56 protein-coding genes, 1 tRNA gene, 1 other RNA gene and 1 pseudogene (1 of these 59 running past the window's edge) are annotated in these 57,671 nt (G+C 29.8%); 45 read left to right on the top strand and 14 right to left on the bottom strand.

Annotated elements, in window-relative coordinates; genetic code table 11:
* From L8W40_RS06240 to L8W40_RS06145, 20 genes are all read left to right on the top strand, one after another.
* Positions 1 to 665, top strand: partial view of a 3'-5' exonuclease gene (locus L8W40_RS06240; protein ID WP_263661247.1) — the 3' portion only. It extends 115 nt beyond the left edge of the window; the window shows 665 of its 780 coding nt (coding positions 116-780); its start codon lies off the left edge, out of view; the stop codon is at positions 663 to 665.
* 58 nt (positions 666 to 723) lie between these two features.
* Positions 724 to 1,710 carry a UDP-glucose 4-epimerase GalE gene (gene galE, locus L8W40_RS06235; RefSeq protein ID WP_263664942.1) on the top strand — a complete coding sequence of 329 codons (987 nt, stop codon included), beginning with the start codon at positions 724 to 726 and terminating at the stop codon, positions 1,708 to 1,710.
* Complete coding sequence (locus tag L8W40_RS06230) at positions 1,704 to 3,398, top strand: ABC transporter ATP-binding protein (RefSeq protein WP_133319731.1); 1,695 nt, start codon at positions 1,704 to 1,706, stop codon at positions 3,396 to 3,398. The genes galE and L8W40_RS06230 overlap by 7 nt, the downstream gene beginning before the upstream one ends.
* On the top strand, positions 3,395 to 4,459 hold the full coding sequence (locus tag L8W40_RS06225; protein WP_263664941.1) for a glycosyltransferase: 1,065 nt from the start codon (positions 3,395 to 3,397) through the stop codon (positions 4,457 to 4,459). Before L8W40_RS06230 ends, L8W40_RS06225 begins: the two co-directional genes overlap by 4 nt.
* A 1-nt stretch (position 4,460) precedes the next feature.
* The gene (locus tag L8W40_RS06220; RefSeq protein WP_263664940.1) at positions 4,461 to 5,561 is read left to right on the top strand and encodes a glycosyltransferase; all 1,101 of its coding nucleotides are present in this window, start codon (positions 4,461 to 4,463) and stop codon (positions 5,559 to 5,561) included.
* Between the two features lies 1 nt (position 5,562).
* Positions 5,563 to 7,701: an STT3 domain-containing protein gene (locus L8W40_RS06215; protein WP_263664939.1), complete on the top strand. Its 2,139-nt coding sequence runs from the start codon at positions 5,563 to 5,565 to the stop codon at positions 7,699 to 7,701.
* Positions 7,698 to 8,825: a N,N'-diacetylbacillosaminyl-diphospho-undecaprenol alpha-1,3-N-acetylgalactosaminyltransferase gene (gene pglA / locus L8W40_RS06210; protein ID WP_263661252.1), complete on the top strand. Its 1,128-nt coding sequence runs from the start codon at positions 7,698 to 7,700 to the stop codon at positions 8,823 to 8,825. The genes L8W40_RS06215 and pglA overlap by 4 nt, the downstream gene beginning before the upstream one ends.
* Positions 8,818 to 9,420, top strand: a complete 603-nt coding sequence (gene pglC / locus L8W40_RS06205; protein WP_263664938.1) for an undecaprenyl phosphate N,N'-diacetylbacillosamine 1-phosphate transferase — start codon at positions 8,818 to 8,820, stop codon at positions 9,418 to 9,420. Before pglA ends, pglC begins: the two co-directional genes overlap by 8 nt.
* Positions 9,407 to 10,003 (top strand): UDP-N-acetylbacillosamine N-acetyltransferase, encoded by a 597-nt coding sequence (gene pglD / locus L8W40_RS06200; RefSeq protein ID WP_263664937.1) that lies wholly within the window; start codon positions 9,407 to 9,409, stop codon positions 10,001 to 10,003. The genes pglC and pglD overlap by 14 nt, the downstream gene beginning before the upstream one ends.
* Positions 10,000 to 11,160: a UDP-N-acetylbacillosamine transaminase gene (gene pglE, locus L8W40_RS06195; protein WP_263664936.1), complete on the top strand. Its 1,161-nt coding sequence runs from the start codon at positions 10,000 to 10,002 to the stop codon at positions 11,158 to 11,160. The genes pglD and pglE overlap by 4 nt, the downstream gene beginning before the upstream one ends.
* Position 11,161: 1 nt before the next feature.
* Positions 11,162 to 12,925 (top strand): UDP-N-acetylglucosamine 4,6-dehydratase (configuration-retaining), encoded by a 1,764-nt coding sequence (gene pglF / locus L8W40_RS06190; RefSeq protein WP_220567226.1) that lies wholly within the window; start codon positions 11,162 to 11,164, stop codon positions 12,923 to 12,925.
* Between the two features lie 113 nt (positions 12,926 to 13,038).
* Positions 13,039 to 13,416: a chemotaxis response regulator CheY gene (locus L8W40_RS06185; RefSeq protein WP_039619063.1), complete on the top strand. Its 378-nt coding sequence runs from the start codon at positions 13,039 to 13,041 to the stop codon at positions 13,414 to 13,416.
* 12 nt (positions 13,417 to 13,428) lie between these two features.
* On the top strand, positions 13,429 to 14,265 hold the full coding sequence (locus L8W40_RS06180; RefSeq protein ID WP_133319740.1) for a 50S ribosomal protein L11 methyltransferase: 837 nt from the start codon (positions 13,429 to 13,431) through the stop codon (positions 14,263 to 14,265).
* A complete protein-coding gene (gene ftsH / locus L8W40_RS06175; protein WP_263664935.1) occupies positions 14,265 to 16,187 on the top strand; it encodes an ATP-dependent zinc metalloprotease FtsH in 1,923 nt (640 codons plus the stop codon). The genes L8W40_RS06180 and ftsH overlap by 1 nt, the downstream gene beginning before the upstream one ends.
* Positions 16,187 to 16,804, top strand: a complete 618-nt coding sequence (locus tag L8W40_RS06170) for a phosphatidylserine decarboxylase (RefSeq protein WP_220567229.1) — start codon at positions 16,187 to 16,189, stop codon at positions 16,802 to 16,804. Before ftsH ends, L8W40_RS06170 begins: the two co-directional genes overlap by 1 nt.
* Complete coding sequence (gene pssA / locus L8W40_RS06165; protein ID WP_133319743.1) at positions 16,801 to 17,511, top strand: CDP-diacylglycerol--serine O-phosphatidyltransferase; 711 nt, start codon at positions 16,801 to 16,803, stop codon at positions 17,509 to 17,511. Before L8W40_RS06170 ends, pssA begins: the two co-directional genes overlap by 4 nt.
* A 61-nt stretch (positions 17,512 to 17,572) precedes the next feature.
* A complete protein-coding gene (locus L8W40_RS06160) occupies positions 17,573 to 18,127 on the top strand; it encodes a hypothetical protein (RefSeq protein ID WP_133319744.1) in 555 nt (184 codons plus the stop codon).
* Between the two features lie 49 nt (positions 18,128 to 18,176).
* Positions 18,177 to 18,266: transfer RNA gene (locus L8W40_RS06155), tRNA-Ser, on the top strand.
* 99 nt (positions 18,267 to 18,365) lie between these two features.
* Positions 18,366 to 19,835, top strand: a complete 1,470-nt coding sequence (locus L8W40_RS06150) for a DNA methylase (RefSeq protein ID WP_263664934.1) — start codon at positions 18,366 to 18,368, stop codon at positions 19,833 to 19,835.
* Positions 19,828 to 20,022, top strand: coding sequence for a hypothetical protein (locus tag L8W40_RS06145; RefSeq protein WP_039668753.1), 195 nt, complete (start codon positions 19,828 to 19,830; stop codon positions 20,020 to 20,022). Before L8W40_RS06150 ends, L8W40_RS06145 begins: the two co-directional genes overlap by 8 nt.
* An 18-nt stretch (positions 20,023 to 20,040) precedes the next feature.
* Here L8W40_RS06145 and ciaB read toward each other — a convergent pair whose 3' ends face one another.
* Positions 20,041 to 21,876 (bottom strand): invasion protein CiaB, encoded by a 1,836-nt coding sequence (gene ciaB, locus L8W40_RS06140; RefSeq protein ID WP_220567233.1) that lies wholly within the window; start codon positions 21,874 to 21,876, stop codon positions 20,041 to 20,043.
* Between the two features lie 64 nt (positions 21,877 to 21,940).
* Between ciaB and L8W40_RS06135 the strand changes: the two genes are divergently transcribed.
* The 3 genes from L8W40_RS06135 (at position 21,941) to L8W40_RS06125 (ending at position 23,679) form a co-directional block, all read left to right on the top strand.
* Positions 21,941 to 22,345 carry an acyl-CoA thioesterase gene (locus tag L8W40_RS06135; RefSeq protein ID WP_133319755.1) on the top strand — a complete coding sequence of 135 codons (405 nt, stop codon included), beginning with the start codon at positions 21,941 to 21,943 and terminating at the stop codon, positions 22,343 to 22,345.
* A 64-nt stretch (positions 22,346 to 22,409) separates the two neighbouring features.
* On the top strand, positions 22,410 to 23,339 hold the full coding sequence (locus L8W40_RS06130) for a ribose-phosphate pyrophosphokinase (RefSeq protein ID WP_139470980.1): 930 nt from the start codon (positions 22,410 to 22,412) through the stop codon (positions 23,337 to 23,339).
* A 118-nt stretch (positions 23,340 to 23,457) separates the two neighbouring features.
* A complete protein-coding gene (locus L8W40_RS06125) occupies positions 23,458 to 23,679 on the top strand; it encodes a hypothetical protein (RefSeq protein WP_133319756.1) in 222 nt (73 codons plus the stop codon).
* Between the two features lie 4 nt (positions 23,680 to 23,683).
* Here L8W40_RS06125 and ssrA read toward each other — a convergent pair.
* Positions 23,684 to 24,042: a transfer-messenger RNA gene (gene ssrA / locus L8W40_RS06120) on the bottom strand.
* A 1-nt stretch (position 24,043) separates the two neighbouring features.
* Positions 24,044 to 24,454, bottom strand: a complete 411-nt coding sequence (locus L8W40_RS06115) for a hypothetical protein (RefSeq protein ID WP_039619086.1) — start codon at positions 24,452 to 24,454, stop codon at positions 24,044 to 24,046.
* 88 nt (positions 24,455 to 24,542) lie between these two features.
* On the opposite strand from L8W40_RS06115, the gene ruvB reads away from it, so the two are divergent.
* Both ruvB and L8W40_RS06105 read left to right on the top strand, forming a co-directional pair.
* On the top strand, positions 24,543 to 25,553 hold the full coding sequence (gene ruvB / locus L8W40_RS06110) for a Holliday junction branch migration DNA helicase RuvB (protein WP_220566281.1): 1,011 nt from the start codon (positions 24,543 to 24,545) through the stop codon (positions 25,551 to 25,553).
* The gene (locus tag L8W40_RS06105) at positions 25,543 to 26,586 is read left to right on the top strand and encodes an AI-2E family transporter (protein WP_133319757.1); all 1,044 of its coding nucleotides are present in this window, start codon (positions 25,543 to 25,545) and stop codon (positions 26,584 to 26,586) included. The genes ruvB and L8W40_RS06105 overlap by 11 nt, the downstream gene beginning before the upstream one ends.
* 6 nt (positions 26,587 to 26,592) lie before the next feature.
* Here the strand turns inward: L8W40_RS06105 and L8W40_RS06100 are convergent, their stop codons facing one another.
* Entirely contained in the window at positions 26,593 to 27,894 is a 1,302-nt protein-coding gene (locus L8W40_RS06100) for an MFS transporter (RefSeq protein ID WP_263664933.1), read from the bottom strand.
* A gap of 76 nt (positions 27,895 to 27,970) precedes the next feature.
* Here L8W40_RS06100 and L8W40_RS06095 point away from each other — a divergent pair, with 76 nt between their 5' ends.
* Positions 27,971 to 28,588 (top strand): non-canonical purine NTP pyrophosphatase, encoded by a 618-nt coding sequence (locus tag L8W40_RS06095; RefSeq protein ID WP_263664932.1) that lies wholly within the window; start codon positions 27,971 to 27,973, stop codon positions 28,586 to 28,588.
* A 61-nt stretch (positions 28,589 to 28,649) separates the two neighbouring features.
* Here L8W40_RS06095 and L8W40_RS06090 read toward each other — a convergent pair whose 3' ends face one another.
* Genes L8W40_RS06090 through L8W40_RS06080 form a run of 3 tightly spaced genes read right to left on the bottom strand, consistent with a single transcriptional unit; the run spans position 28,650 to position 32,344 of the window.
* Positions 28,650 to 31,079, bottom strand: a complete 2,430-nt coding sequence (locus L8W40_RS06090) for an efflux RND transporter permease subunit (protein WP_263664931.1) — start codon at positions 31,077 to 31,079, stop codon at positions 28,650 to 28,652.
* Complete coding sequence (locus L8W40_RS06085; RefSeq protein WP_263664930.1) at positions 31,079 to 31,648, bottom strand: ABC transporter substrate-binding protein; 570 nt, start codon at positions 31,646 to 31,648, stop codon at positions 31,079 to 31,081. The genes L8W40_RS06090 and L8W40_RS06085 overlap by 1 nt, the downstream gene beginning before the upstream one ends.
* Positions 31,649 to 31,657: 9 nt before the next feature.
* Complete coding sequence (locus tag L8W40_RS06080) at positions 31,658 to 32,344, bottom strand: VacJ family lipoprotein (RefSeq protein WP_263664929.1); 687 nt, start codon at positions 32,342 to 32,344, stop codon at positions 31,658 to 31,660.
* A 211-nt stretch (positions 32,345 to 32,555) separates the two neighbouring features.
* On the opposite strand from L8W40_RS06080, the gene modA reads away from it, so the two are divergent.
* Genes modA through L8W40_RS06065 form a run of 3 tightly spaced genes read left to right on the top strand, consistent with a single transcriptional unit; the run spans position 32,556 to position 34,536 of the window.
* Positions 32,556 to 33,302: a molybdate ABC transporter substrate-binding protein gene (gene modA / locus L8W40_RS06075; protein ID WP_263664928.1), complete on the top strand. Its 747-nt coding sequence runs from the start codon at positions 32,556 to 32,558 to the stop codon at positions 33,300 to 33,302.
* Positions 33,299 to 33,688 carry a hypothetical protein gene (locus L8W40_RS06070; protein WP_220566930.1) on the top strand — a complete coding sequence of 130 codons (390 nt, stop codon included), beginning with the start codon at positions 33,299 to 33,301 and terminating at the stop codon, positions 33,686 to 33,688. Before modA ends, L8W40_RS06070 begins: the two co-directional genes overlap by 4 nt.
* On the top strand, positions 33,682 to 34,536 hold the full coding sequence (locus L8W40_RS06065; protein ID WP_263662210.1) for an ABC transporter ATP-binding protein: 855 nt from the start codon (positions 33,682 to 33,684) through the stop codon (positions 34,534 to 34,536). Before L8W40_RS06070 ends, L8W40_RS06065 begins: the two co-directional genes overlap by 7 nt.
* A gap of 86 nt (positions 34,537 to 34,622) precedes the next feature.
* On the opposite strand, the gene L8W40_RS06060 is transcribed toward L8W40_RS06065, so the two are convergent.
* A complete protein-coding gene (locus tag L8W40_RS06060) occupies positions 34,623 to 36,275 on the bottom strand; it encodes a 4Fe-4S dicluster domain-containing protein (protein ID WP_263664927.1) in 1,653 nt (550 codons plus the stop codon).
* An 89-nt stretch (positions 36,276 to 36,364) separates the two neighbouring features.
* Between L8W40_RS06060 and selA the strand changes: the two genes are divergently transcribed.
* Genes selA through L8W40_RS06040 form a run of 4 tightly spaced genes read left to right on the top strand, consistent with a single transcriptional unit; the run spans position 36,365 to position 40,775 of the window.
* Entirely contained in the window at positions 36,365 to 37,696 is a 1,332-nt protein-coding gene (gene selA, locus L8W40_RS06055) for an L-seryl-tRNA(Sec) selenium transferase (protein WP_263664926.1), read from the top strand.
* Positions 37,689 to 39,494 carry a selenocysteine-specific translation elongation factor gene (gene selB, locus L8W40_RS06050; RefSeq protein ID WP_263664925.1) on the top strand — a complete coding sequence of 602 codons (1,806 nt, stop codon included), beginning with the start codon at positions 37,689 to 37,691 and terminating at the stop codon, positions 39,492 to 39,494. The genes selA and selB overlap by 8 nt, the downstream gene beginning before the upstream one ends.
* A 53-nt stretch (positions 39,495 to 39,547) precedes the next feature.
* Complete coding sequence (locus L8W40_RS06045) at positions 39,548 to 40,261, top strand: thioredoxin fold domain-containing protein (RefSeq protein WP_220566922.1); 714 nt, start codon at positions 39,548 to 39,550, stop codon at positions 40,259 to 40,261.
* A complete protein-coding gene (locus tag L8W40_RS06040; RefSeq protein WP_133319770.1) occupies positions 40,248 to 40,775 on the top strand; it encodes a hypothetical protein in 528 nt (175 codons plus the stop codon). The genes L8W40_RS06045 and L8W40_RS06040 overlap by 14 nt, the downstream gene beginning before the upstream one ends.
* 22 nt (positions 40,776 to 40,797) lie before the next feature.
* Here L8W40_RS06040 and gdhA read toward each other — a convergent pair whose 3' ends face one another.
* The 4 genes from gdhA to gltX form a co-directional block, all read right to left on the bottom strand.
* Complete coding sequence (gdhA, locus tag L8W40_RS06035; protein WP_263664924.1) at positions 40,798 to 42,165, bottom strand: NADP-specific glutamate dehydrogenase; 1,368 nt, start codon at positions 42,163 to 42,165, stop codon at positions 40,798 to 40,800.
* Positions 42,166 to 42,177: 12 nt separating this feature from the next.
* On the bottom strand, positions 42,178 to 42,843 hold the full coding sequence (locus tag L8W40_RS06030; protein ID WP_133319772.1) for an MqnA/MqnD/SBP family protein: 666 nt from the start codon (positions 42,841 to 42,843) through the stop codon (positions 42,178 to 42,180).
* Positions 42,844 to 43,090: 247 nt separating this feature from the next.
* On the bottom strand, positions 43,091 to 44,326 hold the full coding sequence (locus L8W40_RS06025; protein ID WP_263664923.1) for a malic enzyme-like NAD(P)-binding protein: 1,236 nt from the start codon (positions 44,324 to 44,326) through the stop codon (positions 43,091 to 43,093).
* Positions 44,326 to 45,717 carry a glutamate--tRNA ligase gene (gene gltX / locus L8W40_RS06020; protein ID WP_263664922.1) on the bottom strand — a complete coding sequence of 464 codons (1,392 nt, stop codon included), beginning with the start codon at positions 45,715 to 45,717 and terminating at the stop codon, positions 44,326 to 44,328. The genes L8W40_RS06025 and gltX overlap by 1 nt, the downstream gene beginning before the upstream one ends.
* 64 nt (positions 45,718 to 45,781) lie before the next feature.
* Here gltX and L8W40_RS06015 point away from each other — a divergent pair, with 64 nt between their 5' ends.
* A complete protein-coding gene (locus L8W40_RS06015) occupies positions 45,782 to 46,609 on the top strand; it encodes a peptidylprolyl isomerase (RefSeq protein WP_263664921.1) in 828 nt (275 codons plus the stop codon).
* 18 nt (positions 46,610 to 46,627) lie between these two features.
* On the opposite strand, the gene L8W40_RS06010 is transcribed toward L8W40_RS06015, so the two are convergent.
* Positions 46,628 to 47,959 carry an acetyl-CoA carboxylase biotin carboxylase subunit gene (locus L8W40_RS06010; RefSeq protein ID WP_258108146.1) on the bottom strand — a complete coding sequence of 444 codons (1,332 nt, stop codon included), beginning with the start codon at positions 47,957 to 47,959 and terminating at the stop codon, positions 46,628 to 46,630.
* Between the two features lies 1 nt (position 47,960).
* Positions 47,961 to 48,410, bottom strand: coding sequence for an acetyl-CoA carboxylase biotin carboxyl carrier protein (accB, locus tag L8W40_RS06005; protein ID WP_039626958.1), 450 nt, complete (start codon positions 48,408 to 48,410; stop codon positions 47,961 to 47,963).
* A 131-nt stretch (positions 48,411 to 48,541) separates the two neighbouring features.
* Between accB and dcd the strand changes: the two genes are divergently transcribed.
* The 11 genes and pseudogenes from dcd to L8W40_RS05950 all read left to right on the top strand — a co-directional run bounded on the left by dcd (position 48,542) and on the right by L8W40_RS05950 (position 57,634).
* Positions 48,542 to 49,102, top strand: a complete 561-nt coding sequence (gene dcd / locus L8W40_RS06000; RefSeq protein WP_039668780.1) for a dCTP deaminase — start codon at positions 48,542 to 48,544, stop codon at positions 49,100 to 49,102.
* A gap of 50 nt (positions 49,103 to 49,152) precedes the next feature.
* Entirely contained in the window at positions 49,153 to 50,160 is a 1,008-nt protein-coding gene (gene pseB, locus L8W40_RS05995) for a UDP-N-acetylglucosamine 4,6-dehydratase (inverting) (RefSeq protein ID WP_263664920.1), read from the top strand.
* Positions 50,157 to 51,287 (top strand): UDP-4-amino-4,6-dideoxy-N-acetyl-beta-L-altrosamine transaminase, encoded by a 1,131-nt coding sequence (gene pseC, locus L8W40_RS05990; protein WP_263664919.1) that lies wholly within the window; start codon positions 50,157 to 50,159, stop codon positions 51,285 to 51,287. The genes pseB and pseC overlap by 4 nt, the downstream gene beginning before the upstream one ends.
* Positions 51,288 to 51,291: 4 nt before the next feature.
* Positions 51,292 to 52,551 carry a DUF4910 domain-containing protein gene (locus tag L8W40_RS05985; RefSeq protein ID WP_263664947.1) on the top strand — a complete coding sequence of 420 codons (1,260 nt, stop codon included), beginning with the start codon at positions 51,292 to 51,294 and terminating at the stop codon, positions 52,549 to 52,551.
* Positions 52,548 to 53,329: pseudogene (locus L8W40_RS05980) on the top strand (AAC(3) family N-acetyltransferase). The gene L8W40_RS05985 and the pseudogene L8W40_RS05980 overlap by 4 nt, the downstream one beginning before the upstream one ends.
* A 2-nt stretch (positions 53,330 to 53,331) precedes the next feature.
* The gene (locus L8W40_RS05975; RefSeq protein ID WP_220566911.1) at positions 53,332 to 53,568 is read left to right on the top strand and encodes an acyl carrier protein; all 237 of its coding nucleotides are present in this window, start codon (positions 53,332 to 53,334) and stop codon (positions 53,566 to 53,568) included.
* Complete coding sequence (locus L8W40_RS05970) at positions 53,555 to 54,445, top strand: class I SAM-dependent methyltransferase (protein WP_263664918.1); 891 nt, start codon at positions 53,555 to 53,557, stop codon at positions 54,443 to 54,445. Before L8W40_RS05975 ends, L8W40_RS05970 begins: the two co-directional genes overlap by 14 nt.
* Positions 54,442 to 54,846, top strand: a complete 405-nt coding sequence (locus L8W40_RS05965) for a VOC family protein (protein ID WP_220566909.1) — start codon at positions 54,442 to 54,444, stop codon at positions 54,844 to 54,846. The genes L8W40_RS05970 and L8W40_RS05965 overlap by 4 nt, the downstream gene beginning before the upstream one ends.
* Positions 54,843 to 56,366, top strand: coding sequence for an HAD-IIIC family phosphatase (locus L8W40_RS05960; protein ID WP_263664917.1), 1,524 nt, complete (start codon positions 54,843 to 54,845; stop codon positions 56,364 to 56,366). Before L8W40_RS05965 ends, L8W40_RS05960 begins: the two co-directional genes overlap by 4 nt.
* Positions 56,356 to 57,423: a beta-ketoacyl-ACP synthase III gene (locus L8W40_RS05955; protein WP_263664916.1), complete on the top strand. Its 1,068-nt coding sequence runs from the start codon at positions 56,356 to 56,358 to the stop codon at positions 57,421 to 57,423. The genes L8W40_RS05960 and L8W40_RS05955 overlap by 11 nt, the downstream gene beginning before the upstream one ends.
* Positions 57,416 to 57,634 carry an acyl carrier protein gene (locus L8W40_RS05950; RefSeq protein ID WP_263664915.1) on the top strand — a complete coding sequence of 73 codons (219 nt, stop codon included), beginning with the start codon at positions 57,416 to 57,418 and terminating at the stop codon, positions 57,632 to 57,634. The genes L8W40_RS05955 and L8W40_RS05950 overlap by 8 nt, the downstream gene beginning before the upstream one ends.
* The last annotated feature ends 37 nt before the right edge of the window (positions 57,635 to 57,671 follow it).

Genomic DNA, 57,671 nt, shown 5'->3' with positions numbered 1-57,671 from the left:
AACAAAAAGAAGAAAGTGGAAGTGAATTTTTACCCCTACCTTTTCATAAAGTTGTAAGCATTTGTGCAGTGATTGCAGATAAATTTGGAAATTTCATCAAAGTCAATAAAATCAAAGGCGAAAATGAAAAGCAAATGCTAGAAGAGTTTTTTAACTTCATAGATAAACACCAACCCCGCCTTGTAAGTTTTAATGGTAAAAGCTATGACATGCCTTTGCTTGTTATAAGAGCATTAAAATACAATATCAACGCAAGTGCTTATTTGGACGCAAGCGATAAATGGAATAACTACAAAAGCAAATTTGTAGAAAATAAACATTGTGATTTATTAGAATCTTTAGGAAGTTTTGGTCAAAAAGGCTTAAGACTTGACACGCTTTGTGCTATGGCAGGACTTCCTGGAAAATATGATGTGCATGGAAATGAAGTATTAGAACTTTTTTATCAAAACAAATTAGAAAAAATTCACGAATACTGCGAAAGTGATGTGTTAAACACCTATATGCTATTTTTAAAATACGAACTCATTAAAGGTAATTTAACCCAAGAAGATTATCTTAATATTTTAGAAAATTTCAAAGAAGAACTTTTGCAAAAACATAGCGATAAAAGCTATCAAAAGCCATTTTTAGAGGCCATAGAAAAAGAAAAGAGCAAGTTTTAAATTAATTAAGAAAAGTATATTAAAATAACTATTATTAAATATCACAAAAAGGATAAAAATGAAAATTTTAATCACCGGTGGCGCAGGATACATAGGCTCTCATACTTTAAAACAATTTTTAGAAACAAATCATGAAATTTGTGTATTAGATAATCTTTCAAAAGGTAGCAAAAAAAGTTTGGATGAACTTTCTAAAATCAGACCTTTTAAGTTTTTTGAGCAAGATTTAAGCGATTATGCTGGGATTAAAAAACTTTTCAAAGAAGAAAAATTTGATGCAATTGTGCATTTTGCAGCTAGTATCGAAGTTCCTGAAAGTATGGAAAATCCTTTAAAATATTATATGAATAATACCGCAAACACAAGCAACTTAATCCAAACTTGTTTAGAAACAGGTGTGAAAAAATTCATTTTTTCTTCAACTGCAGCTACTTATGGAGAGCCACAAACTCCTATCGTAGATGAGCAAAGTCCATTAGTACCGATTAATCCTTATGGACAAAGCAAACTAATGAGCGAAAAAGTCTTACAAGATGCTAATATGGCTAATCCTGAATTTAAATATTGCATTTTAAGATACTTCAATGTAGCAGGTGCTTGCATGAGTTATCCTATAGGTCAACGCTATCCAAAAGCTACTTTACTTATCAAGGTTGCTGCTGAAGTAGCCACAGGAAAAAGAGAAAAACTTTATATTTTTGGTGATGATTATAATACTAAAGATGGTACTTGTATTAGAGATTTTATCCATGTTGATGATATTTCAAGTGCACATTTAGCTGCTTTAGAATACCTAGAAAACAATGAAAGTAATATTTTCAATGTAGGATATGGACACGGTTTTAGCGTAAAAGAAGTTATTGAAACTATGAAAAAAGTAAGCGGGGTAGATTTCACAGTAGAACTTGCACCAAAAAGAGCTGGAGATCCTTCTGTGCTTATTTCAAATGCTGATAAAATCAAAACCCTAACTAATTGGAAACCAAAATATGATAATTTAGAATTAATCTGTAAAAGTGCTTATGAGTGGGAAAAACAGTGTTAAAAAAACTTTTTTTCATACTCAATGCCCATGATAAGAAATTTTTATTTGCTTTGCTAATTTTTTCTATTTTCATAGGATTTATAGAAAGCTTTGCTATTTCTTTAATCATGCCTTTTGTATCAGTAGCGAGTAATTTTGAGCTTTTAGAAAAAAGCTCCTATTTTCAACCTATATATGAGTATTTAAATTTACCAAGTTATAAGATTATTGCTTATTTTGGCTGTATATTAATCGCCTTTTATATTTTTAGAGCCTTTTTAAATGCCTTTTATTTTCATTTACTTGCGCGTTTTTCTAAAGGGCGTTACCACAGCCTTGCTTGTCGTATTTTTGATAAATACTTACACCTTGAATATGAGAATTTTACTAATAAAAATCAATCAGAACTTTTAAAAACCATCACTCAAGAAGTATTTCATTTAAGCACTTTAATTAGTGCTTTTTTACTTATGCTAAGTGAAAGCTTTGTGGTGTTTTTACTTTATACTTTATTGCTAATTATCAACTATAAAATCACCCTAGCTTTAAGTGCTTTTTTACTTTTAAATGCTTTTATTTTGATTAAAATCCTCTCACCCTTGGTAAAAAAAGCTTCCATAGCTAGAGAAGAGGCGATGAAAAATTATTTTGAAATTTTAAATGCAAATTTAAACAACCTTAAAATCATCAAACTCAAAACCAAAGAACAAAGCACACAAAAGCTTTATGAAATTCAAAGTGGGCTTTTTGCCAAAGCAAACATTAGCAATGAAAGCATGTCAAGCATTCCTAGAATTTACCTTGAAGGTATAGGTTTTTGTATGCTTTGTTTTATTGTGGTGTATTTAGTTTTAAGATATGAAAGTGATATTTCATCTATCTTAGCAACTATTACTATTTTTGTGGTGGCTCTTTATAGGCTTATGCCAAGTGCTAATCGTATCATCACAAGTTATAATGAAATCACATATTATAAAAACTCTTTAGATATTATTTATAATATGCTCAATGAAAAAGAAGAAAAACTAGGCGATGAAAGTATTGAATTTAAAGAAAAAATCGTTTTGAAAAATCTTTTCTTTGCTTATAAGGGTAAGAAAAACTTATTTAAAAATTTAAATTTTGAGCTTAATAAAAATGAAAAAATCGCTTTTATAGGTAAAAGTGGAAGTGGTAAAAGTACTTTAGTTGATCTTATCATAGGACTTTTAAAACCAAGCGATGGAGCTATTTTTGTAGATGGAATTAAGCTTGATGAGAGCAATATAAAAAGTTTTAGAAGTAAAATTGGCTACATACCTCAACAAATTTATCTTTTTAATGATTCTATTGCTAAAAATATTAGCTTTGGAGAAGAAGTAGATGAAGCGCTTTTACACAAAGTGATCAAACAAGCTAATCTTGAAAGCTTTGTAAATTCACTTGAAGATGGAGTGCATACTAAGGTAGGTGATTCAGGTTCGTTTTTAAGCGGGGGTCAAAGACAAAGAATAGCCATAGCAAGAGCACTTTATCAACAACCTGAAATTTTAGTTTTAGATGAAGCAACTAGCGCTCTTGATCAAGAAAGCGAAGCAAAAATCATGGAAGAAATCTATAAAATTTCAAAAGACAAAACTCTCATCATCATAGCCCATAGGCTCTCAACCATACAAGGTTGTGATAGAGTATTTGAAGTAAAACATGGGCATTTAAAGGAACAAGTATGAAAATCACTTTCATCATAGCTACTTTAAATTCAGGCGGTGCTGAAAGAGTATTAGTCACTTTAGCTAATGAACTTTGTAAAAATCATGAAATAAATATTATTAAATTCCACAAAGAAGACTCTTTTTACAAGCTTGAGCCAAAAATCAAACTTTTTACCCTAGAGCAGTTTGACTTTTCCACTCTTTATAATAAAATAGCCTCACGCATTAAAAAATTCAAAGCCTTAAAACAAGCACTTAAAGACCACAAAAGCGATGTTTTTATCTCATTTTTAGATACAACTAATATTGCTTGCATTTGGGCAAACAAAGGTTTAAATACACCTTTAATCATTAGCGAACATAGCTCTTATACTTATTTAAAATCTAAAATTTGGAAGTTTTTACGCCGTATAAGTTTTCCTCATGCAAATGCTTTAACCGTGCTAAGTAATGATGATAAAAATTACTATGAAAACTTTGTTAAAAAAGTTATCAATATGCCAAATCCTTGTCATTTTAGCCCTATTAAAGAAAATTTAAAAAAAGAAAATAATGTCATTTTCGTAGGCAGACTTGATCATAATAAAAATGCTTCTATGTTTTTAAAAGCCATAGCAAGGCTAGATACAAATTTACAAAAACAATACAACTTTTTCATAGCAGGTGATGGAGAATTAAGACAAGATTTAGAACAAGAAGCCAAAAATTTAAATATCAAAGTTAATTTTCTAGGTAAAGTTGAAAATATACAAGAGCTTTATAAAAAAGCAAAAATAATCTGCCTTTGCTCTTTCATAGAAGGCTTGCCAACAGTTTTACTTGAAAGTTTATATTATCAAGTAGCGCGCATTAGCACTAAATACACAAGCGGTCATAAAGATTTAATTGATGATGAAAAAGATGGATTTTTAGTAGATTTAGATGATGAAAAAGCTTTAAGCGAAAAACTCGCACTTTTAATGCAAGATGAAAATTTAAGAAAAACACTAGCGCTTAATGCACAGCAACGATGTAAAGATTATGAAGTGGCCAATGTAGCACAAAAATGGCTTGATTTAATCAAAGAAGTAAGGGTTTAAAATGAAAAAACTGGCAATTTTTATTTATTCTTTAGGAAGTGGTGGCGCTGAAAGGGTTGTATCTACACTATTACCTGTGTTAAATTTAAAATATGAAATACATTTAATTTTAATGAATGATAAAATATCATATGATATTCCTGAAGTTAATATCCACTATCTTGAAAAATCAAGTCCAAGTGAAAGTAACTTAGCTAAATTTTTAAAACTACCCTTGCTAGCTATGAAATACAAAAAACTTTGTGAAGATTTAAAAATCAACTTGCAATTTGTATTATTAAATAGACCTAATTATATTGCGTTAATGGCAAAATCCCTAGGACTTAAATCAACCCTTATTATCAATGAATGCACCACTCCAAGTGTAATTTATAAACATAATAATCTAAATTCTTTTATCAATAAATTTCTTATTAAAAAACTTTATAACAAAGCAGATTTAATCTTAGCAAATTCTATAGGAAACAAAGAAGATTTAATACAAAATTTCAATATAGAGGCTAAAAAATGCGATATTTTATACAATGCCATAGACTTAGAAAACATTATAGAAAAATCTAAAGAAAAAATAGACTTTAAAGATCCTTTTATATTAAGTGTTGGAAGGCTTGATCGTGGTAAAAATCATGCTATGCTTATAAGAGCTTATGCAAAAGTTAAAACTGATTTAAAATTAGTCATTTTAGGCGAGGGCATTTTAAAAGATGAGCTTTTAGCTTTAATAGAAACTTTAAATTTAAAAGATAAAGTCTTTTTACTAGGTTTTGATAAAAATCCTTATAAATACATGAGCAAATGTGACTTTTTTGCTTTTGCTTCAAGTTTTGAAGGTTTTTCCAATGTTTTAATCGAATGCTTAGCTTGTAATACTGCCGTACTTTGCACTGATCATAAAAGTGGCGCAAGGGAGCTATTTTTAGATGATGAGTTTGGACTTTTAGTAAAAGTAGATGATGAAAAAGCCATGCAAGAAGGCTTAGAAAAAATGTGCAATGATGAAGCACTAAAAGCTTCATATAGACAAAAGGCTTTTTTGCGTGCAAAAGAATTTGATAAAATTAGCATAGCAAAGCAATTATTTGAATTTTTCAACAAGGCATAAAATGAAACTACAACAAAATTTCACTGATAATAATTCTATAAAATATACCTGTATTTTAATCCTTATAGCCTTTACTTTTAGTGTTTTGTGTAGATTATACTGGGTAGCTTGGGCAAGTGAGTTTTATGAGTTTTTCTTTAATGATCAACTTATGATTACTACTAATGATGGCTATGCTTTTGCAGAAGGTGCAAGGGATATGATAGCAGGTTTTCATCAACCCAATGACTTATCTTATTTTGGAAGCTCACTTTCTACTTTAACTTATTGGCTTTATAGTATTTTACCTTTTAGCTTTGAAAGTATTATTTTATATATGAGTACTTTTTTTGCTTCTTTGATTGTTGTGCCTATTATATTAATCGCAAGAGAATATAAACTCACTACCTATGGCTTTATAGCAGCCTTACTTGGAAGCATTGCAAATAGTTATTATAACCGCACTATGAGCGGGTATTATGATACTGATATGCTAGTGTTAGTTTTACCAATGCTTATTTTGCTTACCTTTATACGCTTGACTATTAATAAAGACATTTTTACCCTACTTTTAAGTCCAGTTTTTATCATGATTTATTTGTGGTGGTATCCATCAAGTTATTCTTTAAATTTTGCCATGATAGGACTTTTTGGTCTTTATACTTTAGTATTTCATAGAAAAGAAAAGATTTTTTATCTAGCTATTGCTTTAATGATCATAGCTTTAAGTATGCTAGCATGGCAATATAAGCTTGCTTTGATTGTATTATTATTTGCTATTTTTGCTTTTAAAGAAGAAAAAATTAATTTTTATATGATTTGGGCTTTGATTTTTATTAGCATTTTGATATTACATTTAAGTGGTGGCTTAGATCCTGTTTTATATCAACTTAAATTTTATGTTTTCAAAGCTTCTGATGTGCAAAATTTAAAAGATGCTACCTTTATGTATTTTAATGTTAATGAAACTATTATGGAAGTAAATACTATCGATCCTGAAGTATTTATGCAAAGAATTAGTTCTAGTGTTTTAGTATTTGTCCTTTCTTTTATAGGTTTTATCTTACTTTGCAAAGATCACAAAAGTATGTTTTTGGCTCTACCTATGCTTGCACTAGGTTTTATGGCTTTAAGAGCTGGGCTTAGATTTACCATTTATGCAGTTCCTGTGATGGCTTTGGGTTTTGGGTATTTTTTATATACATTTTTTAATTTTTTAGAAAAAAAACAAATCAAACTTAATCTAAAAAATAAAAACATCTTGCTCATACTCATTGCATTTTTTAGTATAAGTCCTGCCCTAATGCATATTTGTTATTATAAATCCTCTACTGTTTTTACTTCTTATGAAGCTAGTATTTTAAATGATTTAAAAAATAAAGCTCAAAGAGAAGATTATGTCGTTGCTTGGTGGGATTATGGTTATCCAATACGCTATTATAGCGATGTAAAAACCTTAATCGATGGTGGAAAACACTTAGGAAAAGATAATTTTTTCTCATCTTTTGTCTTAAGTAAAGAACAAATTCCAGCAGCTAATATGGCAAGACTTAGCGTAGAATACACTGAAAAATCTTTCAAAGAAAATTATCCTGATGTTTTAAAAGCTATGGTAAAAGATTATAACCAAACAAGTGCTAAAGATTTTTTAGAAAGTTTAAATGATAAAGATTTTAAATTTGATACCAATAAAACTAGAGATGTATATATTTACATGCCTTATAGAATGTTGCGTATCATGCCCGTGGTAGCACAATTTGCAAATACAAATCCTGACAATGGAGAGCAAGAAAAAAGTTTATTTTTCTCCCAAGCTAATGCCATAGCTCAAGATAAAACAACAGGTTCTGTTATGCTTGATAATGGAGTAGAAATTATTAATGATTTTAGAGCTTTAAAACTAGAAGGTACAACTATACCTTTAAAAGCTTTTATAGATATAGAATCCATCACAAATGGCAAATTTTATTACAATGAAATTGATTCAAAAGCTCAAATTTATTTACTCTTTTTAAGAGAATATAAAAGCTTTGTGATTTTAGATGAAAATCTTTATAATAGTGCCTACATACAAATGTTTTTATTAAATCAGTACGATCAAGATTTATTTGAGCAAGTCACTAATGATGCAAGAGCGAAAATTTATAGGCTAAAAAGATGAAAATAGGAATTTTAACCCATAGCGCAATGAGTGTGTATTATTTTCGTCTTGCACTCATTAGAGCTTTAGAAAAAAATAATCATGAAGTTATAATCATCACTCCAAAAGATGATTTTGCTATTAAGTTACAAGAGCTAGGCTATAAGGTTTGCTTTTATGATTTAGCTAGATCAAGTGTTAATCCCTTAATTGTTTTTAAAAATCTACTTAGTTTAAAAAATACACTCAAAAGCTTAAATTTAGATCTTTTACAAACAAGCGCTCACAAAAGCAATACAACAGGTATTATAGCGGCTAAAATGGCGGGCATTAAATACACTTTTGGTTTGGTTGAAGGCTTAGGAAGTTTTTACATAGATGATGATTTTAAAAGCAAATTAGTAAGAATAAGCATTAATTTACTTTATAAAATTTCTTTTAAACTTGCAAATGGTTTTATTTTTGTCAATGAAAGCAATGCTTTATTTATGAAAAATTTAGGCTTAAAAGAAGAAAAAATCAAAATCATCAAATCCGTAGGGCTAAATTTAAAACAATTTTTACCTTTAAAAATTAGCACAGAAGAAAAACAAGCTTTTTTAAAAGAACACAATATGCCTGATAAACCTATCGTTTTAATGATTTCAAGAGCACTTTGGCATAAAGGAATTAAAGAATTTTATGAAGCAAGCCAAATTTTAAAAGATAAGGCAAATTTTGTTTTAGTGGGTGGAAGAGATGATAATAAATCTTGTGCACCATTAGAATTTTTAAACTCAAATGATGTTTTTTATCTTGGCGCAAGAAGTGATATTGCACATTTATTAAATTTATGCGATATTTTTGTTTTACCAAGCTATAAAGAAGGCTATCCAAGAACGGTTTTAGAAGCACAAGCTTGTAAAAAAGCATGTGTGGTAAGTGATGCTGAAGGTTGCATTGAAGCAGTGAATAATGCCATAGACGGTTTAATTTGTAAAAGCAAAGATAGCAAGGATTTAGCTGAAAAAATCGCAGTTTTACTAGAAGATGAAAAACTAAAAAATACTTTAGCACAAAATGCTTTTCTTAGAGCGCAAAATTATGATGAAAATATCATAGCTTTGAAATATCTTGACTTTTATAGGGGTTTTATAAATGTATAAAAATGGTTTAAAGCGTGTTTTTGACTTTTTTTTGGCTTTGATTTTATTGATTATTTTTTTACCCTTTATAGTGCTTATAGGTATTGTTTTAAAAATCGTTCAAGGAAGTGTGCTTTTTAAACAAGCAAGACCAGGATTAAATGAAAAAATTTTTTATATTTATAAATTTAAAACTATGAGTGATGAAACCGATGAAAATGGAGAATTACTTCCTGATGAATTACGCTTAAAGCCTTTTGGTAAGCTAGTTAGAAGCTTGAGTTTAGATGAATTACCGCAGCTTTTTAATGTATTAAAAGGCGATATGAGCTTCATAGGCCCAAGACCTTTACTTGTAGAATACTTGCCCTTATACAATCAAGAGCAAAAAAAACGCCACGATGTAAGACCAGGCATTACAGGTTGGGCACAGATTAATGGACGCAATACTATTTCTTGGGAGCAAAAATTTAAATATGATGTAGAATATGTGCAAAATTGCTCTTTTTTATTTGATCTTAAAATCTTTTTTATGACCATTATTAAAGTTTTAAAAAGAAGCGGGGTTAATAAAGAAGGAGTAGCTACAACGGATAAATTCAATGGACACAACTAAAAGTATTTATATATATGGTTCTAGTGGGCATGGTTTAGTCTGTGCTGATGTAGCTAGAAATTTAGGATATGAAAAAATCATCTTTTTAGATGATAATAAAGGCTTAAAATATCACTCCAATTTAGAAAAACACGATATGTTTATTGCTATTGGCGCAAACTCTATTAGAGAAAAACTTTTCAAAAAAGCAAAAGATGATGGATTTAGATTAGTTAATTTGATACACAAAAGTGCTATTATTAGCCCAAGTGCTTTTTTAGATGATGAGGGTATTTTAATCATGCCAAATGTCGTAGTTAATGCTAAAGCTAGTATTGCAAAAGGTGTGATTTTAAATACTGCTTGTGTGATTGAGCATGAGTGTTTTGTAGATGAGTTTAGCCATATTAGTATTGGAGCTAAACTAACAGGAAATGTAAAAATAGGAAAGCGTTGTTTTTTAGGAGTTAATTCAAGTGTTATTCCTTGTATAAGTTTATATGATGATATAACTTTAGGCGCAGGAGCAGTTGTAGTTAAAAACTTAACTTCTAAAGGCATTTATGCTGGAGTTCCTGCCAAGAAAATAAAGGAGGTAAAATGAGATTTTTTCTATCAGCACCACATATGAGTGGAAAAGAATTAGAATACATACACAAAGCTTTTGAAAGTAATTATATAGCACCTTTGGGTGAGTTTGTTAATGCCTTAGAACAAAGTATTAAAGATTATACAAAAAGTTCTAACGCACTTGCTCTAAATGCAGCCACTGCAGCTATTCATTTAGCTTTAAGAGTTTTGGGCATCAAAGAAGGCGATATAGTTCTAGCTTCAAGTTTTACCTTTATTGCTTCAGTAGCGCCTATTTCTTACATGAATGCTACGCCTGTATTTATTGATTGTGATGAAACTTATAATTTAGATGTAAATTTATTAAAAAAAGCTATCAAAGAAAGTCCTAAAAAGCCAAAAGCTCTCATTTTAACACACCTTTATGGTAATGCTTCTAAAATGGATGAGATTGTCCAAATTTGTAAAGAAAATGAGATTTTTTTAATCGAAGATGCTGCTGAAGCTTTGGGAAGTTTTTACAAAAATAAAGCTTTAGGTACTTTTGGGGATTTTGGAGTATATTCTTTTAATGGTAATAAAATCATCACAACAGGTGGTGGTGGCATGCTTGTGAGTGAAAATCATGCTAATCTTGAAAAAGCAAGATTTTATAGTACCCAAGCTAGAGAAAATTGCCTTCATTATGAGCATAAAGAATATGGCTATAATTATAGAATGAGCAATATCTTAGGTGCAATCGGTACTGCTCAAATGGAAGTTTTAGAAGAAAGAGTGTGTAAAAAGCGTGAAATTTATAGCTGGTATAAAGAATTTTTAAGTGGAACTTTTACTTTTTTAGATGAGCTTGAAAATACCAAGTCAAATCGCTGGTTAAGCACTGCTTTACTTGATTTTGATTTAAATAAACTTAATACTTATAAAAAACATTGTATATGTGAAAATAAAAATGTTCAAATTCAAGATAAAATTTTAAAAATCATACAAGTTTTAAAAGATAATAAAATCGAAAGTCGTCCACTTTGGAAGCCAATGCATTTGCAAGAACTTTACAAAGGCTGCGATGCTTACTTAAATGGTAATAGTGAGTTTTTCTTTAGTAATGGAATTTGCCTTCCCAGTGCAACTACTATGAGCAAAGCTGATGTAGAGGAAGTTTCTACTTTAATCTTAAACACCTTAAAGGACTAAGATGGATTATAAAAGCAAACGCTTAGGATTTTTTCTAGGCGCTGATATTTTACTTTTTGTTATAAGTATTTATTTGTCTTTTTCTTTACGCTTTAGTGCAGACATCCCAAGTGAATTTTATGAAGGTATGTTTAAAAGTGCTGTGATTTTGATTTTACTTAAAATCATTTTTCTAGCTTTTTTTAAAATTTATCAAGTTGCTTGGAGATTTTTCTCCCTTAATGAAGCGCGTAAATTAGTCATCGCTTTAGCTTTGGCTGAGCTTGTATTTTTAGCAATTTATTATTTTTATGATGATTTTTTTAATCCTTTTCCAAGAAGCGTTATAGGAATAGACTTTGTTTTATCTTGTATGCTAATTGGAAGTTTGCGTATAAGCAAAAGAATGATAGTTGATTTTAGAAAGCCAAAATACAACGAAGAACATCCTTGTATAGTAGTTGGCGCTACTTCAAAGGCTTTGCATTTATTAAAAGGAGCTAAAGAAGGGAGCTTAGGACTTTTCCCTGTAGCTGTGGTAGATGAGCGTAAAAATTTAATAGGTACTTATTGTGATAAATTTATAGTTGAAGAAAAAGAAGCAATCAGAAAATATACCGCTGAAGGAATTCATACTGCTATCATTGCTTTAAAACTTGAGCAAGAAGAATTAAAAAAGCTTTTTGACGAACTCATTGCTTATGGGATTAATGATATAAAGCTTTTTTCTTTTACGCAAAATGAAGCAAGAGATATAAGTATCGAAGATTTATTAGCGCGTAAGCCAAAAGATTTGGATAATGCTTGCGTGATTGATTTTATCAAAGATAAAGTAGTTTTAGTTAGTGGAGCTGGTGGAACTATAGGAAGTGAGCTTTGCAAACAATGCATTAAATTTGGTGCAAAACACTTAATCATGCTTGATCATAGTGAGTATAATTTATATAAAATAAATGAAGAATTAAGCTTACATAAAGAAAAAATCGAACCTATTATGATGAGTATATTAGACAAAGAAGCATTAGAAAAACTTTTACAAGAAAAAAACATAGATTTGATTTTACATGCAGCAGCTTACAAACATGTGCCTTTATGTGAGCAAAATCCACATTCAGCTATTTTAAATAACATCATTGGTACTAAAAATTTAATCGATCTTGCAAAAGCTTATAAAGTTGCTAAATTTGTTATGATAAGCACCGATAAGGCTGTAAGACCGACTAACATCATGGGTTGCACAAAAAGAATTTGTGAACTTTATACATTAAGCTCAAGTTGTGAAAATTTTGAAGTAGCTTGTGTGCGTTTTGGTAATGTTTTAGGGTCAAGTGGAAGTGTAATACCTAAATTTAAAGCTCAAATTGCAGCTAATGAGCCACTTACTCTTACTCATCCTGATATAGTGCGTTATTTTATGTTAGTAGATGAGGCTGTGCAACTTGTTTTACAAGCTGCGGCTATTGCCAAAGGTGGAGAATTATTTGTACTTGATATGGGTGAGCCTGTTAAAATCATGGATTTAGCTAAAAAAATGCTTTTACTTTCTAATAAAAAGTTAGAAATCAAAATCACTGGGCTTAGAAAAGGCGAAAAACTTTACGAAGAGCTTTTAATCCATGAAAATGATTTAAAAACTCAATATGAAAGTATATTTGTTACCACTAGTGATCTTAAAGATTTAAAAATTTTAAATCAAGAAATAGAAAAATTACTCCACAGCACAGATCCTGCAAAAGTTTTAAAGGAGATTGTGCCTGAATTTAATCACAATAAAAACGGAGAGTGATTAAATTCTAATTTTATTTTAAAATGATATAATATAAACTTTTAATTGATTAATAAAAATAAAAACGATACAATTACAGTTTTATGTAATTACATCAAGACAAAGGAAAAAAAGTGAAGTTATTAGTAGTTGATGATAGTTCTACCATGAGAAGAATAATCAAAAATACCCTTGTAAGATTAGGCCACAAGGATGTTTTAGAAGCTGAACACGGGGTTGAAGCTTGGGATTTACTTTCACAAAATGATGATATTAAAATTTTAATTACTGACTGGAATATGCCTGAAATGAATGGCTTGGAATTAGTAAAAAAAGTAAGAGCGGAAGAAAAATATGCTGATATGCCAATTATTATGGTAACTACAGAAGGTGGTAAAGCAGAAGTTATTACCGCCTTAAAAGCAGGCGTAAATAACTATATTGTAAAACCTTTTACTCCTCAAGTGTTAAAAGAAAAACTTGAAGATGTTTTAGGAACAAACGAAGGCTAATTATAAGTTTTTATGCAAACACATTATTACGAACTTTTTTTTCAAACAGACAAGGAATATTTAGATTTATTCCTTGATCTTATCTTTTCTCTAGAGATAGACGCTATAGAAGAAAAAAACAATGGTATTTATATAAGATCAGAAGAAGATATAGAACTCATTAAAATAGCCTTGCATGATTTTCATCAAAAATTATGTCAAAAACTAAATACTCATATTAATTTCCACTCTACCTTAGAAAAAAAAGAAAATAAAAATTGGATAGAAGAGTATAAAAAAGGTATACAAGCTTTGACGATCGATAATATCCACATTCATACCACTTGGCAAGAAGCTAAACAAGATAAAATTAATATCATTATAGATCCTGCTCTAGCTTTTGGCTCAGGACATCATGAGAGTACTTATACTTGTATAGAATTTCTACAAAAATATACAGATAATTCCAAATTTTGCTTAGATGTGGGTTGTGGAAGTGGAATTTTAAGCATTATCATGGCAAAACTTGGAGCCAAAGTACAAGCTTGCGATACAGATGAATTAGCTATAGTTGCAAGTAAAGAAAACGCGAAATTAAATCAAGTTAGCTTTGATGATATTTGGGTAGGTTCTATTAATAAAAGCTTACATAAATATGATATAGTTGTGGCAAATATCATTGCCGATATATTGATCATACTAGAAAAAGATCTTAAAGAAAAAACCAAAGAAGGTGGAATTTTGATCTTATCTGGTATATTAAATAAATATGAAGAAAGGATTAAAAATAAATTCAAAGATTTCACTTTGTTAGAATGCAAACACAAAGGAGAATGGTTGAGTTTAGTTTATAAAAAGGAATTGCAATAATGAATAAAAAACCAAATGATTTAAAAGATAATCAAAACAATAATAACTTTTTTAACAAAAATCCCATTTTTATTTTTGCTATTTTTGCCATTGTGATGATTCTTTTATTTAAAGGATTTTCAGATGATGGTAGCATGGGTATTATGGGCGGAGAAAACACTAAAAAAGTTACTTATTCTGAATTAAAAACTTTAATTGAAAATAATCAAATTGCCCAAGTTAATATAGGTCAAACTACTATAAAAGCTGTATCTAAAGCAGGAAATATGGTATATATTACCAAAAAAGTTCCAAATGATGCTACTTTTGTTCCTTTACTTGACTCAAAAGGCGTTTCCTATGGTGCTTTTAATGAAAGCAATTGGTTTATAGATATCTTACTTTCTTGGGTTTTGCCAGTATTTATTTTCTTTGGTATATGGATGTTTTTAGCTTCTCGTATGCAAAAAAATATGGGTGGATCTATACTTGGTATAGGAAGTTCTAAAAAACTTGTAAATTCAGAAAAACCGAAGGTTAAATTTAATGATGTTGCAGGTGTTGAAGAAGCAAAAGAAGAAGTTAAAGAAATTGTTGATTTTCTAAAATATCCTGAAAGATACATTAATCTTGGAGCAAAAATTCCAAAAGGACTTTTGCTTGTTGGCCCTCCAGGTACAGGTAAAACTTTGCTTGCAAAAGCAGTAGCAGGCGAAGCTGATGTGCCATTTTTTAGCGTATCAGGTTCATCTTTTATAGAAATGTTTGTTGGTGTTGGTGCTAGCAGGGTTAGAGATTTGTTTGAAAATGCTAAAAAAGAAGCTCCAGCTATTGTATTTATAGATGAAATCGATGCTATAGGTAAATCACGTGCAGCAAGCGGTATGATGGGCGGAAATGATGAAAGAGAGCAAACTTTAAATCAACTTCTAGCTGAAATGGATGGTTTTGGTACCGAAAGCTCACCAGTAATTGTTCTAGCAGCGACAAATCGCCCTGAAGTACTTGATGCAGCACTACTTAGACCGGGGCGTTTTGATAGGCAAGTTTTGGTAGATAAGCCTGATTTTAAAGGTAGATGTGATATTTTAAAAGTCCATATGAAAGATGTTAAAATTTCACCTGAAGTAAAAGTAGAAGATATTGCAAGATTAACAGCAGGTCTTGCGGGTGCTGATTTGGCAAATATCATTAATGAAGCAGCTTTGCTTGCAGGTAGAGATTCTAAAAAACATGTGGAACAAAAAGACTTGGTAGAGGCAGTAGAAAGAGCCATAGCAGGACTTGAGAAAAAATCACGCAGAATTAATGATAAAGAGAAAAAAATCGTAACTTATCATGAGTGCGGCCATGCTTTAATAGCTGAAACTACAAAAGGTGCTAAAAAAGTAAGTAAAGTTTCTGTTATTCCTCGTGGTTTAGCAGCTTTAGGATATACACTCAATACCCCTGAAGAAAATAAATTTTTAATGCAAAAACATGAACTTTTAGCTGAAGTTGATGTGCTTTTAGGAGGACGTGCGGCTGAAGAAATTTTCATTAAAGAAATTTCAACAGGCGCAAGCAATGACCTTGAGCGTGCAACTGATATTATCAAAGCTATGATTTCTATGTATGGTATGAGTGAAATTGCTGGCTTAATGGTACTTGAAAAGCAAAGAAATACTTTCTTAAGTGGCGGGCAAACTGTAAAAGATTATTCTGATAAAATGGCTCAAGATTTAGATGAGTATGTAAAGAAAACATTGGATGAACGCTATGCGGGTGTAAAAGAAATTTTAAAAACCTATAGCGGTGCTATAGAGGTGATGGTACAAGCACTCTATGAAGAAGAAACTATTGATGGTGCCAAAGTAAGAGAGATTATTAAAAACTATGAAGAAGAAAATAATCTTCCAACACGCCTAGAAGAAAAAGAGCAAGAAGCTACTAAGGAAAACTAATGAAAACAAATTTTATTGCAAAAACTGGTTGGAGTTTGCTTATAGTTCTAGCTATAGTTTTTGCAATATTTCAATTTATATGGGGATTTTCTTGGCTTTTATGGTGTATTTTTATATTTTTTATTTATCTTTTTAGAACTAAAAAAATTGATTATATAGCAGATCCAAACACCATTATAGCTCCCATAGAAGGAAAAATCAAATGTATCAAAACAAGCTCATATAAAGAGCTTGGCGAGTGTATAGAAGTGCAAATTATCAATAATATTTTTTCCCAAGGAAATATCATAGCTCCGCTTGATATGAATATAGAAGAAACTAGAATAAGGCATGGACTTTTTTTATGTCCATTTATGAAAAATACAAATTTAATGGGTGAAAGAATGTTATTTTTAGCTAATTCCAAGAGCAAACAATGGGCATTACGCGTTATTTTTGGAGCATTAAATAGAAAAGCTCATATTGATGATTTTGGTCATCATTTAAGCCATGGACAAAACATAGGTTTTATGTTTGATGGTAGTGTGAGTTTATTACTTCCAAAAGACACTAGAATTTGCGTAAATGAAAATGATAAAGTACGCATTGGTACATTAATAGGGTATTTAAATCCATGAATTTTAAACTAATTTATATTTTACCTAATCTTTTTACAGCCGCTTCCATATTTTTAGGTATTATTTCAGTGATTGCTTCTATTAATCAAAACTTTGATAAAGCATTAATTTATATCATTTTATCATTAATTTGCGATGGTTTAGATGGACGCGTTGCAAGAGCTACCAACTCTACTTCTAAATTTGGAGTTGAGTTTGACTCACTAGCTGATTTAATAGCCTTTGGTGTAGCACCTGCTATGCTTTTTTATATGAGCATAGGTTATGAATATGGTCGTTTTGGCTCATTAATAGCTGGTTTATTTGTAGTTTTTGGCGCTATACGCTTGGCAAGATTTAATGTCACAACAGGAACTTATGAACCATCGGTTTTTATAGGTCTACCTATACCAACAGCAGCAGTTGTAAGTGCTTTATGGGTAAGTGCTTATTTATATTATGATTTTTTACATGATTTTTCTTTAATAATAATATGTATCCAAATGCTTCTAGCCTTTTTAATGGTAAGCAACATAAGGTATCCAAGTTTTAAGAAAATCGATCTAAAAAGAGCAAATGTTTTGAAGGTGTTAATCCTTTTAGTAATTTTATTTTCTATGCTTTATCTGTATTTTTTAGAAAGTGCATTGATTATTGCTAGTTTATATGTGCTTTATGGGATTGTTCGTAGTTTTTTTACCCTAGCTCGTAAATTTAAAAAATATTAATTTTACTTTCACTTCATTTTCTATCAATATACTTTTCATTATTTTTCAAAAAGGAGTAAAAATGAATAAAAACAAATTATTCAGACAAATTCACATTTACATTAGTTTATTTTTCTTACCACTTGCATTTTTATATGCAATCACAGGTTTTGCTTATATAGCTGGTTTTGATGGAGAAAGTGGAGCTAAAATTCAAAATTACAAAGTTCAAGCTATTATTCAAGAGGGTGCTGAAGCTGAATTTTTAATTGATTTTTTAAAGAAAAACAACTTAAAAATTCCTTCATCTTTGGAACCAAAACTCAACAAAAAAGGCGATGGCATAGAACTTGGGACTATAAATTATATAGCAAGTATTATAAAATTAGATGAGAATGACTATGAAATTACAACAAAAGATAGAAGCTTGCTTGGAAATATGATTTTGCTTCATAAAGATAAAGGTATGTGGTACTTTTCTGTACTTGGGTTAGCTTTTGCACTTGCTATGATAATACTTTATATTTCAGGACTTTTAATCACTATTATAGCTATACGCAAAGATAGAGGTAAACAAATAGCAGTTTTAGGTGCTGGTTTTATTATAACTTTAATCATAGCTTATTTCAGTGTATAAATTTAAGGTATATCTTATAAACAATAAGATATACTTTCCCTTTTAATACGGACAGATGGGTGAGTGGCTGAAACCACACCCCTGCTAAGGGTGCAGATCTTAACGGGTCTCGAGGGTTCAAATCCCTCTCTGTCCGCCACCTTATAAATTTCATTTTATTTCATCTATTTTAGTAATTTTTATTGTTATAATTAATATCATCAAAACTTAATAAATCTAAAGGCAAGCTTCACATACTATGCAAATTTACGCTTCTATTGACTTGAAATCTTTTTACGCTTCAGCTGAATGTGTTTTAAGAAATTTAGATCCTTTAACAACTAATCTTATTGTAGCAGATAAAACAAGAACGGACAAAACCATCATACTAGCAGTTTCACCTGCATTAAAAACTTACAATATACCTGGTAGATTAAGACTTTTTGAGTTTAAACAAAAAATCCATTTAATCAACCAAGAAAGACTAAAACAAGCTCAAAAACACCACTTTAAAGCTAAAAGTTTTAGTATATTAGAACTTGAAAATGATTTAAATTTAGAATTAGACTACATTATTGCTAAGCCCAGAATGGCTACTTATATAGAATTTAGCACAAAAATATACAGCATTTATTTGAAGTATTTTGATGCTAAAGATATTCATATATACTCTATTGATGAAGTTTTTATCGATCTTAGTTCTTATCTTGAAAAATACAAACTATCAGCTTATGAGCTACTTACTAAGGTTTTACTTGATATTTCACACACAAGTAAAATCACCGCAACAGCAGGCATAGGCACAAATTTATACTTAGCTAAAATTGCTATGGATATACTCGCTAAAAGACAAAAAGTAGATGAAAATGACTTGCTTATAGCCTTTTTAGATGAAAAATTATATAGATATAAATTGTGGCAGCATAAACCTTTAAAAGATTTTTGGCGTATAGGTAAAGGTATTGCCTTAAAACTTGCAGATTTAAACATTTATACTATGGGAGATCTTGCAAGATTTTCTTTAAAACATGAAGACTTGCTTTATAAACACTTTGGTGTTAATGCTGAACTTTTGATCGATCATGCATGGGGTATTGAAACTTGCACAATGAAAGATATTAAAAATTACAAATCACAAAATCACTCTAAAATCATGGCTAAAGTTTTACCTTTTGCATATGATAATAATCAAACAATAAAGGTTTTAAAAGAACTTGTAGATCATTTGGTACTTGAACTTATACAAAATAACCTTAAAACAAACCATATCACACTAGATATACAATATGATAAAAGCAATTTAGAAAATTCAAGTTTTTTGAGTTCTTATAAAGGAGCTATTACTAAAGATAATTACGGAAGAGCTATACCTAAAAATGCTCACGGAAGTATGAATTTAGAAAATTTTACCCATTCTTTAAAAATCATCAACAAAAAAACCTTAGAACTTTTTTATAAAATCAGTGATAAAAACTTAAGTATTAGAAAAATCAGCCTAAGTTTAAATAATATCACAGATAAAGCTCAAGAAAATTTCCAAGAATTAAATTTATTTAGTGATTTTAACGCAATTTCACAAGAAAAAAATCAACTTGAAAAAGAAGAAAAGCTCCAAAAAGCAAGACTTCAAATCATGCAAAAATTTGGTAAAAAAGCTATTTTAAAAGCTTCAAGCTTGGATGATGAGACTAAAGAAATTACTTCTTTAATAGGAGGTCATAATGCATGATGATTATAAAGATATAATAGATATAAAATATCAAAAATCAAAACAATTTCCACCAATGTCAAGAGAAAAAAGAGCGGCACAATTTGCTCCATTTTCAGTACTAAATGGCTTTAGTAAAGCTATTTTAAAAACGCAAAAAGATATGGAAAAAGCATTAGAAAATAGTAAATATCAAGAAGAAAGCTAAGTTCTTCTTGATAAAATTTTATTTTGCATTAGAGTATTTTTCAAACTCTCCACTTTCATCGATTTCATTGCCATAAAGTTTGTGTAATTCATAGTAGTATTTTACAAATTCCTTACACTCTTCATCAAGCGGTAAAAACACCTCATCTTCTAAAACACAAAATTCATCTAAATAATTTTTAGCATCTTCTTTTAACATATAATGTCTTGCTAGCTTATAATAATTTTGCATAAACACAGCCTTAAAACTCTCGTAAGCTTCCTCATCAAATTTAATGTTTAATTTCTCATTTGCAAAAGATAACACCCCTGATTTAAACAACAATGACAAATGAATCAAACCTTCTGTATAATAAGGCTTAACCTCCTCTACTCTTTGCCAAGCAATTAATCCTATAGCCCTTTTAATAAGCTCATAAAATACAGGAAGCTTTAAATCATCTTCTTCATGTAAAAAGAAATTTACAAGCCCGCCCGCAGTAGCTTTAAACTCTTCTATATTTTTAAACACGCCACTTTCATTCATTTTCTTTTCGCTATCATTTGCCACAAAGAAAATATGCCCAAACTCATGACCTATGGTAGAAACTTCATAAATTCTTTTCCATAATTTTTCATTGTAAAATAAAATTTCTCTACCATAATCTAAAAATTCTTTTTCAAATACCATAGAAGAAAGCTTCATAAAAGGCTTGGTTTTAGCATTTTCATAAACATAATTTAAAAAAGCAAAGATCTTTTTACCTGCTATATTGCTTACATACTCATCATTTGGCACTACTTGAGCAGAAAAAAGCCCCTTAAGCTCTGCTCCATAAAAAATCATAGGCATACAAATATAAAGCTGAGTTTTTTCAAGATTAAAATTCACTTCATCAAACAAAGCTTCATCTTCTTCATCTAAATTTGCATACACCATTGCAAAGCTTTCTTTGATTTTATCTTTAAACTCGCTCCCATTAAAATCACTCACATCTTCTAAGCGTATATCCCACTCAAGTGCTACTGCATGCGTATAAGAGTCTTCATAGTATTCTAAAGGATGGCCAATTTGTAATGGACATTTTACTTCCATCCATGCAAGCTCTGCTTCTTGCCATTTTTTAACTACTTCATTATTATCTTTTTCACAAAATGCAAATTTTAATTTTTCTATATAATCAATATAAGCATTTTTTTCATCATCTAGCACACAATTTCTTAGTTTTTCTAAAAGTTTATCAAATTCATATTCAAGCTTTAAAACTTCATTTTCAAAAGCTTTTGCATAAGGTAAAAATCTCCAAAGTGTTCCTATTTTAACTAAAGCTCCATAGCTTCTTTCACAAATTTCACCATCTTGATTAAGCTGATAAAGCTCATTTTGTTTTAAAAACTCCAAAGCATCGCTTAAATTTGGAAATTGTTCTTTTAAGATTTTATTATTTGTATCTAAAATTTGCTTGCTCCAAACAAGCTCAAAAGAATTCATAACTACGCCTATATTATGCACACCTTGAACTAAAGCCAAATAAAACTCATCAAGTAAATTTTTACTCTTAATCTCATCGATTAAATCTTGATGTTCTACTTCATAAAAGGCTCTTACTAAAGAAAAAACTTTATATTTTATTTGAGAAATTTCTTCTTCATTTAAACCTTTTTTCTCAAGTTCTTGGACTAAATTTTCCTCTTTTAAATCCACCAAACGACGCAACATTGCCAAAACATTGCTTTTTTCATTTTCAAGATTAGCTAGTTCTAAAGCTCTATCTATCAAAGGATGACTTTGATTAGTTTGAAGTATATTATAAAGACTATTGATATTTTGTTTCCTATTTTTCACAATTTTTGCTATTTGCTTAAAATCATTCATTTTTTACCTTTCTTTATTTTTAAAACTTAATTATAATGTTTTTTTCAAAACACAAGGAGAATGTATGAAAGATATGGGAGAACCTAAACTAAGAGTTATAGCTATGCCAAGCAATACAAACCCCGCTGGTAATATCTTTGGTGGTTGGATCATGTCACAAATTGATCTAGCTGGAGCCATTGCAGCAAGGGAGCTTTCTCCGCAAAGAGTAGTAACTGTAGCAGTGGATAAGATCATTTTTAAAGAACCAATTTTCGTAGGTGATTTGGTATCTTGCTATGCAAAAATCATCAAAGCAGGTAATACTTCTATCACCGTAGAAGTAGAAGTAGTTACCCAAAGAGCCAATGATTATGGCCGTGTATATTGCATGCATGTAACTTCAGCTGTGGTAACTTATGTAAGTGTAGATAAAGACGGAAATAAACTTCCTATTGATGCGGATTTAAAAAGATTGCACGGCTTTTGATATGTTTTATTGTATTTTCAAAAAAAATTTTATATCATCACAGAAAACTTTCTAAGGCTTATATATGCGCGGATATAAAATATTTTCTGGTTCAGCAAATGAGGAATTTGCTAAAAAAATCTCAAAATACCTTTCACTGCCTCTAAGCAATGCGGGTGTGAAACGTTTTAGTGATGGTGAAATTAGCATTCAAATAGATGAAAGCGTGCGTGGTAAAGATGTATTTATCATTCAAAGTACTTGTGCTCCAACAAATGATAATCTAATGGAACTTTTAATCATGACAGATGCTCTGCGTCGCTCAAGTGCAAGCTCTATCACAGCTATCATCCCTTATTTTGGTTACGCTAGACAAGATAGAAAAGCAAGTCCTAGGGTGCCTATTACTGCAAAATTAGTAGCAAATCTTATAGAATCAGCCGGTGTGGATAGAGTAGCTACCATAGACTTACATGCTGGACAAATTCAAGGCTTTTTTGATATACCTGTAGATAATCTTTATGGGAGTATTATTTTTAATGATTATATTAAAAATAAAAACTATAAAAATCCTATCATTGCAAGTCCTGATATAGGCGGTATAGCAAGAGCTAGGAGCGTAGCAAAAGCTTTAGGACTTGATATAGTTATAGTAGATAAAAGACGCGAAAAGGCTAATGAAAGCGAAGTGATGAATGTCATCGGTGATGTAAAAGATAAAGAAGTTATTTTGGTAGATGATATCATTGATACAGCAGGAACCATAGTAAAAGCTGCTGAAGTATTTAAAAACAAAGGTGCAAAGTCAGTTATAGCTTGCTGTACCCACCCTGTACTTAGCGGCGTAGCTTATGAAAGAATAGCCAAAGATGCGCTTGATGAGCTAGTAGTAACTGACACTATACCTTTAAAACAACAAATGGATAAAATCAAAGTCCTAAGCGTAGCACCTATTTTTGGCGAGGTAATACGCAGAGTTTATCACAATGAAAGCGTAAATTCTTTATTTGTATAAATTCTTTGCAAGGATAGCCTTGCAAAGAAAATCTAAACTTCAATAATTCTACAATTTTATATTAATTAAAAATATATTTTGATATAATTAATAAATTATTATTAATTAAGGAGTTATTATGATTAAAAATTTAATCATAAAATTTGGTAGAACTTTGCTAGATATAGCAGCTGCATTAAGCTTTATTATAGCGATTATTTATTCTATTGCGCTGATGTTTACTCTAGGATTTATAGTAGGTCTAGTAACACTTATTGGATCTTTAGTTGCGATATTTTTAAGCTTTTTTGTGATTTACCTTGTCATAGATATAAGAGATGCACTAGTTAATAAAAACTAATTACTGGTGGAGACGAGGGGAATTGAACCCCTGTCCAAAAATAAAACAACCACGGCATCTACATGCTTAGCAAAGGTGAAAATTTCATCTAGCCAAACTCACCTTCCAAAATTTCAAGCTAGACTAAGACTTTAACTTCAATCAAAACTTGTCAAATTTCAATCTACACTATCGAAAATGACCAAATCCTAAGCTAGATAGTATCACTTAAAATTCAGGCTCAACTGAACTTACGCAGCTTTAGCGTAAGCAGGAGCAAATTTAACGTTGTTTGCGTTTAATTTTAATTTGAGCTTTATACGCTTTGCTCAAAGCGACATGCCACCAAGGCCACTCTACTCCTGTCGAAGCCAAGTCGTCCCCGTTATTTAGAAATTTTATCAGGAACATTTGCAATTTGAGGGTTAAATACACTTAAAAAAGAAGCATTTTTTTCATAATCACTGCAATATCTATCAAGCTGCTCACCCACTAAAAACATCCAATCCACAAATTCATCGCTAGCAGGCCCATCAAATTTAGCTGCTTCTTGCATAATTTCCTCACAAAATGTGCAAAAATTTGCAATCTCATCTAAATTTAATCTTTTAGCAGCCCAAACTACATTGTGAATATTTTGTTCTAAGTCTTTTAAAGCTTCTTTGTATTTTGAGCTATCACTGCTTAGCTTTACTATCAAAGGCTCTAAAACATCACAAAGACTTCTAAAAAAATACAAAAAACGCTCGATTTCTTCAAGCTCGTAATCTAACTCTAATTGCTCTAAAATTCCCATAAAAACTTCTATAATCTGAGTTTAAATGTTTATTTTAGCAAATTTTAGATAAAATTAAAATTTCTTAGCAAAATAAAATGGAAAAAATATGGATAGAATCGTAGAGATTGAAAAATTCTCCCCTGATGAAACTTATGAAACAAGTCTTAGACCTTCAAATTTTGATGGCTACATAGGACAAGAAAATATTAAAAAAAATTTAGAAATTTTTATCAAAGCTGCTAAAAAAAGAAATGAATGTCTAGATCATATCCTTTTTAGTGGGCCTGCAGGACTTGGTAAGACAACTTTAGCAAATATTATCTCATATGAAATGAATGCAAATATCAAAACTACCGCTGCACCCATGATAGAAAAAAGCGGGGATTTAGCTGCGATTTTAACCAACCTTAGCGAAGGAGATATTTTATTTATCGATGAAATTCATCGCTTAAGTCCCGCCATAGAAGAAGTGCTTTATCCTGCTATGGAGGATTTTCGTCTTGATATCATCATCGGCAGTGGACCTGCTGCACAAACGATAAAAATCGATTTGCCCAAATTTACTCTAATAGGTGCTACTACAAGAGCAGGTATGCTAAGCAATCCTTTACGCGATCGCTTTGGTATGCAATTTCGCTTGGAATTTTATAAAAATGAAGAGCTTGCTATCATTTTAGAAAAAGCAGCTCTAAAGCTTAATAAAACTTGTGAAAAAAAAGCTTCTTTAGAAATAGCCAAACGCAGTCGCTCAACCCCAAGAATAGCATTAAGATTGCTTAAGCGTGTAAGAGACTTTGCTGATGTTAATGATGAAGAAATCATTAGCGAAAAAAGAGCTAAACAAGCACTTGATTCCTTAGGGGTAAATGAGCTTGGTTTTGACGCGATGGATTTGCGGTATTTAGAGCTTTTAACTGAAGCTAAAAGAAAACCTATAGGACTTTCTAGTATAGCTGCAGCATTAAGTGAGGATGAAAATACCATAGAAGATGTGATAGAGCCATATTTACTAGCAAATGGCTATATAGAAAGAACAGCCAAAGGTCGCATTGCAAGCTTAAAAAGCTTTGATGTTTTAAAATTAAAATATAACAAAGGTTTATTTGATGAAAAGTAGTAATTTTTTCTTGATTAGTTTTATTTTGATCATTTTATTTTGGGTACTTTTTTTGTTTAAACCTTTTTTGATGAATATAGCCATAGCAAGTTTAATGGCTGTTTCTACTTCTAATGTTAATGTTAAATTTTTAAGTATTTTCAAAGGTAAAAAAGTCGTTGCTGCAGCAGCTACTACTGCTTTTATGCTAGCTTTATTTTTTATCCCTTTTGTATATGCTATTATAGAACTAGCAAAGGCTGCAAAAGGTTTTGATATAAGCTATTTTCACAATACCATAGAATATTTTAAAAATTATTCCCTACACCTACCAGAATCCTTAAGCTTTATAGAACCCAAAATCAAAGAAGCATTAGCAAGTATTGACTTAAATTCTATCTCTAAAAATGTTTTAACCTATCTTTCAAGCGCAACTAAATTTGGCACTAAATTTCTAACTGATATGGTATTAATTTGCGTATTTTATTTCTTTGCTAATCTTTATGGAGCCCAACTCATTGGCTATATAAAAAGCATAGTGCCTATGAAAAAAGAAGAAACTCAAGGCATTTTAAGTGAAGTGAGTAATGTAATGTCTGTGGTGTTTTATTCTATGGTGCTAAATGCCATTTTACAAGGGGTGCTTTTTGCTATCATTACTAAATTTTATGGTTATGATGCAATTTTAATGGGAATATTATTTTGCTTTAGCTCTTTAATCCCTGTGGTAGGTGGGGCCTTAGTTTATGTGCCTGTCTCTTTATATGAATTTGCAAATAATAATCTAAGCGGTGCTTTAGTGATTTTCATTTATAGCGTGGTAATGATATCTTTTATCGCAGATACTTTAGTAAAACCCTATATCATTAAATGGATCAATGAAAAACTTGTTCAAATTCCAACACAAATTAACGAACTTTTAATTTTCTTTGCGATGATAGCAGGAATTTCAAGTTTTGGCTTTTGGGGTATTATCCTTGGGCCTGCTATTTTAACTTTCTTTATTTCTACTTTAAAATTATATGTGATTTTAAAAGAAAAGCATTTTGTATAAAAGCGATTATTTTTCAATAATCGCTAAAATTTCTTCTTCGCTTGTAAGTTTTTTATTGTATTTAATCACTAAAAATTTAGAGTTTTTATACACATCTAAAACTCCATTTATGCCTTTAATCATATTTAAATCATGTTTTGTTTCTAAAGATAAATAGACATTTTTAAAATCTGCCGGACTTTGTAAAAACAAAAGCAACACAAACCAAATTACAGACAAAGCTATCAAAATAAAAGCAAGAGCAACTAAACTAAAATGGTGTAAAAAATACCCTCCAACGACACCACCTAAAAAGCTTCCAAAATAGCCAAAAGCATTAAACACACCCAAAGCTGCGCCTTTTTCATTTACCTTAGCAAATTTACTCGCACAGCTTTGCATAATAGGCTCATGTAAATTAAATCCTATAAAAAACACTACAACACCCACCATAAACACTAAAGCATTATGCGAAAAAGCAAATATAATATAAGCAATGATAAAAAATGCCACACCTAAAAGCAATATCTCTTTACTTAAGCCTCTTTTTTCTCCCAAAGATCCTGATAAACCCATAGCTAAAAACCCAAGCACCATAGAGCTAACATAAACATGCCATAAATTCTCACTTGGATAATTAAACTCATGCACCAAAACCAAAGGAATACTTAAAAACGCAATACTCATAAGCATTTTTTGCATACAATTAGTAAGATTCATCAAAGCTAAGTTTTTTTCTTTTAAAAGTTTTTTCAATGGAGTTTTAGTATTTTCATGCACTATTGTATGCTCTTTTGGCACAACGCTAAATAAAAGCACGATACAAATTAGACTTAAAATGGCACTTAAATCAAACAAACTAGAAAGTCCAAATTTAGCACTCATTAAAGGAGAAAGCACTAAAGAAGCTGCAAAAGAAAGTCCTATAAATGAACCCATGATAGCCATAGCCTTACCACGATTTTCTTCATTGATAAAATCACTTATCATAGCAGTAGCTACTGCTCCTATGGCTCCTGCACCTTGTAAAAGCCTTCCAAACATCATCGTATAAATATCATCAGCATATGAACACACCAAAGAACCTATGATAAACACCACAAGTCCTATTAGCATAGTTTTTTTACGCCCTATTTTATCTGAAATCATACCAAAAGGAACTTGCAATGCCATTTGAGTTAGAGCATACACACCTACTAAAAGCCCTACTAAAAACTCATTGGCTCCTTTTAAATTTAAAGCATATAAACTTAAAACCGGCAAAACTATAAACAATCCAAAAAATCTAGTTCCTACAATAAAAGACAAAGGTAAAACAGTTTTTAACATCTTTTCTCCTTATAAAGGATAATTTTACTATGATTTTGATAAACTTTTTTTAAAGTCAAAACAAAAAGAGTAATTTATGAAGAAAAAATTAAAAATCATTCTAGCAACTTCTAATGCACACAAAGTAGAAGAAATCAAAAAATTTTTAACTACTTATGAAATTTATGCCTTAAATGAAATCATCACCCCTTTTGAAATCATCGAAGATGGCATAAGTTTTAAAGAAAATGCTTTGATAAAATCTAAAGCTTTTTTTAATGCTTTAGGCAAAAAACAAAATGAATTTATCACCTTAAGCGATGATAGTGGTATAAGCGTAGAGGCTTTAGACAATGCGCCAGGGATTTTTTCTGCAAGATACTCTCAAGAAGGCACTGATGAGGCCAATAGAAACAAGCTCATCCAAGCTTTACATGAAAAAAATCTACATCAAAGCAAAGCTTTTTACACTGCAGCCATAGCCATAAGCTCAAAATATGGACATTTTAGCACGCATGGATATATGCATGGCCTTGCTATTGATACTCCAAGAGGTAATAATGGCTTTGGATATGATCCTTTATTTATCCCAAAAGGTTTTGATAAAACCTTAGGTGAATTAGATGAGCAAGTAAAATTAAAAATTTCACACCGCTCACAAGCGCTAATGTTTGCTACTTATATCTTAAGGGTATTAGAAAAAATGGAGTATTGATGAAACAATTTATAAAATATATGCTTATTGCTTTTGGTGTTTATGTGATTTGGATTTTACTTTATTTTAATTTTGTTTTAAAATAATGATAAGTTAAAATAAAACTTGGTAATAAAAAAAGCGAACCAAATAAAAGCAAACTCATAGCCAAAACCGTAAGCAAACCAAAATAAATCGTCGGGATAAAATTACTGCTAATCATCACTAAAAAACCTAGAATAATCGTAACACTAGTATAATAAATCGCACTTCCTATACCTATATGTGAAGCTTTTATAGCCTCTTCTAAGCTTTTATGTTTTAATTCTTCTTTAAAACGATGAATATAATGAATCATATCATCAACTCCTATTCCTATACAAATAGCAGCTATGGTAATACTCATAATATCAAGTGGTATATTTAAAACACCCATTAAGCCAAACACTAAAGCTAAAGGTATGAGATTGGCCAAAATCGCCACAAAAGCATAAACAAAACTTCTAAAAATCACCACAAACAAAGCAAAAATCACAAGCACCACAAAGACTAAAGTGTCAAATTGTGATGAAAAAAGACTTTGAAGCATATTATTATACAAAGGCATAATACCACTGATTTTAACCTCTACATTATCATTTTGTAAAAGTTCTTTTAGGTCTTTTTCAAGCTGTTTTAAAAAAGCATCGCGTCTTAAATTTGGATCACTATCTAGCATACGCACGCTAAATCGCAACTCATTATTTTCTACACTTACAAAAGGGGTTAAAACTTGCTTTTTAAAATTCTCATCTAAATTTTCATATAAAAATGCTAGAGCAAAATCATCTAAAGTCTTACCATCATTAATGCTTTTTCCAAGCTCTAGCAAACTTTGTAAGCTAAGCACAGAACCTACATATTTTTGCTTACTTAAAAACTCATGAACCTTAGCAGCTATTCTTGTTTTTTCACTACTAAAAAAATATCTATCATCTTTGGATAAATCATCAAATTCTTGTTCAAACTCATCTAAGCTTTCATTTTGTTTTGGATTTTGCTTAAATTTGACAATCACATCTAAAGGCATAGTTCCACCTAGCTCTTTATCTATAATCAACAAACCTTGTTTAATCCTAGAACTATCTTTAAAATAACTCACAAAACTATTTTCTACTTTAATTTGCAAAATTCCATACAAAGCAAAAGCCACACAAAATAAACTTATACCATAGATAAATTTTCTATGTTTTAAACTTACATTTGCACAAAAACTTAAAAATTTCAACGAATTTTGATTAAGCTCTTTAAAATTTAAACGCGGCATTAATACTAAAATACTTGCAAAATAAATATAAGCTAAAATCAAACTCACACTGATGCCAAGGCTCATCATAATACCGAGTTTGATAATAGGCTCAATATCTGAAAAAACAAAACTTAAAAACCCAACAACCGTGGTTAAAATAGCAAAAAAACTAGGACTTGCTTTATCAAGTAAGGTTGAGAGTAAAAGCTTATAAACGCTAGTTTTTGGGTGTTTGTGTAAATTTTCTATAAAATGCACGATTAAGTGTATCACAACAGAAACAGTGATAATGAGTACCAAAGCTACATAGTTTGAAGACACCACAGTAATATCAAAGCCCAAAAGCGCGAAAATCCCACTTGAAGTAAAAAGCGAAACCACACAAATTCCCAAAGCCAAAAACACTAAACGCAAAGAGCCAAAAAACCACCAAAGTGCTATAAATAAAAGCCCTATTAAACTAAGTCCATAAATTTTTAAATCACTTTTTACATAATTAATCATATCATTAGCGATCATTTCAACACCACCAAGGTGTAAAAAGTCTCCATTTTGACTATATTTAGATACTATTTTAGTAATTTCTTCTAATCTTTTTGCACTAAATTCCCTTGAGCTTTCTTGGTACTTTTTAATCAAGGCTCTAAAATGCTCTTTTTCATTTTTACTTTTTGCACTATCTCTTGAATTAATCAAGTCATTATAAACAAGATCAGGCGCTAGATAAATCAAAATTCCTGTTGTTTTTCCATCTTTTGAGATGATATTATTTTTATAAAAGGGTTGATTTAAAATTTCTTTTTTAGCTAGATTAACATCCACATCTTGACTAAAAATATTAGGTATATTTTGGATAAGCTCTTTTAATTCTTTACCTTTAGAACTTGCAAGTAAAGGCGCATTAGTGATAGAAAGTACCTTTTGCACACCATTGATTTTTTCTAAATCAAGGGTTAAGTTTTTGATAGTTTCTAAATTTTCTTTAGCAAAAATATCTTTATTTTTAGGAGCAAAAGCAAGCATTAAAAAATTATCATTGCCATAACGTGCTGAAACTTCTCTATATAGTTTCAAACCCTCATCATGCTCTAAAAGCAAGCTTTCAGCACTTGCATCAACACTTAAATTTTTAGCAAAAAAACTAAAAAATATACAAAAGATTAAAGTAATCCCCAAAGTTAGCTTTGGGAAATTAAGAAAGATTTTTAAAATTTTACTTAGCATTATTTAGAAAAATCAACACTAGAAAGCTTTTCAAGCAAGGTTTTAAAATCACCATTTTGTAAGACATCTTTAAATTGTGAGCGATAAGTTTGTATAATACTTATACCAAAAATATCCACATCATAAATTTGCCAGTCATTATTTTTATCATAAAATTTAAAGATTACAAAATTTTCTTTACCATCTACTATCATAGAAGTTTTTAAAAAGGCTCTTTTATTTTTTTCTTCTAAATTAATCACTTTTAATTTTTGAGAATCATACAAAGCAAGCTTATCTGTGAAACTTTTTTTAAGGTTTTTTTCAAAAGCTTTGTTAAATTCATTTTTTTCATTTTCACTTAATTTTTCATATCTTGTAGAAAGACTAAGCTTAGCCATAAACTCATAATCAAAAACACCATCAAATAAAGTAAAGATTTTTTCCGCTGCTTTAGCTTTATCGTTTTTATTTTGATCTAGAATTTTTAAGCTCTCATCAATTTTTTCTTGCATGGTTTTAGAAATATCTTGCAAATTTAAAGCAAAAGCAAATACTACGCTAAAAAGCAAAACTATGATTTTTTTCATTTTATCTCCTTATTTGATGAGTTCTTGGCGTCTTTGTTCATACGCATCGCGTATAAAAATATAATAATCTACACTATTTTGGTAAATATCATCTATTTTTTCATACTCAAAACTTAATTCATTGAGTTTTAATGCAGCATTTACACCCACACCAACCCAAAAATTCTCAATATACCCCTCAGGCACCATAAACCAATTTACGGGCAAAGCTAAAGCATCTCTTACATTATAAGGGCCTAAAAACGGGAGCACTAAATGCGCTCCACTACCTACTCCCCATTTACCCAAAGTCGTTCCAAAATCAGCTTCATAACTTTTTAAAGGAGTTTTACTCGCACTATCTAACAAACCAAATCCAAAAATCACATTCACACAAAATCTTCCAAATTCCTCACCAGCTTTTCTAAATTCTAAACTTAAAAGATGATTAATAAATCTAAAAGGTGATCTTGTGGTATCAAAAGCATTTTTTACACCTGTTCTTATAAAGCTTGGAGTAATGCTTTTATAAGAAAGCACAACCGGTCTTAAAAAATAAGTATAAAGATCATAATTAAATTTACTCATAGCTTTATTGTAAGTATAAAAGCTATCTTTGACTTCTTTTTTTTGATATTCTTGTTCAAAATCTTCAAAGTCATTTGCTAAAATCAAAGTGTTAAAAAATAAACACAAAGTTAGTATGTATTTTAACAAGCTTTTTCCTTTTAAAATTTCATAAATTGAAATCTTATATTATACAAAAATTAAAATAAATTTTTACATTAAAAATATTCTTTAAAAAAAATTAGTAATTTTTATTTACTTATGAAATAAGTCTTAGAAAATATGCAAAAAATATAAATTTATTTTTGCTTTTAAAAATAAGCTATAATTTTTTTAAAATTTACTATTAAAAGGATAAAAAATGAAAAAAATTTTTACCCTACTTTTTTTGTGTATTTTTGGCTATAGTGCTGATGTAAATATCGCTGCAGCTGCAAATGTAGCTTACGCTTTTAAAGCCTTGCAAAAAGAATTTCAAAAAGAAAACCCTGATATTAGTATCAATGTAAGCTTAGGCGCTAGTGGAAATTTAGTCTCACAAATTAAAAATGGTGCGCCATTTGATATATTTATGGCTGCAAATATGAAATTTGCACAAAGCTTGTATGATGATAATTTTACTAGCACAAAACCTGTTATTTATGCTCAAGGAGCTTTAGCTTTACTCAGTGTTAGAATGGATTTAAGCAAAGGATTAGACACACTTAAAGAAGAAAAAGTAAAAATCATCACCATAGCTAATCCCAAAGCTGCTCCTTATGGTCAAGCTAGCATAGAAACTTTACAAAATACTAAAATTTATGAGCAAGCAAAAGCTAAAATCATCGAGGCAAAATCTATAGGAGAAGCACTTACTCAAACATTAAAAGCAGCCGATGTGGGTTTTATAGCAGCAAGTGCTTTATATGAAGATACGCTAAAATCTTATAAACTCCAAGAAGGAAAAAATTATATTTTAATCAATCCAAAGCTTTATGAACCAATCAATCAAGGCATTGTTATCACTTCTTATGGTAAAGATAATGCTAAAGCTAAGAAATTTTATAATTTTATTTTAAGCAAAAAGGCTAAGGAAATTTTCAAAGCTTATGGCTATAATATCCCATGATTAAAGCTAAAATAAATACTATAAAAAATCATGAAAATATAAACTGGGTAGAATTTCTTATAAATAAACATAAATTATTTATGCTTGCTTTAGAACTTGATGAAAAAGCAAGCATTGATCAAGAAGTTTTACTAGCTTTTAAAAGCAGCGAGTGCTTGCTTAGTAAAAAAAATTTAGAAAATTCATTTTTAAATACCTTTTATGCAAAAATCATTGATATTTTTCAAGGACAAATCATCACTATCGTAAGATTAGAAAATGAAATTTGCACTTTCGAAGCTCAAATTAGCACCCATGAGTTTTTAGAGCAAAATTATCAAAAAAATGATTTTGTATTTGCTTATGTACATCCTAGTGCTTTATTTATCAAAGAGTATTTATGCTAAAACTTGACTTTGAAAAAATCTTTAAAAATAAAGAAAAAGAATTTAAACTTAAGGTTAAATTTGAAGTTAAAGAAGGAGAATTTTGTGCTATTTTTGGAAAAAGTGGTAGTGGCAAAACTACGCTTTTGAGAATTTTAGCAGGTTTTGAAAAAGCACAAGGAATTTGCACTTTTAATAATACGATATTTTTTGATGATAAAAACTTTCTAAGCCCACAAAAAAGAAAACTTGGCTTTGTTTTTCAAGATTATGCTTTATTTGAAAATATGAATGTAGAGCAAAACTTACTTTTTGCCAAAAAAGATCTAAAATTTGCTAATGAACTTTTAGAACTTTTAGATTTAAGCAAACACAAAAAAAGTCATATTTTAGAACTAAGCGGGGGACAAAAACAACGCGTAGCTTTAGCAAGAGCCATTATGCAAAAACCCAAACTTTTACTTTTAGATGAGCCATTTAGCGCCTTAGATAATGAGATAAAACTACACTTGCATGATTATCTTTTAAATATACATAAAACTTATAAAATCACTACTATTTTAATCAGCCATGATGTAAGTGAAGTTTATAAACTAGCTAATAAAGTCATCATTTTAGAAAATGGAGCCATCATCAAAGAAGGCTCGCCTAATGAAGTTTTTTTAAAGACACAAGGCTCGCAAAAATTTGCCATAAAAGCACGCATTTTAAAACTACAAAAACAAGATAGCATATTTATAGCCATACTTGCCATAGGTAATCAAATCAGCCAAGTAACACTAAGTCCTTTAGAAGCTAAAGATTTTAAAGAAAACGATGAAGTGCTTTTGAGCCAAAAAGCTTTTGCGCTAAATTTAAGCAAAGTATAAAAACTATAATTTAAATTAACTTGTATATTAAAAAATTATATAAAATTTTTAATACAAGCTAAAACTTAGTGCTTAAGCCTTTTGGCTTAAAGCACATTCATACTTTGTATCATTACTTTTGCTTTACATTCAGCACAGCAATATAGTGTTTTTATCTTAGCTTCATCACCTATAAATCTTGGTTTCATAATGCTAGCAATTTTTTCAATGGCCTTTTTAGTAGCAAATTCTTTCCCACACTCTACACAAGCAAAAAGTTCATCTTGAGCTAAAACCATAAAAGAAAAATACTCTTTTTCCAAATCTATCCCACTTCTTTGAAGCATTAAAGTATCTTTTTCAGCACAACTTGCCTCACAATACCCACAGGTAGTACATAAGCTTGCATTAAATTTCAAAGAATTATCCTTAGTATCAGCCACTAAAGCTCCTACATTACAAGCTCCCACACAAGAAAGACATAAGGTACAGGTGTCTGCATTGATGGTGATTTTTCCATAGCGTATCCATTCTTTACTTGGGATATTGCCTAAATTTTCTTCCTTTATAAGCTCTCTTAATCTTATAGCAAAATCTTCTCTTTTTAAAAGCGCAGGATTATAAGAAATAAATTTGAGATTTTCTATAAAATGTGCTTGATTTATAGCCTCTAAAAGTTCTTTTTCATCTTTAGCTAGAAAAATTGCGTTTTGTTTAAATTTTCTTTGAAAAATTTCATTCATCAAAGCTATCACTTCTAAAGCACCTTGCGATAAGCCATCACTATAAAAAATCACACTCGCACCACTTGTTTGAAGCATAGCTAAAAAATGTGCTTGATCAAGATAATTCTCGCCTTTAATCATAAAAGGCATTACATCTTCTTTTAAAGTGATATTTAAATTTTCTATAGACATTTTCTCAGGGATTATTAAAATGATTTTATCTTCATAAAATTTTAAAATTTCATAAAAGCTATTGCGTGGCATAGGTGCATAATCAAGCGCTCCACTAGGACAAATTCCTACACAATCACCACAGCTTAAACAATCCACATGAGAAAATTCTAATTTTCTTTGCTCATCATCTTTTAAAATAGCCACACTAGGACAAATTTCAGCACATTTTCCACAATGAATACTTCTTCTTTCATGGTATTGACAAATGCTATCATCATAACTAATATAATTTCTAAATTTATATTTTGGAGAATTAGAATTTAAAAGTTTTATAAGCTCTTCTTGACTTAAGGTAGTTAAATCATAGCAACCACTTTGTTGATCAAAACTTTCTTTTTTTACATCATATAAGAAAAAATCACAATCAATCTCTACTTGCTCATTATCTTTTAAAGCTATCACGCAAAGCTCGCCCACGCAACCCAAAACACCCAAACATTGCTCATTACTTAGTTTTAAAACCTTGTATTCTTGTTTTTTTAAGCTTTCAATAAGCTCATTTTGATCCTCATTGCTTACAATAATTACATTTTTACCCACTTCTTTGGTGTATTCTAAATCAAGTCCTAAATCATAAACTTTAGATCTAATCTTATATAAGGACTCAATAGTTTTGGCTTTTTTAAGCACATCATCTTGTGAGTTTTTAAGGTAAAAATTAATCTCAGGTGCATAAACTTCAGGATTTAAAAGCTTTGAATTTCCTATAAAAACTTCTTCATTACAGGCTTTTTGAACTATACTAATATCATCACTTAAAGGAATTAAATCTTCATTTTCTAAAAATACAAAATCTTTCATAACGCTCTCTTTTAAATTTTTTAATCTTAATTATATAAATTTCATTATAAAAAAGTTATAATTTTACTAATTTATTCTTAAGGTTTAAGATGAACAAATTTAGAAATTTTCCACCCATAAACACGCTTATAAACGATGAAAATTTGGCTAGCTACCCTTTGTATTTAAGATCTCATTTTGCAAAAATAGTTGTTTCAAATTGTAAAAAAGAACTAAGTAAAAATGAAAATTTAAATTTTAGCTTGCAAGATTTGCTAAGTAAAATTGCTCAAAGTATTGATGAGTTTTTAAATATGCAAAGTCAAAGTTTGATCAATGCTAGTGGAGTTATCATACACACTAATCTTGGTCGTAGCATTATTGATGAGAGTATTTTTGAAAGAACTAAAGAAATCATCTGCTCTTATTCTAATTTAGAGTTTAACATGCAAAGTGGCAAAAGAGGCTCAAGGTATGACGCACTTAGTGCAAATTTAAAAATATTATTTGATTGTGAAGATTGTTTAGTTGTTAATAATAACGCCTCGGCTGTATTTTTGATCTTAAACACCTTAGCAAAAAATGAAGAAGTTATTACTTCAAGAAGTGAGCTAGTTGAGATTGGGGGAAATTTTAGAATTCCTGAAGTTATGCTAGCAGCTGGTGTTAGGCTAAAAGAAATAGGCGCGACTAATAAAACTCATTTATATGATTATGAAAAAGCTATCAATGAAAATACTAAAATGATTTTAAAAACCCATCGTTCTAATTTTGCTTTTAAAGGATTTTTTGAAGAAGTAAGCTTAAGTGAAATTCACGCTTTAACAAAAAAGAAAAAACTCATATCTTATTATGATTTGGGTGCTGGCTGGTGTGAAAAGATTAACAAACAACTTAGTAAAAACGAGCCGAGTGTGAAAGAGCTTTTAAAACATTGTGATATTTTAAGTTTTAGCGGTGATAAACTTTTTGGTTCTACTCAAGCAGGCATTATACTTGGAAAGAAAAAATACATTCAACAATTAAAAAAAAATCAACTTCTAAGAATGCTAAGGGTTGATAAAATCACTCTAGCTTTTTTAAATGAAACTGCCAAAGCTTACTTAGAAAAAGAATATGAAAAAATCCCCACACTAAAACTTTTAAATGATGATTTAAAAACCATAGAAAAAAAGGCACTCTTTATCAAAGAAAAAATTCCTATAAAATGTGAGTTAAAAGCTTCTAAAAGTTTAGTAGGTGGTGGCTCTATGCCTGATAAAAGCTTAGATACTTTTGTGTTAAGTTTTGATGAGAAAGCTTTGCTTTTACAAGAAAAATTTAGAAAAAAAGGCGTAATCGGTCGTGTTGAAAATGGGCATTTTGTGCTAGATTTTAGAAGTATTTTAGAAAAAGATTTAAACCGTTTAATCCACGCTATCAAAGAGGTATTTCATGCATAGTATCATCATAGGCACTGCTGGGCATATTGACCATGGTAAAACTTCACTTATTAAAGCTTTAAATGGTTTTGAAGGTGACGATTTAAAAGAAGAGCAAGAAAAAGGCATTACGATTAATCTTAGCTTTTCAAATTTAAAAAGTGAAAATTTAAATATTGCTTTTATCGATGTGCCTGGGCATGAAAGTTTAATTAAAACTATGATAAGTGGTGCTTTTGGCTTTAGAGTATGTATGTTTGTCATAGATATAAACGAGGGTTTAAAGGCTCAAAGTATAGAGCATTTAAGGGTTTTGGAATTTTTAGGCGTAAAAGATGTAGTGCTTATTTTGAGTAAGGTTGATTTATGCAAGGATTTAGTACAAAAGCAAGCAGAGCTTTTAAAAGAATTAAAAGCCTTTAAAATCAATATCTTAAAAGTTTTTCCAACAAGCATTTATGATGAGCAAAGTATATTAAATTTAAAAAACTATCTACTTAGTTTAAAGCCTAAAGAAAATGATGAAAATTTGATTTTTAGATACTACATTGATAGGGTTTTTTCTCTAAAAGGTATAGGAACGGTAGTAACAGGGAGTTTAAATGAAGGAAAAATAAGCAAAAATGAAAAAATATTTTGCCTTGAAAATCAAAAAGATATCATTGTAAAAAACATACAAATTCATGAAGAAAATGTTTTAGAAGCAAAAGCTTATAATAGAGTTGCTTTGAGTTTAAATTGTGATTATCATGAGTTAAAAAAAGGCTATATATTAAGTAAAAAAGGTGTTTTTAAAAGCTTTAAAAGTATCGATGGGGTTGTTTTTAGTACAGAGATTAAACACGGGAGTATTTTAGAATTTTGTAGTGGCTCAAAAAAGCTTAATACAAAAATTAGTGTAATCAAAGAATTTGAAGATAAAACTTATATTAGCTTAGAGTTTGATAAAAACCTACCTTTGTGTTTTGATGATAAATTCATCTTGCTTGAAAATGGGCGTATTAAAAGTGGTGGTGTGGTTCTTAATGCGGTAAGTGAGCCTTTAAAAAAAGATATAAAAGCTAAGTATTTAGCACTTTTAGAACAAAAAGATTTTAAAAAAGTATTTGAGTTTTTAAAACAAACTCACAAACTTGGCTTTGGATTACTTTCAAGCTATCAACGCTTTAAACTCACTCATGAGCAAGCCCTAAACCTAGCAAAAAGCTTAAATCATGTTTTTGTCGATGAGCAAGCTTTAAATGTATATGATTTAAATGCTATACAAACTTTGAAAGAATTTATTGATTTTATTTTCTCTAAAAATCCTTATGCTTTAATCTCGCCTCATTCTATCGCCTTAAGGCTTAGCTGGGCAAGTGAGAGCTTTTGCGCTTATACACTCAAGCAAATGCAAGAAAAATTAGATTTTAAAGATGGCATATGGTTTTTAAAAGGACAAGATTTTGAAAAATTACAAGAAAAGGCTCATTGTGAGCTTTATGAAATTTTAAAAAAAGAAGGTATAAAACCTACCGCACCTTACAATCTTTATGAATATTTAGAGCTTGATAGGAAAAATGGAGATCTTATCTTAAAAAAACTCACTAAAGAAAACAAAGTCAAAAGATTAGCACATAATCTTTTTATAGAAAAAAATACTCTTGAAAATCTCATGCAAGAGTTTTTAAAACTTTTGCAAAATCATCATTTAGATGTAGCTTTTGTTAAAAATCATTTTCAAATTTCAAGAAAATATGCCATAGCTTATTTAGAATATCTTGATAAAAACTATCCTCAAGTTAAAAAAATAGAGGAAAAAAGAATATTAAAAATCTAAGTGTTAAAGATTACATTTTATAATGTGCAAAAATTTTAAAACAAAGGAAAATGATGAAAAAATCTTTAGCTCTCTTAACCCTTGCTAGCTCTTTATTTGCTGCAAGTAATGAAGAAATTATTAATTTTTTTAAGAAAAATCCAAATTTATCAAATGCAAACATTAGTGTTTCTAGTAGAGAAAAAATTCCTGATACTAACTTTGAAGCTGTGATAGTTAATTTTGAAATTAGTGGTAAAAATTTCCAAGAAATCGTTTTCACTCAAGATAATATCATCACAACTGAAGTAATTGATGTAAAAAAAGGTGAATTTTACTCTCAAGTTTATCAAGCAAAACTCATGGAAAAACAACAAGCTGAATTTTCAAAAAAAGCTCTAGTTGAACTTAAAAAAGAAAAAATGTTTATTTCTTTAGGCGATAAAAACAAACCTTTACTTTATGTTTTTAGCGATCCTGAATGTCCATATTGTAGAATGCATTTAGATAAAATAGAAGAAACACTAAAAACCCATCAAGTGAAATTTATCTTAACCCCTATCCATGATACTAGTGCTTTTGAAAAATCTGCATTAATTTACAAAGAAAGTAAAAATGCTAAAGATGATGCACAAAAAATCGCTATCATGAAAAAATATTATGATAAAAATTTAAAAGATTATAAAAAACCTAGTGAAGCTGAGGTTAAAGCAGTAAGAGAAACTTTCGCAAAATACTCTAAACTTGGTCTTCGTGCTGTGCCAACTATAATCGATGCTCAAAAATAATTTTTTCTTGCTTGTGTTTGCACTATTTTTAAGTGCTTGCACAGGCCCTATGCAAACTTTTATCCAAACAAATAATGAAGGTATTTTCCTGCATGCTAATAAAAATCAAAGTTTTTCTTTACACATCAATAATCCTTCAAAATTAAACACAAATTTAGAAGCCAAGCTCGCTCAAAAATTACAAAATTTAGGCTTAGTTTTAAATAATGTTCAAAGTGATTATAAAATTTATATCAATATAGTAGATTTTAAGAAATTTTCTTACGCGCAAAGATTACGCGCTTCTAATGCGAGATTTTTTTATAATGACTTTGATAAAATAGATGATGTTTTTGAAATGGAAGTAGAAAATTACTATCTTTTGCAAGTTAATTTACAAATTAGCTCCAAAAACTCTACTCAAAGCACCTCGCTTTTAGCAAGAACTGCTTATCTTGGCAATATAGACAGAGCCAAAGAGTCTTTAGAAGAAAAAATCGCTAATCAAATAACAAGCTTTTTTTATATACACTAAAGATGGCATTTAAGCCATCTTTTTAAATATAACCATGATCAATCATCGCATCAGCTACTTTTTTAAAGCCTGCTATGTTTGAACCTACTACTAAATTTCCTTCATGATTATAAGCTTTTGCACACTCGTATGAATTTTCAAAAATATTTTTCATAATCTTATATAATTTTGCATCAACCTCCTCAAAGCTCCATTGACACATACTTGCATTTTGTTGCATTTCAAGTTGAGAAGTCGCTACACCACCTGCATTAGCAGCCTTAGCTGGCGCAAATAAAAAGTCTTTTTGATTTAACATAAAATCGATCGCTTCAAGTGTGCTTGGCATATTAGCTCCCTCTGCTACCATACGACAACCATTGTGATATAAGGTTTTAATATCTTCTAAATTTAATTCATTTTGCGTAGCACTTGGAAAAGCTATATCACAAGGTATACTCCATACTCCATTACAACCTTGTTTATACGCACTTTTTGGAGTAAAAATAGCACCTTTTTTAAGCATTGCATAATCACTCACTCTAGCTCTTTTTACTTCCTTAATTTCTTTTAATAAATCTAAATCTATCCCATCTTTATCATAAACAAATCCATCGCTATCGCTTATTGTGATTGCTTTTGCACCAAGTTGATGTAATTTTTCTATGGTATAAATTGCCACATTTCCACTACCTGAAACTGCACACTCTTTTCCTTCTAATGCATTGTTATATTTTGCTAGCATTTCTTGAGTAAAATACACACAGCCATACCCTGTTGCTTCTGTTCTTACTAAACTTCCACCCCATGGAATTTTCTTTCCCGTTAAAGTTCCATCAAAATTAGAGCTAATTTTCTTATAAGCTCCAAACATATATCCAATTTCTCTAGCACCAACCCCTATATCACCTGCTGGCACATCAGTGCTTGCACCTATGATTTTTGAAAGCTCGGCCATAAAAGCTTGACAAAAACGCATAATTTCTGCTTCGCTTTTGCCTTTAGGGTCAAAATTTGCTCCACCTTTAGCTCCCCCTATCATTAAACCTGTTAGAGAATTTTTGAAAATTTGTTCAAAACCTAAAAATTTCAAAACATCTAAATCTACACTAGGATGAAATCTGATCCCACCTTTATAAGGTCCTAAACTAGAATTAAACTGTACTCTATAACCAAAATGTGTTTGAGCTTTACCTGCATCATCAATATATACTACTCTAAAAATAGTCGTTTTTTCAGGCATAACAATACGCTCTAATATAGCATGATCTTGATAAGTTTTGTTAGATTCAAGTAAAGGTTCTAAAGAATTTAACACCTCAGTTGCTGCTTGAAAAAAGATAGGTTGTCTTGGGGAAGTTGCTTGAATTTTTTCTAAGGTTTCATTGATATATTGTTTAGCTATACTCATAAATTGTCCTTTTTATAGTATCTTGCTGTTTGCATTAGCTAAAAATTTTTTTAGCGCCTTTTGCTCCTTTGTTCCTATTTTGTAGTAAATTAGCTTTAAATATGCACTAATTTCTTTTTGAGAAAGATTTCTTGACTTAGAATAATCTAGCAAAATATATTGCGGAATGAAAATTTTACTTTTTGTGAAATTTTTCATCATTTTTTTATAAATAGAAAAATTTTTAATACAAGAAAATCGAGCAAAAACAAAAGGTAGTTTTGTCTTTTCATACCATAATTCGCATAAATCAATATAATCTTTTGGATTTTGCAAATAAAGTTTTAAAGCCTTATCACCGATGATAACCTCCCCTTTTTGCTTTAAAACTTTTGCAAGAGCATTAGAAGTTGCAGAGCTTGCATCTTCTTTGCTTTCAGATTGTTTTTTCACTAAAACGCTTTTTACCTTTTTGCTTGCGCAAATCCCCACATTTAAGGTTTTGTATTTTTTTCTACGACTTTCAACACTTGAGATAATCGCTGCATCAATGCGTCTAAAATACAAATGGCGATTTAGCTTACTAGGAACCCCTTTTTTGTATTCTGTAGTTTGCTTAACATAGCTAGGAAAAGCTGATTTTTTAAGATAGATATGTAAAGGGAGTAAATTAAGATAATCTATCTTACCAAAAATCATCTCGACCTTTCTATGATTAAGTAAAAATATCCTATTAAAAAATATCTTAAATATAAATTAATTTTATTAAAAACACTAGTAATATCAAATTTATATAATTTAAAAAGAAAAAAAGTAACATTTAAAACATATTTTTTAAATGATTTTTAAAAAATATGTTTTTATAACTCATATAAACAATAAAAAATAGATAAAATTAAGTTTTATAATAAAAAATTATTTTAAATAAAACTTAATTTATAAAAAATTATTTTAAACTATCAAAATATCTCTGATAATCAAAATTATTTATCAAAGCTACTCCATCTTCAACCGCAGCTTTTGCTACCGCAGCACTAACTACAGCTTTTACTCTGCTATCAAATGGTTTTGGTATCACATAATCTCTACCAAAACTAAGCTCTTCTACTCCATAAGCTTGTTTTACCTCATCAGTTACTTCAAGCTTAGTTAAATCAGCCAAAGCTTTTGCGGCTGCTATTTTCATATTTTCAGTAATTTTAGTTGCCTTTACATCTAAAGCTCCTCTAAAGATAAAAGGAAAACCTAAAACATTATTAATTTGATTTGGATAATCACTTCTACCTGTTCCAACTATAGCATCGTTCCTAACTCTTTTAACATCTTCTGGCATTACTTCAGGTACAGGATTAGCTAATGCAAAAATCACGGGATCTTTTGCCATACTTAAAATCATCTCATCATCTAAAATCTTAGGTGCACTCAAACCCAAAAATACATCAGCACCTTTTAAAGCTTCTCTTAAAGTGCTATCTTTGGTATCGCTTACAAATTCTAGTTTGTATTTATTTAAATCATCTCTTTGAGTATTAATCACACCTTTACTATCTACTAAAACGATATTTTTAACCCCTAAATTTCTATACATTCTAGCACTTGCAATACCTGCTGCACCTGCACCACTTACCACTACTTTAATATCTTCAAATTTTTTACCACTAATTTCCATAGCATTCATTAATCCTGCTGTAGAAATGATCGCGGTTCCATGTTGGTCATCATGCATTACAGGAATTCCAAGATCTTGCAAAGCAGCTTCTATTTCAAAGCATTTTGGTGCTGAAATATCTTCTAAATTAATCCCTCCAAAAGTAGGCGCTATAGCTTTACAAAAAGTAACAATTTCATCTATACTATGAGCATTAATTTCTAAATCATAAGCATTAACATTAGCAAATTTTTTAAACAAACAAGCTTTTCCTTCCATAACTGGTTTGCTTGCACTCGCTCCTATATTGCCAAGTCCTAAAACTGCACTACCATCGCTTACTATAGCAACTAAATTAGCTTTATTAGTGTATTTATAAGCTAAAGTTTCATCTTTTGCTATCTCAATACAAGGTTCAGCAACCCCAGGAGAATACGCCAAAGATAAATCATGTGCACTATCCATAGGCTTTCTAGCAACAATATCTACTTTACCACCTAAGTGATATTCTAAAGCCTCTTCTTTTAAATTCATTATTTTTCCTTCATATAATTTAGTAAATTTTTTATCCTAAGTTTAGCCTTTTGCACTCCTAAAAATTCCAATACTTCAAATATACTAGGACTAACCGAGTTTCCTGTGAGTGCAATGCGTATAGCTTGAGCTAGATCTTTTAACTTAAGATTATTTTCTTCTAAGAATTGATTAGTTAATTCTTCAAATTCACAAGCATTTTTTTGCTCATTTAAAACCATAGCGTATTTTTCCAAATAAGTTAAATTTGTAACATTAAGAAATTTATCTACAGCCTTTTGATCATATTCTTTTGGGTCATTTAGTAACACTTTAGCCCCACTAATAATATCATGTAAGGTTTTAGCTCTCTCTCTTAACATATCTAGCAAAAAGCCTGCTTTTTCATACTGACTTAAATCAAATCCTAAATCTTTTAATTGTCTATTGATTTCTTCAAAAGGTAAAGTTTTAATATAATGAGCATTAAGCCATTCTAATTTTTTAAAATTATAACAAGAAGCACTTTTGTTAATATGATTTGGATCAAAAAGCTCTTGCATACTTTCTAAAGAAAAAATTTCATCATCGCCATGACTCCAACCAAGACGCACTAAGAAATTAAGCAGGGCTTGAGGTAAAATCCCCATATTTTTATATTCCATCACATCAGTTGCTCCATGACGCTTAGAAAGTTTTTTACCATCTTCACCATGTATCATAGCCACATGATAAAATTTAGGAATTTTAAAGCCTAGTGCCTCATAAAGGACAATTTGTTTTGGAGTATTTGATAAATGATCATCTCCTCTTATAACATCACTCACACCCATTAGTGCATCATCAATTACAACGGTTAAATTATAAATTGGGCTACCATCGCTTCTTGCAATTACAAAATCATCTAAAATATCTTCAGCCTTAAAACTAACCTCGCCTTTAATGCCATCTATAAATTTAATCTCTCCACTTTGTGGTGCTTTTATACGCACCACAGGCTCAATACCACTTGGCGGAATTCCTTTAAAATCTCTATATCTACCATCATATTTTGGACGCTCTTTAGCTGCTTCTTGCTTAGCTCTTAACTCATCAAGCTCTTCTTTGCTCATATAACAATAATAAGCCTTGCCCTCATCTAATAATTTTTGAATGTATTTTTTATAAATATCAAATCTTTGAGATTGATACTCAATCGTCCCATCATAATCAAGCCCACACCATTTAAATGCTTCTATAATAGCTTGCGTAGCTTCTTGTAAATTTCTTTTTAAATCCGTATCTTCAATACGCAATAAAAATTTACCCTTATTTTTTCTTGCATAAAGATAATTATATAAAGCTGTTCTAAGCCCTCCTATGTGCAAATATCCTGTTGGAGAAGGAGCAAAACGCGTTGTGATTTCTTGCATATTTTTACCTTTTTTAAATTTTTATTGTTATAATGCTATATTTACACTTAAATAAAGGTTTTATATGAGAAAATTTTTAATATCTTGTTGTTTTGCTGCAAATATTTTATATGCTCAAACCCTTGGTGGTGTAGCAATGGTAGTAGAAAATCAACCTATTACTCTTTATGATATAGAACAAACTATGAAAGAATTAAAAACTAATGACAAACAAAAAGCTATAGCATTTTTAGTAGATGATAAAGTTCAACAAAGTGAAGCTAAAAAGCTAGGAATTTATATAAGCACTTTTGAACTTAATGAAAAATTAGCCCAAATAGCAAAAGGCAATAAAACTGACATTAATGGTTTGCAAGCAAAGATAGAAAAAGATGGTTTAAGTTTTGAAGTTTTTAAAAACAAAGTTAGAAAAGATCTTGAAAGAGAAAAACTTTATAGAAGCATAATGCAAAATGCAAAAATCAATATTGATGATGAAACACTAAAACATTTTTATGAAAGCAATCTTGATAAATTTAGCACTTTTTCAAATATAGACTTAGTTGTTTATAATTCTACCAATCCTGAACTTTTACAACAGCTTGCACAAAATCCTATGTATAAAAATTCTCAAATTAAATCAAAAGCCATTAGTTTAAACGCAGCTAGTTTAGATCCAAGATTACTTGCTTTGTTAAATAATACAAAAATAGGAGAATTTACTCCAGTGTTAAATGGCGAAAACGCTTATATAGTGTATTTTGTAAAAGAAAAATATGGTAAAAATCCTATCGAATTTGATTTAATCAAAGATCAAGTTAGCAATGTCTATACCCTAACTCAAAAAGAACAAGCCTTAAAAAATCATCTTGATAAAATAAGAGCAAATGCTCATATAGAAGAATTAAGATAGGTTAAAACCTATCTTCAATTAATGTCTTGAAAGATAATTTGTATCATAATTATTATTGATAAAATCTGCATTATCCATCATTGCTAAATGAAAATCTTTGGTTGTTTTTATCCCACCTACGATAAGCTCTTGCAAGGCTATTTTCATTTTAGCTATAGCTGTGTTTCTATCTTCTCCCCAAACGACTAATTTTCCAATCATAGAATCATAATATGGAGGCACACTATAATCTTGATAACAATGGCTTTCCATTCTTACATTGCGTCCTGCAGGAGCTACATATTTTGTGATTTTACCTGGGCAAGGTAAGAAAGTTTTAGAATCTTCAGCAGTAATTCTACATTCTATAGAATGACCTTTAAGTTTAATTTCTTCTTGTTTTGGTAAAGGATACCCTTCTGCTACTTTAATCATAAGCTCGATAATATCTACCCCGCTTACCATCTCACTCACACAATGCTCAACCTGCAAACGCGTATTCATCTCGATAAAATAAAAATCTAAATTTTTATCCACTAAAAACTCAAAAGTTCCCGCACCTTCATAATCAATAGCCTTAGCAGCTTTAACTGCTGTTTCATGAAGTCTTGCTCTTGTTTTTTCATCTAGTAAAATTGCAGGAGATTCTTCTATAAGTTTTTGATGGCGTCTTTGCATAGAGCAATCTCTCTCACCCAAATGTATCACATTTCCAAAGCTATCTCCTATGATTTGCACTTCTATATGGCGTGGGTTTTGGATGTATTTTTCCATATACATAGTTCCATCACCAAAAGCACTCATCGCTTCACTTTCTGCTGACCAGTAAGCTTTTTCTAAATCTTTTTCATCTTCAACTACACGCATACCACGGCCGCCACCACCTGCTGCTGCCTTTAAAATCACAGGATAACCTATTTCTTTAGCAAGTTTTTTTGCTGCTTCAACCCCATTTAAAGCCCCATCGCTTCCTGGGATTACAGGCACACCTGCTCTTTGCATAACTTGTTTTGCCTTACTTTTATCACTCATTAGTGCCATAGCAGCTACCGAAGGACCTATGAATTTGATATTATGTTTTGCACAAATTTCAACAAAATTTTGATTTTCACTTAAAAATCCATATCCTGGAAAAATCGCATCCGCTTCACTAATTTCAGCTGCACTAATAATAGCTGGGATATTTAAATAGCTTTCTGAACTTCTAGCATTTCCTATGCAAATACTCGCATCAGCATATTTTAAATACAAAGCATCCTTATCTGCAGTAGAATACACACAAATTGCTTTTTTTCCCATTTCTTTTACAGTTCTTAAAGCTCTTAATGCAATTTCTCCACGATTTGCTATTAAAACTTTTTTAATTTCCATTTTATAATTTCTCCACCACAAATAAAGGCATACCAAATTCTACAGGCTGACCATCTGCAACTAATACTTCTACTATCCTACAATCATATTCGGCTTCGATTTCATTCATAATTTTCATCGCTTCAATAATTGCTATAGTACTTCCTTTTTTGATAGTTTGTCCTGCTTTGGCAAAAGGTGCTGCACCTGGGCTTGGAGCTTGATAAAAAGTACCTACCATAGGGCTATTGATGGTCGGTTTATTAGAAGAGTTTGAGCTTGCTTTGGTTTCATTAACTACATTTACATTAATTGGCTGTGGAGCTGGAGCAACAGGAGCTGGAGCTGGTAATTCACAACACATATCTCTTTCAAGTTCTATTTCAAATCCATCTTGTTCTTTTATTTTAATCTTACTTATATTTGCTTCTGCAAAAAGTTGCATTAGTTCTTTGATTTCTTCTTTTGTCATATATTCTCCTTAATTTATAAGACTTAATTTATAATTATATATAAAAATACTAAAAATAACTTCAATTATTTATTTTTTACTTTTATTTTAAGATATAATTTAAAAATTCACTTTAATTATAAAGGACAAAAATGGGCTTAAAAGCAGATAATTGGATCAAAAAAATGGCACTAGAGTACAATATGATAGAGCCATTTTGTGAAGCAAATATAGGTAAAGGTATAGTTAGTTATGGGCTTTCAAGCTATGGATATGATATAAGAGTTGGAAGAGAATTTAAGATTTTCACTAATGTAAATTCCACCGTTGTAGATCCTAAAAATTTTGTAGAAGAAAATGTAGTAGATTTTGTAGGCGATGTATGTATAGTACCTGCAAATTCTTTCGCGCTTGCAAGAACGGTTGAGTATTTTAAAATGCCAAATGATGTTTTGGCTATTTGTCTTGGCAAAAGTACTTACGCAAGATGTGGCATTATAGTAAATGTAACCCCTTTTGAGCCAGGTTTTGAAGGACATATCACTATAGAAATTTCAAACACAACCCCACTACCTGCTAAAATTTATGCTAATGAGGGTATAGCTCAAGTTTTATTTTTACAAGGAGATGAGCCTTGTGATGTAACATATGCTGATAAAAAGGGTAAATACCAAGCTCAAACAGGTATAACTTTACCAAGAATTTTAAAATAATTTTATTTTCAACCGATATAAAAACTTAGTCAAGTAATAGGAAAATATATATGTTTAATGGAAAAAGCATTTTAATCACCGGTGGCACAGGAAGTTTTGGAAAAACTTATACTAAAACTTTACTTCAAAAATACGAACCTAAAAAAATCATCATTTATTCAAGAGATGAGTTAAAACAATTTGAAATGGCAAGAGAATTTAATGATGATTGTATGCGTTATTTTATAGGCGATGTAAGAGATAAAGAAAGATTGAGTATAGCAATGAAGGATGTTGATTTTGTCATTCATGCAGCTGCTATGAAACATGTGCCAATTGCAGAATATAATCCAATGGAATGTATAAAAACTAATATCCATGGAGCACAAAATGTAATCGATGCGTGTTTGGAAAATAATGTAGAAAAATGTATCGCTCTTTCAACCGATAAAGCATGCAATCCTATTAATTTATATGGAGCTACAAAGCTTGCAAGTGATAAGCTTTTTGTAGCAGCAAACAACATCGCAGGAAATTCTCATACTAAATTTAGCGTTACAAGATATGGTAATGTAGTAGGTTCAAGAGGATCTGTCATACCATTTTTTAAAAAACTCATCAATGAAGGTGCTAAAGAACTTCCTATCACGGATGAGAGAATGACAAGATTTTGGATATCCTTAGAAGATGGAGTTAATTTCGTGCTGAATAATTTTGCCTATATGCATGGAGGGGAAATTTTCGTACCAAAAATTCCTTCTATGAAAATCGTTGATTTAGCTAAAACTATGGCTCCTAATTTAGCTCATAAAATCATAGGTATAAGAGCAGGTGAAAAACTACATGAAATTATGATTTCAAGTGATGATAGTCATTTAACTTATGAATTTGAAAATTATTATGCCATTAGCCCAAGCATTCAATTTAATAACACTAATGTTGATTTTAGTATAAATGCAAAAGGACAAAAGGGTAAAAAAGTTTCTAATGGCTTTTCTTATAGCTCTGATAATAATCCATCATGGATTAGCCAAGAAGAGCTTTTAAATATAATAAATCATACAGAGCTTGAAAAATGATAACTTATTCTCATCAAAATATTGACGAACAAGACATACAAGTAGTTTGTGAGGCTTTAAAAGATGATTTTTTAACCGGTGGAAAAAAGGTTGAAGAATTTGAACAAGCCCTTTGTGAATATGTAGGTGTAAAATATGCTTGCGTGCTAAATTCAGCTACTTCTGCTTTACACCTTGCATATTTATCTTTAAATGTAAAAGATAAAATTGTCTTAACAACCCCCATTACCTTTGCTGCGACTGCAAATGCAGCTTTAATGGCAGGTGCTAGGGTTGAGTTTATAGATGTAAAAAGCGATGGAAATATTGATGAGAAAAAACTTGCTTTAAGATTAAGCCAAGATAGCTCTAATATAGGAGCAATTTGCGTGGTTGATTTTGCGGGAAATAGTGTAGAAATGGATGAAATTTTAGCCTTAGCTAAACAACACAACATCCCACTAATTGATGATGCAAGTCATGCTCTAGGTGCTATTTATAAAGATCAAAAAGTAGGTTCTATGGGGGATTTGAGCATATTTTCTTTTCATCCGGTTAAACCTATCACAACCTTTGAAGGTGGTGCGGTTGTTAGCAATGATGAGGAATTAATCTCAAAAATCAAGCTTTTAAGAAGTCATGGCATAGTCAAAAAAAGACTTTGGGATAGCGATATGATTGAACTAGGCTATAATTATCGTTTAAGCGATGTAGCTTGTGCTTTGGGTATAAATCAACTTAAAAAACTTGATAATATGCTAGAAAAAAGAGAAATCATCACAAGTTTTTACGATAAAGAATTTGAAAAAAATCCTTATTTTAACACTATAAAAATCAAAGATTATAAAAAAAGCTCAAGACATTTATATCCTATTTTGCTTTTTCCTGAGTTTTATTGCCAAAAAGAGATTATTTTTGAAAAATTATTAAATTTGGACATAGGTGTACAAGTGCATTATAAGCCTACTTATGAGTTTAGTTATTATAAAAACTTATATGGAAATTTATTCTTAGAAAATGCGGATAATTTTTATAAAGCTGAACTTAGCATACCTGCTCATCAAGAAATGAATTTAAAAGAAGCACAATTTATTAAAGATAGTTTATTTAAGATTTTAGAAGAAACTAAAAAGGCTTGTTGTGAGTAAAAGTATGTATGAGCTAGCTTGTGAGCTTTTTCCTATATGCAGAAGTATTACTGGGAAAGGCTTTGGACAAAGCTTAAAAATACTTGATGAAGCTATGGGGGGGGGTATATTAAAAATTCACTCTATAGCAAGCGGGAGTAAAGTGTTTGATTGGGAAGTGCCTGCTGAATGGGAGATAAACGATGCTTATATCATCACTCCAGATGGAGAAAAAATTTGTGATTTTAAGCAAAATAATCTTCATGTGTTAAACTATAGCACAGGCATAGACACAGAGCTTAATCTAGCAAGCTTACAAGAACACCTTTACTCTATAGAAGAAATGCCTGGTGCCATACCTTATGTGACAAGCTATTATAAAAGGCGTTGGGGGTTTTGTATAAAACATGAAGATAGAGTTAAACTAAAAGAAGGAAAATATAAAGTTTTCATAGATGCAAAGCACCATGAAAATGGAGTTTTAAACTATGCTGATTTACTCATACCTAGCACGCAAGAAACAAAAGATGAAATTTTAATTTCCACTTACCTCTGTCATCCATCTATGGCAAATAACGAGTTAAGTGGTCCTGTGGTAGCTGCATTTTTAGCTAAATGGCTTTTAGAACTTAAAGAGAGAAAATACAATTATCGTTTTATTTTTACTCCTGAAACCATAGGGAGTATAGTTTATCTTAGTAAACATTTAAAGCACTTACAAAAACATACCAAAGCAGGTTTTGTACTCTCTTGTATAGGTGATGATAATGCTTACTCACTCATTCACACTCCAAGTGAAAATACCCTAGCAGATAAAGTAGCTTTGCATACCTTAAAAGAAAAAAATAATTTTAAAGAATTTAGCTTTTTAGATAGAGGCGGCAACGAAAGACAGTTTTGCTCTCCTTTAGTAAATTTACCCGTAGTTTGTGTGTGTAGGACTAGATTTGGTGATTATAAAGAATACCACACTAGCAAAGATGACTTAAATTTCATCAGTGAAGAGGGATTGCAAGGTGGCTTAAAAGCTATGCAAGAAATCATTATGAATTTAGAAGTTAATAAAATTTATCAAATCACAACTTTTTGCGAACCTAATTTAGGTAAAAGAGGCTTATATCACACTTTAAATCAAGGAATTACCAAAAAACCAATCTCCGCTGATTTTTTAGCATATTGTGATGGTAAAAATGATGTTTTAGATATAGCTTCAAAGCTAAACATGCAAGCTTATGAATTAAAAGATTTAATAGAAAAATTAAAATTTCACGGATTGATAAAATGAAATATTTCTTAGAATATAATGATAAAAAATACTCTAATGTAGATTTAATAGAAGCTTTTAAAAAACTTAGTATCAAAAAAGGCGATATTTTGTGTGTGCATACTGAACTTTTTAATTTTGGCACACCCTTGCTTCCTAGAAATGAATTTTTACAAACTATATTAGATTGTTTTTTTGAAGTTATAGGTAAAGAAGGTACTTTAATCATGCCTACATTTACTTATAGTTTTTGCAAAAATGAAGTTTATGATAAATTAAATTCTCCTACAAAAATGGGTGCTTTAAATGAATATTTTCGCAAACAAGCAGGAGTAAAACGCACTAATGATCCTATATTTTCCTTTGCTATAAAAGGAGCCAAAGAAGAATTGTTTTTAAAAGACACTACAAGTTGTTTTGGTGAAAATTGTGTGTATGATATTTTAACACAAGAAAATGGAAAATATATACTTTTTGGAAGCACTACAGGACACACTCTAACTCATTATATCGAAGAAGAATACCGAGTAGATTACAGATATTTTAAAGATTTTCACGGAAAAATAATAGACGAACAAAACAGAATGCATGATAAAAAAATAAAATTTATGTTAGACATTTAGATAAAAAATCTTTACCAAATGTCGATAATATAAACTATATTACTAAAAAAACAAAAAATTTTATATACGAAAATTTTGGTGGTGCAACTATATGTTTATTTCATACAAAAGAATACAAAGAAGCGATAAAAAATGCTCTTGATGAAGATAAAAATATTTTTATATTACAGGATTAATCATGGAAAATAAATTTTATGAAATTTTAGAAAATATATTAGAAGTAAAAGTTGATGAAAATTCAAATTTAAGCATGCAAAATTGCAAAAATTGGACTTCTTTAAATCATATTGATATAATCATGAGCTTAGAAGAAGAATTTGAAATCAAATTTAGCAAAGATGAATTAAGTCAGCTAAAATCACAAAATGAACTTTTGCAAGCTATCAAATCAAAGGTAAAAAATGAAAAATATTAAAAACTTATTTGAGTTAATAGCTATAAAAAATCCAATTCACGCAAAATATTTAAATAAAATCAGTCTAACAAATGAAGATGAAATAGAATTTGAAAATCTCATTTCATATTATCTTCAAAACGATATTTCTTTACAAGAGCAGTGCGAATGCTATTTAACTATACTTAATGACACTTTAGAAGAAACAAAATATTTCATAGAAAATAACTCATATAGATATAAAAGTTTTGAAGAAGTAAAAGATAAAGTCTATTTTAATGAAACTTATATGAAAAAATACATGATAGGGCTTGCGCTTTCATCTTATATTTGGATTGCTCATATAAAAGTTAGAAAGTATTTTGAAAATTATCTTCAATCAAAAAGCAAACATGATAATTATTTTGAAATAGGCCCAGGACATGGAGAATTTTTTACTAAAGCTGTTAAAAGTTTGAAATTTGATTATTATTTAGGTTTAGATTTATCCCCTACTAGTTGCGAATTGACAAAAAATATGGTGAAAAATCAAGTTAAAAATTTAATTAATAATTGTGAATTTTTATGTAAAGATTTTTTTCAATTTCAATTTCACAAAAAAGCTGATTTAATAGTAATTGGAGAAGTTTTAGAACATGTTGAACAGCCTTTAGAATTTTTAAAAAGAGCAAAAGACTTATTAAGCGATGAAGGTGAAATTTTTGCAACCATACCTATCAACGCACCTGCAATTGATCATATATACTTATTTACACATCCAACTGAAATTTTTGAAATGGCAAAAAAAGCAGATTTAAAAATAAAACAATATGAATGTTTTATGGCAAATGACTATTCTTTAGAAAAAGCTTTAAAATTTAAAAATGCTATAACTATGGCTGTGGTATTTGAAAAATGAATTTAAATTTACCAATCCACCATATAGGTGTAGCATGTAAATCTTTAGAAAAAGAAAGAAAAATATTTGAAAAGCTAGGTTTTATTAAAGAAGCTGAATTTATAGACGAACAACAAGGGGTAAAAGGAGAATTTATCATTCCAAAAAATAACTTATTCCCCCAATATCGCTTTGAACTTTTGTCAAATTTAAATGAAAAAGGCGTTTTAGATAGCTATTTGAAAAATAAAACTAAAATGTATCATATAGCTTATGAAAGCAAAAATATAGAGCAAGATTTATCTTTGCTTTTAAATGATGGTTTGTTAGTTGTTGACATAATGAAAGCAAGTTATTTTGCAAAACTTTGCTTTGTGATGATGAGTAATAATTTATTAATAGAATTAGTAGAGCTAAAATGAATCTTTTTTCACCAAATTTAAAGAGAAATGATCTCATAAAACTTAGCAAGGAAAATCATTATAAAAAAATTACTATTAATGTTTTTAGAAATCACTCTTTTGAAGTGATTTCAAGCATACTAAATGCATTTTTAGCCTTTAGTAAATTAAAGGCTGAATTTAACATAAGCTCTTATGATGATAGTTTAAGTTATGATAATTTTCAAAAAGCAGATTTAAACATCATATTTATAGATTTAAACAATTATAAAAAAAATGTAGATGATTTTATCAAAGAAAAAATACAAGAACTATCAAGCATTAGCAACGCTCCTATCATCACACTTTTACTTGGTAATACAAGCTTAAAAGAATATAGTATTTGCAAAATACTAAAGCCCTTTTTAGATGAAAATCTCATCATAGATGATAGTAATTTTGAAATAAATGCAAGCAGACTTAGTAATAAAGCTTGTGTAAAATTAGCCCAAATTCTAGGACTAAAAATCCTACCTAGCTTCTTGCAACCAGCTTTAAAAGCAATCATCATAGATCTTGATAATACCTTATACCAAGGAATTTTAGGCGAAGATGGCATTGAAAATCTTACTTTATCTAGCAATCATAAAGCCTTACAAAGTGAGCTTTTAAATTTAAAAAATCAAGGTTTTTTACTTGCCATCGCTTCAAAAAATGAAGAAGATGATGTAAAAAAACTTTTTTCACAAAGAAAAGACTTTTTATTACAACTTGATGATTTTAGTATGATCAGGGTTAATTGGAAAAGTAAAGACGAAAATATTAAAGAAATTGTAAATTTTTTTAATATAGCTTTTGATAGTGTGCTATTTATTGATGATAATATAGCCGAAATTGAAAATGTATCACACCTTCATATTAACACCTTGCTAGCTGATGAAAATAGTGCTTATAGTTTAAAGCTCTATCCTAGACTTTTAAAAACAAGCTTTAGCAAAGAAGATGAGTTAAGAAGTGCTGATATTAAAGCAAATTTACAAAGACAAGAACTTAGCAAGCTTAGCCCTAAAGAGTATTTTGAAAAATTACAGATTTGTTTGAAATTTCATATCAACCACGCAGATGAACTTGAAAGAATTTCACAACTACTTAATAAAACTAATCAATTTATATCAAATTACTCAAGATTAAGCTTAAAAGAGTGTGAAGAATTTATGCAAAAACATGCTATTTTGACTATAAGCATGAGTGATAAATTAAGTGATAGTGGCATTATAGCAATTTTTTTAGCTTATAAAGATGAAACAAATTTAATCATAAAAGATCTTTGCATAAGTTGTAGAGCCTTAGGAAGAAAGCTTGAAAAAATTATGCTATATAAGGCTATAGAGTTATTACATGTGCATTTTAATACAAAAGAATGTATTTTATACTTTCAAAAGGGCGAAAGAAATATGCCATTTTTAGAATTTTTATATAGTTTAAATGCAAATATAAAAGAAAATTTTGCTCTAATCCAAAAAGAAATGATAAATTACGAAGGACTTATAATTGAAAGCTAATTTTAATAAAGCCAAAATAGCAGGCATAAGTGTTTGCGTGCCTAATAAATGTATAAATATAGATGATTGCTTAGAAGATGTTTTTCAAAATGATGTCAAAATGCTAAAAAGAATGAAAAAAATTTCAGGCATACAAGAAAGATTTATCGCTGATGAAAATATTAGCACAACAGATTTAGCCTATGAAGCAAGTATAAATTTATTTAAAATGCTTGATTTTGATAAAAATAAGCTTGATATGGTGATTTTTGTTACACAAACTCCTGATTTTTTTATGCCATCATGCGCAAACTATCTTCACAAACGATTAAATTTAAAACCTCAAACCATAGCTTTTGATGTAAATCAAGCGTGTTCGGGGTATTTATACGGCTTATTTATAGCTTTTTCTTTTTTAGAAAATCAAAATACAAAAAATATTTTATTAATTTGTGGTGATACTTTAAGCAAAACCATAAACCCTTTAAATGCAAATTTAGCTCCAATCTTTGGCGATGGAGTAAGTGCAACACTCATAAGCAGTGCAAATGAAAAATCGTTTTTTAAGCTTTATTCTAATGGAGAAGGTTTTGACAAACTCATCATACCCAATAGAGCTTTTACTAAACTTGATGAGAGTAAAAGCTCCAATAAAGAAATATTTCAAACCAATAAGCATAGGAGCTTAGATAATCTTTACATGGATGGGGCTGAAATTTTTAACCAAGCACTTAATCTTGAGAGCCAAAGCATAAAAGAAATGCTTGATTTTTGTGAAAAAAGTAAAGATGAAGTGGATTATTTTTTATTACATCAATCCAATCAATTTTTAGTTGATTCTATTATAAATGACTTGGGTATTGATAGCTCTAAAGCATCAAATTTTTTGATGTCAAAATACGCTAATTTAAGTGCTTGCTCTTTACCTGCTTTACTTTGTGAAATGCAAAAAAATGATTTTAGTGCCATTTTAAGTGCTTTTGGTGCTGGATATGCCTGGGGGAGTGCTTATATAAATTTTGATAAAAACTTTAAAACTGATACAATTTCAATTTATAAAGGAGAAAAAAATGACTAAAGAAGAATTATTAGAAGCTATTAGCGAAGCTATGCATATGGATGAAACACTAAAAGAAAATATGATTTTAGATGATATTGATGAATGGGATAGCTTAGCTTTTGTATCTATCATGGTATTATTTAAAAACTCACTTGGCAAGCAAATTAGCGGTGATGATCTTAAAAAATGTGAAAAAGTAAGCGATCTTTTAGCTTTAGCTGGTGTTTAAACAAATATTTGTTTAAACCCTTTCCACACTTAAAACA

The organism is Campylobacter sp. IFREMER_LSEM_CL1846 (assembly GCF_025772105.1).
Taxonomy (GTDB): domain Bacteria; phylum Campylobacterota; class Campylobacteria; order Campylobacterales; family Campylobacteraceae; genus Campylobacter_D; species Campylobacter_D lari_D.
Note: the sequence above shows the minus strand (reverse complement) of the source record. Positions and strands in the feature narration are given on the sequence as shown.

Excerpts from the sequence above, each read along its gene's own strand:
- galE (WP_263664942.1), top strand. The coding sequence starts at position 724 with ATGAAAATTTTAATCACCGGTGGCGCAGGATACATAGGCTCTCATACT.
- L8W40_RS06225 (WP_263664941.1), top strand. The coding sequence starts at position 3,395 with ATGAAAATCACTTTCATCATAGCTACTTTAAATTCAGGCGGTGCTGAA.
- L8W40_RS06220 (WP_263664940.1), top strand. The coding sequence starts at position 4,461 with ATGAAAAAACTGGCAATTTTTATTTATTCTTTAGGAAGTGGTGGCGCT.
- L8W40_RS06215 (WP_263664939.1), top strand. The coding sequence starts at position 5,563 with ATGAAACTACAACAAAATTTCACTGATAATAATTCTATAAAATATACC.
- pglA (WP_263661252.1), top strand. The coding sequence starts at position 7,698 with ATGAAAATAGGAATTTTAACCCATAGCGCAATGAGTGTGTATTATTTT.
- pglC (WP_263664938.1), top strand. The coding sequence starts at position 8,818 with ATGTATAAAAATGGTTTAAAGCGTGTTTTTGACTTTTTTTTGGCTTTG.
- pglD (WP_263664937.1), top strand. The coding sequence starts at position 9,407 with ATGGACACAACTAAAAGTATTTATATATATGGTTCTAGTGGGCATGGT.
- pglE (WP_263664936.1), top strand. The coding sequence starts at position 10,000 with ATGAGATTTTTTCTATCAGCACCACATATGAGTGGAAAAGAATTAGAA.
- pglF (WP_220567226.1), top strand. The coding sequence starts at position 11,162 with ATGGATTATAAAAGCAAACGCTTAGGATTTTTTCTAGGCGCTGATATT.
- L8W40_RS06180 (WP_133319740.1), top strand. The coding sequence starts at position 13,429 with ATGCAAACACATTATTACGAACTTTTTTTTCAAACAGACAAGGAATAT.
- ftsH (WP_263664935.1), top strand. The coding sequence starts at position 14,265 with ATGAATAAAAAACCAAATGATTTAAAAGATAATCAAAACAATAATAAC.
- L8W40_RS06170 (WP_220567229.1), top strand. The coding sequence starts at position 16,187 with ATGAAAACAAATTTTATTGCAAAAACTGGTTGGAGTTTGCTTATAGTT.
- pssA (WP_133319743.1), top strand. The coding sequence starts at position 16,801 with ATGAATTTTAAACTAATTTATATTTTACCTAATCTTTTTACAGCCGCT.
- L8W40_RS06160 (WP_133319744.1), top strand. The coding sequence starts at position 17,573 with ATGAATAAAAACAAATTATTCAGACAAATTCACATTTACATTAGTTTA.
- L8W40_RS06150 (WP_263664934.1), top strand. The coding sequence starts at position 18,366 with ATGCAAATTTACGCTTCTATTGACTTGAAATCTTTTTACGCTTCAGCT.
- L8W40_RS06145 (WP_039668753.1), top strand. The coding sequence starts at position 19,828 with ATGCATGATGATTATAAAGATATAATAGATATAAAATATCAAAAATCA.
- ciaB (WP_220567233.1), bottom strand. The coding sequence starts at position 21,876 with ATGAATGATTTTAAGCAAATAGCAAAAATTGTGAAAAATAGGAAACAA.
- L8W40_RS06135 (WP_133319755.1), top strand. The coding sequence starts at position 21,941 with ATGAAAGATATGGGAGAACCTAAACTAAGAGTTATAGCTATGCCAAGC.
- L8W40_RS06130 (WP_139470980.1), top strand. The coding sequence starts at position 22,410 with ATGCGCGGATATAAAATATTTTCTGGTTCAGCAAATGAGGAATTTGCT.
- L8W40_RS06125 (WP_133319756.1), top strand. The coding sequence starts at position 23,458 with ATGATTAAAAATTTAATCATAAAATTTGGTAGAACTTTGCTAGATATA.
- L8W40_RS06115 (WP_039619086.1), bottom strand. The coding sequence starts at position 24,454 with ATGGGAATTTTAGAGCAATTAGAGTTAGATTACGAGCTTGAAGAAATC.
- ruvB (WP_220566281.1), top strand. The coding sequence starts at position 24,543 with ATGGATAGAATCGTAGAGATTGAAAAATTCTCCCCTGATGAAACTTAT.
- L8W40_RS06105 (WP_133319757.1), top strand. The coding sequence starts at position 25,543 with ATGAAAAGTAGTAATTTTTTCTTGATTAGTTTTATTTTGATCATTTTA.
- L8W40_RS06100 (WP_263664933.1), bottom strand. The coding sequence starts at position 27,894 with ATGTTAAAAACTGTTTTACCTTTGTCTTTTATTGTAGGAACTAGATTT.
- L8W40_RS06095 (WP_263664932.1), top strand. The coding sequence starts at position 27,971 with ATGAAGAAAAAATTAAAAATCATTCTAGCAACTTCTAATGCACACAAA.
- L8W40_RS06090 (WP_263664931.1), bottom strand. The coding sequence starts at position 31,079 with ATGCTAAGTAAAATTTTAAAAATCTTTCTTAATTTCCCAAAGCTAACT.
- L8W40_RS06085 (WP_263664930.1), bottom strand. The coding sequence starts at position 31,648 with ATGAAAAAAATCATAGTTTTGCTTTTTAGCGTAGTATTTGCTTTTGCT.
- modA (WP_263664928.1), top strand. The coding sequence starts at position 32,556 with ATGAAAAAAATTTTTACCCTACTTTTTTTGTGTATTTTTGGCTATAGT.
- L8W40_RS06070 (WP_220566930.1), top strand. The coding sequence starts at position 33,299 with ATGATTAAAGCTAAAATAAATACTATAAAAAATCATGAAAATATAAAC.
- L8W40_RS06065 (WP_263662210.1), top strand. The coding sequence starts at position 33,682 with ATGCTAAAACTTGACTTTGAAAAAATCTTTAAAAATAAAGAAAAAGAA.
- L8W40_RS06060 (WP_263664927.1), bottom strand. The coding sequence starts at position 36,275 with ATGAAAGATTTTGTATTTTTAGAAAATGAAGATTTAATTCCTTTAAGT.
- selA (WP_263664926.1), top strand. The coding sequence starts at position 36,365 with ATGAACAAATTTAGAAATTTTCCACCCATAAACACGCTTATAAACGAT.
- selB (WP_263664925.1), top strand. The coding sequence starts at position 37,689 with ATGCATAGTATCATCATAGGCACTGCTGGGCATATTGACCATGGTAAA.
- L8W40_RS06045 (WP_220566922.1), top strand. The coding sequence starts at position 39,548 with ATGAAAAAATCTTTAGCTCTCTTAACCCTTGCTAGCTCTTTATTTGCT.
- L8W40_RS06040 (WP_133319770.1), top strand. The coding sequence starts at position 40,248 with ATGCTCAAAAATAATTTTTTCTTGCTTGTGTTTGCACTATTTTTAAGT.
- gdhA (WP_263664924.1), bottom strand. The coding sequence starts at position 42,165 with ATGAGTATAGCTAAACAATATATCAATGAAACCTTAGAAAAAATTCAA.
- L8W40_RS06030 (WP_133319772.1), bottom strand. The coding sequence starts at position 42,843 with ATGATTTTTGGTAAGATAGATTATCTTAATTTACTCCCTTTACATATC.
- L8W40_RS06025 (WP_263664923.1), bottom strand. The coding sequence starts at position 44,326 with ATGAATTTAAAAGAAGAGGCTTTAGAATATCACTTAGGTGGTAAAGTA.
- gltX (WP_263664922.1), bottom strand. The coding sequence starts at position 45,717 with ATGCAAGAAATCACAACGCGTTTTGCTCCTTCTCCAACAGGATATTTG.
- L8W40_RS06015 (WP_263664921.1), top strand. The coding sequence starts at position 45,782 with ATGAGAAAATTTTTAATATCTTGTTGTTTTGCTGCAAATATTTTATAT.
- L8W40_RS06010 (WP_258108146.1), bottom strand. The coding sequence starts at position 47,959 with ATGGAAATTAAAAAAGTTTTAATAGCAAATCGTGGAGAAATTGCATTA.
- accB (WP_039626958.1), bottom strand. The coding sequence starts at position 48,410 with ATGACAAAAGAAGAAATCAAAGAACTAATGCAACTTTTTGCAGAAGCA.
- dcd (WP_039668780.1), top strand. The coding sequence starts at position 48,542 with ATGGGCTTAAAAGCAGATAATTGGATCAAAAAAATGGCACTAGAGTAC.
- pseB (WP_263664920.1), top strand. The coding sequence starts at position 49,153 with ATGTTTAATGGAAAAAGCATTTTAATCACCGGTGGCACAGGAAGTTTT.
- pseC (WP_263664919.1), top strand. The coding sequence starts at position 50,157 with ATGATAACTTATTCTCATCAAAATATTGACGAACAAGACATACAAGTA.
- L8W40_RS05985 (WP_263664947.1), top strand. The coding sequence starts at position 51,292 with ATGTATGAGCTAGCTTGTGAGCTTTTTCCTATATGCAGAAGTATTACT.
- L8W40_RS05975 (WP_220566911.1), top strand. The coding sequence starts at position 53,332 with ATGGAAAATAAATTTTATGAAATTTTAGAAAATATATTAGAAGTAAAA.
- L8W40_RS05970 (WP_263664918.1), top strand. The coding sequence starts at position 53,555 with ATGAAAAATATTAAAAACTTATTTGAGTTAATAGCTATAAAAAATCCA.
- L8W40_RS05965 (WP_220566909.1), top strand. The coding sequence starts at position 54,442 with ATGAATTTAAATTTACCAATCCACCATATAGGTGTAGCATGTAAATCT.
- L8W40_RS05960 (WP_263664917.1), top strand. The coding sequence starts at position 54,843 with ATGAATCTTTTTTCACCAAATTTAAAGAGAAATGATCTCATAAAACTT.
- L8W40_RS05950 (WP_263664915.1), top strand. The coding sequence starts at position 57,416 with ATGACTAAAGAAGAATTATTAGAAGCTATTAGCGAAGCTATGCATATG.